This window comes from Allorhizobium paknamense (assembly GCF_030815125.1).
Classification (GTDB): Bacteria; Pseudomonadota; Alphaproteobacteria; order Rhizobiales; family Rhizobiaceae; genus Allorhizobium; species Allorhizobium paknamense.
Genome location: NZ_JAUSWH010000003.1, coordinates 1 through 57,671, shown reverse-complemented (window position 1 = coordinate 57,671; position 57,671 = coordinate 1). Strand labels below are relative to the sequence as shown.

The window sequence follows — 57,671 nt, the reverse complement described above, 5'->3', positions numbered from 1 at the left end:
GCATCAGGACGGTCCGTGACTTCGATTACACGGATTATGAACAAAGCCTTTCCTAAGTCTGTGAGGAAGGCGTCTGACGATTGGACATAAGGAGTTAGTCCCTATCATGCGAAAGAACGTGCTCATCATCGGCGCCGGTGGCGTCGCCCAGGTCGTGGCGCATAAATGCGCCCAGAACAACGACGTGCTGGGCGACCTGCATATCGCCTCGCGCACCAAGGCGAAATGCGACGCCATCATTGCCAGCGTTCACGACAAGAAGGCGATGAAGCAGCCGGGCGTCTTCGAAGCCCACGCACTGAACGCGCTCGACATCGAGGCCACCAAGGCGCTGATCGGCAAGCTCGGCATTCAGATCGTCATCAATGTCGGCACAGCCTTCCTGAACATGTCGGTGCTGCGCGCCTGCATGGATACCGGTGCCGCCTATATCGACACCGCCATCCACGAAGAGCCGAACAAGATCTGTGAAACCCCGCCGTGGTACGGCAATTACGAGTGGAAGCGGGCGCCCGAATGCGAGGAGAAGGGCATTACCGCCATTCTCGGCGCCGGTTTCGACCCGGGCGTGGTCAATGCCTATGCGCGGCTCGCCAAGGACGAATATCTCGACAAGGTCACCGATGTCGACATCGTCGACATCAATGCCGGCAGCCATGGCAAGTATTTCGCCACCAATTTCGACCCGGAAATCAACTTCCGCGAATTCACCGGCGTCGTCTATTCCTGGCAGAATGGCGAGTGGAACGTGAACAAGATGTTCGAGATCGGCAAGGAATATGACCTGCCGGTCGTGGGCAAGCGCAAGGCCTATCTCTGTGGCCATGACGAAGTGCATTCGCTGGCCAAGAACATGGATGGCGCCAATGTGCGCTTCTGGATGGGCTTTGGCGATCACTACATCAACGTCTTCACGGTACTGAAGTCGATCGGCCTGCTCTCGGAGCAGCCGGTCAAGCTGGCGGACGGCTCGGAAGTGGTGCCGCTGAAGGTGGTGAAGGCCTGCCTGCCCGACCCGGCATCGCTCGCCCCGGAATATACCGGCAAAACCTGCATTGGCGATTACGTCAAGGGCTTCAAGGACGGCAAGGAAAAGACCGTCTTCATCTATAACGTCGCCGACCACAAGGACGCCTATAACGAAGTGGGCAGCCAGGGCATTTCCTACACTGCCGGCGTGCCGCCCGTTGCCGCCGCCATGCTGGTGGCCACCGGCGAATGGGATGTGAGGAAGATGGCCAATGTGGAAGAACTGCCGCCGAAGCCTTTCATCAACCTGCTGAACCGGATCGGCCTGCCGACCCGCATTCAGGACGAGGACGGCGACCGCGCGGTCGAATTCTGATCACGGTCAGAGCAATTCTACTGCATAATTCCTTAAATCCTAATCGATTTAAGGATAAAATTATGCAGCAGATTTAAAATGCTACAGCGAACCTTTGTGCGCCATATATGGCGCACGGCGCTGTAGTGATACGGTTTGCGGCCCGCAGCGATGCGGGCCGCTTTGTTTCCGGCAGATCCGCCTTCACCTGTCTCCCGAAAGCGCCGGGGCCAATTTCTATAAAAAAGCCCGGCAACAGGGACTGTCACCGGGCAAGCGGCAGGGCGGATTGGCATAAGCCCTGCGGGGATGGATGGCAGCCGGGAGCCCATCAGGGCTTGCAAAAGCCCGGCATGCGTGAAATAAAAATCGGAACTCAACCTAAATAAGCAGTTTCGCAGACATAATTTCAGCCAAGCGGCGGTTCTGCAAGGTCATATTTCGGCATTCGTGCCTTGACAGCGAGCTTTCGCGACGGATCCTCAAACAGGCCTGCCGTGCTGAGCACCGCGTTCAATTCTGCCCGTGTCAGGCCGATATCCCGAAGCAACGTGTCATCGAGCTCCGTCAGGCCGCTGACCGCGCGACGATTGCGAAGGCTGCGGGCAAAGGCAAAAACCTTTTCCGTGAGGCGCATGACAACAAAGCTTAACGATGCAGTTTGCGAGGTCTTTCCAAATCTTTCTGCGGTCAGCATGACACATCTTTTCCGGAACCGGCCCCGGTTCATGGCGGCCTTATCCTGTTTTCTTTGTAAGGCTGATGGCCTTGTGGAGCCGTCCCGATGAAGAAGGCGACGGTTTGCAGTTGAAAACATGCGGAAATTCTATTGATCAGTCCAACGAATGTTTCTAATAATTAGCATCAACCATTCTGATGGAAGACAGCCATGTCAGCGCCACTCGATATCGATCAGTTGCAGACCTTCACCGCCATTGTTGACACGGGCAGTTTTACCAAGGCGGCAGCGCGGGTCTTCAAGACGCAGTCCGCCGTTTCCATGCAGATGCGCCGCCTGGAAGAACGGGTGGGCAAGCAGCTTTTCATCAAGGACGGGCGCGGCAACCGGCTGACGGCAGAGGGCGAGAAGCTGTTGAATTATGCACGCCGGATCATCCGGCTGAATAGCGAGGCCATCGCCGCCTTTGACGATAACCGTCTGGAGGGCACGCTGCGGATTGGCACGCCCGACGATTATGCCGACCGCTACATGCCGGAAATCATCGGCCGCTTTGCCAAGACCCATCCGAATGTGGAGCTTTATATCGTCTGCGAACCCTCGGCGAGCCTGGCCGAGAAGATGTCGCGCGGAGAGCTGGACATCGCGCTCGTGACCCACAATCCGCAGGTGCGGCAATCGGATGTGGTGCGCACCGAACCGCTTTGCTGGGTGGCATCGGCCAACCACCCGCTCAAGGACGATGCCGCCGTGCCGCTTGCTGTCGGGCGGCGGGATTGCAACTGGCGCCAGCTTGCCTGCTCGGCGCTGGATGCCGACGGGCGCGACTACCAGATCCTGTTCACCAGTTGGTCCTCCACCGTGGTCGCTGCCGCCGTGCTGGCGGGCATGGCGGTTTCTGTCCTGCCGGAATCGGCGCTGCGCACCGGGATGAAGGTGCTGACGCAGGCGGATGGTTTTCCGCCGCTGCCCCCCGTGCAGATCGGCATCATGAAGCGGCCCGGCCTTTCCCCTTCCCTGCTCAACGCCATCACCGACCACATCACCGCCTGCCTGGACAATATCAATCCGGCAGCCGTGGAGGACGACATGGATGGAGAGGTCAAGACCTTCAGCCGTGGCTATCCCCGGCTGAAAGCGGGCCATATGCTGCCCGGCTGGTGAGACGAGCGGTAAAACCTCTCGCTTCACGCCTTTCCGGACGCAAAACCGCTTCGCACTTTTGCTGGAAATGCCACACTCTTTGTTGCACGTATCTCCGGACGCAAAACCGCTGCGCACTTTTGCTGGAAATACCAAGCTTTTTAGGTCACGCCGCCTTGAGGCTTTCTTCGGGAAACAGCATCTCGCACATGGTGAGCTTCCATTCCGCCAGCAGCGATTCCGCCTTGTCATGGCCTTCGGCCACGCAACGAAGCACAGATCCCGTCAGCATGGTAATCAGCAGGAAGCGGCTTTCGCGACATCCGCTCTCATGGTGATTGATAAACGGTTCGAGAAAGCGCAGTGCCAGTATGCCCAACTCCTCATGGGCGCGAAACTGCACGCGGCGCAATTCCGGATCCAGCGACATGCCCGCCCATAACTCCCGGTAGATGGCGTTGGTCCGATGCACATCGGCGGCATGGTCGATGAAGGTCATCACCCGCTCACGAGCATCGTCACGATCCACAATGCCCGTTAACCCATTGGCAATATCCTGCTTCAGCCGTACCAGCCGCTGGTCGAGCAGAGCCTTGAGAATAGCAGCCTTTTCCGGGAAGAATTGATAGACGGAACCGACAGGCACGCCTGCATGGGCCGCAATATCCGTCATCTTCATCTGAACAACGCCGTGTTCGACGATCAGACTTTCCGCAGAACCGAGAATGCTGTGAAAGCGCGTGATACTGCGCTTCTGCTTCGGCTCCTTGCGCGGCTCGATCCGCGATTTATCTTTCGGGCCATTCATTGCCGTCCCGTTCCCCAACTGTCAGGAATTGTTCCGCATCATGTGGAACACACAGAGGGGCTGTAGGGGAAGGGTGTTCATTTTTGATTAATGCGAACTCGTAAATTTTCAGCAAAAAACCCCTGCGAATACGTGTCAAATTGAAGCAAAACGCCACAAAACGGCACATTTTCGATAAATTTTTCCGGCTTTTTACAAAAACCATCTCCGGCATGCGTTCAGTTATGCACAAGCCGGAAGTGCCTGCTCCATTCCGGGAGCAGGCAAAGCTCGGAGCGAACCACGCGCGCCAGCAGGCCGCGACGGAAACGTCAGGCCGCGAAGCGGCGTGGCGTGACCGCCTGCTGGCTCTGCACCGCATGGCCGGAAAGCGAGAAACGGTCGATCAGCGCCGCCAGATCGTTCGAGCGGTTGCGGATTTCGGAAACGGCAGCGGTGGATTCCTCCACCATCGCCGCGTTCTGCTGTGTGACCTGATCCATCTGATTGACGGCGCTGTTGATTTCCCGCAGCCCATTGGCCTGCTCTGCGGCGGAGGAGGCGATTTCGGCAATCAGCCGGTCGATCTCCGCCACCTTTGTGACGATGCCGCCCAGCGTCTGGCTGGTGCTTTCCACCAGCGTCACGCCGCGCTGCACCTGTTCGGAACTGGTGGCGATCAAACTGCGGATTTCCTTGGCGGCCTCGGCGGAGCGCTGCGCCAGCGCCCGCACTTCCGAGGCAACCACGGCAAAGCCCTTGCCGGCATCGCCGGCGCGGGCAGCTTCCACGCCGGCATTCAGCGCCAGAAGATTGGTCTGGAAGGCAATTTCGTCGATCACGGAAACGATCTGGCTGATCTGGCCGGAGCTTGCGGCAATCTCGCTCATCGCCGCCTCGGCATCGCGCATGATCTGGCCGGATTGGGTGGCGTCCTGCCGGGCGCTGGAGGCGGTTTGCGTGGCCTGCACTGCCCCTTCCGAGGTGCGGCGCACGGTGGCGGTGATCTGGTCAAGGGCGGCTGCGGTTTCCTCCAGCGAAGCGGCCTGCTGCTCGGTGCGGCGCGACAGATTGCCGGTGGAGGTGGCAATCTCCTCCATGCCGTTGCGAATATCCTCCACAGTGGCGGAAATCTTCTGCATGGCGAGATCCAGCGTCTCGGTGGCATGGTTGAGGTTGAGGCGGGCCGTTTCGCTCTTGGCTGGCAGGTGGTCCGTGACCCTGTAGGAGAGATCGCCGGAGGCAAGGGCGGTCAGCGCCTTTTTCAGCACCTCCATCGTCAGGCGATCGGCCTCGGCCTCGGTGGCCTGAAGGCGATCGAATTCCGCCCGCTCCTTTGCCGCAGCTTCCGCCATATCGCTCATCACGCAGTGAACGGCGACAGCCACCTCGGAAAAGATCGATTCCATCAGGCTGCGGATGTAGACATCGCGTTTGCCGCCCTTCCAGCGCGCGCGCTTGACAAGCTGCGTCAGAAGATCGGCGGCATAGGTGGAATAGCCGAGCAGATAGCCGGTGATGGAGGTGGTCTTTGCGACATTGCGGGCAATTTCGGCCTGATTGCGGAAGTAGGTTTCCGAAAAATCGCCCGTGCAGATATGTTTGAACTTCTTCAGTTCCGTCTGGTAGAGTTCGTTCGGCAGGTCGGCCATGGGCTGGCCCACGGCGGCATAGGCTTTCAGCAGCACCGACTTCAGCACCGGCTCCAGAACCGCGCTCACTTCACCACCAATACGCTGCCGGTCGGCAGACCAGGTCTTGATCTGATCTTCTATTCTTTCCATGCCCAATGTCCTAAAACAGGTTTTGAATAAAATGATTTGCCGGTGGGCATTGAGCGCTCAGCGCTGCTTTGCCCCTGCCCGGCAAGGACGATCTGTAATTCTTGCCACTCTTATGTTGATATCGCTGTCAGCCTGCACAATTTCAGATTTCAACCCTTAGTGGGCGCAGGTTAAAGCAAAATGAATCGGCGCTTGCTAAGATTGGCCGCCCCGCAAGGAGATTTTCATCCACACGAATACAGCGTAAGGACAATCGAAACGGCGCGGAAATTTTGCGGGGACGTTTTTGCAGTAAATTCCTGATTCATCCGGCGAAAAATTGATGAATTTCAAGAGTTTTATTTCGGAAAAATATATTTATGGATTGTTTTGCTACAAAACCTGAGAAGGTTGCGAAATGCAAAGGCTTCACCCGGCAGGCCTGGCAGATGAAGTGGGATAGGCTGTGTTACCGGCCAAGAGCTCCCCGGCCCAAGCCCTGCGGACCGAAACCGGGGAGAATGTCGCGAATATTTGAGGTTAGAGCGCTTTTCGATCTGATTGAATCAGATCGGCGCTCTAACCTTTTCTTTTTTAAGCATAATCTTATTCGTCCTCCTTTCACTCCGGTCGGATTATGCTCTAAGATAATTTAAGCCGCCGACAGGTCGAGCACGATCCGGCCGTCGATCTTGCCCTCTTCCATGCGATGGAAAATGTCGTTGATGTTTTCCAGCCGGTCCCAGGAGAAATGCGAGGCGACCTTACCCTCACCGGCAAAGACCAGCGATTCCTCGAGATCCTGACGGGTGCCGACGATGGAGCCGCGCACGGTGATGCGCTTCAATACGGTGTCGAACACCGGAAGCGAGATAAAGCCCGGCGGCAGGCCCACCAGCGCCATGGTGCCCTTGGAGCGCAGGAAGCCATAGGCCTGCTCCATGGCCTTGGGCGAGACCGCCGTGACCAGCGCTCCATGCACGCCGCCCGTTGCCTTTTGCACCTGTTCGATGGCGTCTGCCGCCCGGCCATTCACGGTGAGATCGGCCCCGAGTTTCTTTGCCAGTTCCAGCTTTTCATCGAAAATATCGGCAGCCACCACATGCATGCCCATGGCTTTGGCATATTGCACGGCCATATGGCCGAGGCCGCCGACACCGGAAATCACCACCCATTCGCCCGGGCGCACTTCCGTTTCCTTCAGGCCCTTATAGACGGTGACACCGGCGCAGAGCACCGGCGCAGCCGGACCGAATTCCAGATGATCCGGCAGGTGGCCGACAAAATCCGGATCCGCGAGCCCGTATTGGGCAAAGGTGCCGTTGACGGAATAGCCGGTATTCTGCTGGGAACCGCATAAGGTTTCCCAGCCGGTGCGGCAGGGGGTGCAGCAGCCGCAGGCAGTGTGCAGCCACGGCACGCCGACCCGGTCGCCTTCCTTGATGCGGGTCACCCCGGCCCCGAGCTTTGCCACGTAACCAACACCTTCATGGCCCGGAATGAAGGGCGGGTTGGGCTTGACCGGCCAATCGCCATTGGCGGCATGCAGATCGGTATGGCACACGCCTGTCGCTTCATACTTGATCAGAACCTGACCCGGACCCGGCTCCGGAACGGGCAGTTCCTCGATGACCAGCGGCTTGCCGAATTCCCTGACCACAGCGGCCTTCATTGTCTGAGCCATAGTATCCTCCATGAAATTGGTGGTTTGAAAAACAATCGCACCCCGGAGCAACGCCCCGGTCATGAAGGCAGTCTAGCGGAATTGGCGGCCATTCCTTTGATTGACGTCAAGGCCGCAGCCGATCATTGGCTGCGGCTGACGCAGGCATGAGACACGTCAGGCGAGATTTTTCTTCAGGAAAGCAACCGTCCGGCTCCAGGCAAGATCGGCTGCCTGCTTGTTGTAGCGGGCCTGCGAGGTGTCATTGTTGAAGGCGTGGTTGACCCCGTCATAGACGAAGATCTCGACGCTCTTGCCATTGGCCTCCAGCGCCTTGCGATAGGCGTCGATGCCGGCATTGATCCGCTCGTCCAGCCCGGCATAATGCAGCATCAGCGACGCCTTGATGGCGGGCACCTGATCGGCGGGCGGCTGCGCGCCGTAATAGGCAACCCCGGCCTTCAGCTCCGGCGAGGCCGCCGCCAGGCGATTGACGAGACCGCCACCCCAGCAGAAACCGACCGCGCCCACCTTGCCGTTGACACCCTGATGCTTGGCAAGAAAGGCGCGCGCACTTTCTGCATTTTTCACGGTGACGTCCATGTCCAGCTTGGCGAACATGTCGCGCGCCTTGTCCTCATCCTCGGGCGTGCCGCCCTGCGGAGACAGGAAATCCGGGGCAAGCGCTGCAAAGCCTTCCAGCGCCATGCGGCGGGTAACATCCTCGATATGCGGGTTGAGGCCACGATTTTCATGGATGACCAGCACGCCGCCGAGCGGCGCGGAGGCCTGTTTGGGCCTCGCGAAATAGCCCTTCATCTCACCGCCCGCGCCCGGCCAGCTCAGATGCTCGATGGTGAGCCGCTCGTCATTGTCCGGCGTTAGCGCCGCTTGCGCCTTGCTGGCGGCCAGCATCGGCGCAATCGCGGCGGCAGCGGCGCCTGACCCTGCAAGCCTCGTCAGCTTTTCCATGAAGCCGCGGCGATCCAGTGTCAGATGGGTGTATTCATCATAGGCGTCGATCATCGCCTGGGTGATTTCGGGCTTGTCCATGCTGGTCCTCCTCTTATGTAAATCACAAAATAGAAGACCCGCAGCGACGGGCAAGCCGCTGCGGGTCGCAGATGGACACATCTCGGTTATCGATCAGGCAGCGCCGGGATAGTTCGGGCTTTCGCGGGTGATGGTCACGCCATGCGGATGGCTTTCGCGCAGGCCTGCACCGGAAATGCGGACAAAGGTGGCCTTTTCCTGGAAGTCCTTGATATCCTTGCCGCCGACATAGCCCATGGCGGCCTTCAGCCCACCGGCCAACTGGTGCAGCACGGCGGAAACCGGCCCCTTGTAGGGCACCTGCCCTTCGATGCCTTCCGGCACCAGCTTCAGCGTGTCGCGCACTTCGGCCTGGAAATAGCGGTCTGCCGAGCCGCGCGCCATGGCGCCCACGGAGCCCATGCCGCGATAGGCCTTGAAGGAACGGCCCTGGTAGAGATAGACCTCGCCCGGGCTTTCATCGGTGCCGGCCAGAAGCGAGCCGACCATGACGGCGGAGGCGCCGGCGGCAATGGCCTTGGCCAGATCGCCCGAGAACTTGATGCCGCCATCGGCAATCACCGGAATATCGCTCTTGGCGGCCTCTTCCACCGAAGCCATGACGGCGGCCAGCTGCGGCACGCCGACGCCCGCCACAACGCGCGTGGTGCAGATGGAGCCCGGGCCGATGCCCACCTTGATGCAATCGGCACCGGCTTCAATCAGCGCCCGCGTTCCCTCAGCCGTCGCGACATTGCCGGCAATGATGCGGACGGAATTTGACATCTTCTTGACCTGGGCCACCGCATCCAGAACCTTCTGGGAATGGCCATGGGCGGTATCGACGACGATCACGTCCACCCCGGCATCGATCAGGCGCTCGGCGCGCTCGCGGCCATCATCGCCGGTGGAAATGGCGGCGGCGACGCGCAGGCGGCCCTGCGCATCCTTGGCGGCATTGGGGTTGAGCTGCGACTTTTCGATGTCCTTGACGGTGATGAGGCCGATGCAACGGCCTTCATTGTCCACCACCAGCAGCTTTTCGATGCGGTGGGCGTGCAGAAGACGCTTGGCTTCCTGCTGTTCGACGTTTTCCTTGACCGTGACGAGGTTTTCCCGCGTCATCAGCTCATAGATCTTCTGCGAGGGATCGGAGGCGAAGCGCACGTCGCGATTGGTGAGAATGCCGACCAGACGGCCCGGACGCCCGCCGGTCTCCACCACCGGAATGCCGGAAATGCCATGGGCCTTCATCAGCGACAGCGCCTCGGCCAGCGTCGCATCGGGGTGAATGGTCACGGGATTGACGACCATGCCGCTCTCGAATTTCTTAACCTGGCGCACTTCCTCGGCCTGCTCGATCGGGGTGAGGTTGCGGTGAATGACGCCGATGCCGCCAGCCTGCGCCATGGCAATCGCCAGACGGCTTTCCGTCACCGTATCCATGGCGGAGGAGAGAATGGGCAGGGAAAGATCGATGTCACGGGCAATGCGGGTGGCGATATTGGTCTGCCCCGGCAGGATTTCCGAATGTCCCGGCTGCAGGAGGACATCGTCAAAGGTGAGCGCTTCCGCGCCGGTTGCCGACATTACGATGCGTGCCATGCCAATTTCCTTCGTTTGAATAGGCAGAGTCCCACCGGAAAACGGGAGTTTTTTCCGGCCGCTTCTGCAAGAAATGCTTGGAAGTTGGCGAGGGCTGGTAACACGTTCATGACAGGAAGGAAATAGCAAATGCACGTTTTCGCAGATCGCGGCCTGTTCATCCTCCCATTTTCGCAAATGATTAAAATTTGAAATAGCGGAAAAACGGTTCATTTAGTCGACGCTTATAAAGAAGGAGTGCATCGAAAAATGCCGCACTCAAGCGGCCAAGCCAGTCGGGAACAACAAAACATGAGATCCATTGCACAGCGCGCGCGCGCCCTTGAGGCGAAGTTTGCCCATGACCAGGAAATCCTCTTCAAGGTGGAAGCCCAGCGCAACAAGTTGATCGGCCTGTGGGCGGCAAGCCTCCTGAACAAGGAAGACCCGACCGCCTATGCCAGCACGCTCTGCCAGTTCGGCGTGGAAAAGCCGGACGCTATTGCCTCCCGCCTGAAGCAGGATTTCGAGAGCGCGGGTCTCTCTGTCAGCGAAGAGGCCATTCAGTCCAAAATGGTGACACTGCTGCGGCAAGCCCATGAGGCGATGCATATCAGCCAGTAACGCAAGGAAAACCGAGGCATGAAGGCTCGCCGGTGCGGAACCGGCGAGCCTTATTTGCTTTTACGCATTTCCGGACGGAAAACCGGTTCCCACTTTTCCTGGCAATGCTTTCTACTTGTTCTTACGCATTCCCGGACGGAAAACCGGTTCCCACTTTTCCTGGCAATGCTTTAGATATCGAACTGGTAGGACTTAGGCACGAAGCGATAGCCCTCATCTGCCTTTTCCACGTAGCCCACCGAGGGGAACGGCATGTGATAGCCGAGGAAGGGCAGTTTTTCAGCCGCGATCATATCGAAAACCCGCTTGCGGGTGGCTGCCGCCATGGCCTTGTCCATATCGAAGCGAACCTCCCAATCCGGGCGCTGCAGCGACAGCACATAATGGTTGGCGGTATCGCCGGTCAGGATCAGCGCCTTGCCGGAGGATTCCACCCGGAAGATCATGTGGCCGGGCGTGTGGCCGAAGGCGGGCATGGCGGTGATGCCGGGAACCACTTCACCGCCCTCATCCGCCAGGAAGGTGAATTTCTCCTGCAACGGCTTCACATTGGCCAGAACTGCCTTGTGACCGCCTTCGGCGGGGGTGCCCATACGGGCGGCATCCGTCCAGAATTCATATTCCTTGCGGCCCGTGACATAGCGCGCCTTGCTGAAGGCCGGCTTGCCCTTTTCCATCAGCCCGCCGATGTGATCGCCATGCAGATGGGTCAGCACCACCAGTGTCACATCCTCCGGCTGATAGCCGGCCAGCTTCAGGCCCTCCAGCAGGCGGCCACTGCCCTTGGCCCTTCCCTGCTCGCCAAAGCCGGTATCGAACAGGATGACCTCGGAGCCGGTATCGATCAGAACCGGATGGTAACCATTGGCGAATTTGTCGGTCGGCAGAAAATTCTGGCTGAGGAGTGCTGCAACCTTATCCGGGCTCTGATTGGTGCCGAAGGTCTGGCCGGGATTGTCGGAGACGCCGATCCCGTCCTGCACGACGACGACCTGGAACGCGCCCAGTTTGAATCCGTTTACTTGAGGGGGCATGGAATGCTCTTTCTGTTCGGACTTGGCGGTCTGAGCCGAGGCCGTGCCCGCCAGCAAGGCGGGAGCCGCCAGCGCGCCCATCGCCGCGCCCGCAAACATCGTTCGTCTTTTAAGGGAAACCATTTCAACCTCCACAACGTATTGCCCTATAGCACGTTGCACATAGGTTCTGCGCGAACCAGATCAATGCGTATAACGTGTGCGTGATCGCCGGCCTCACAGACGTTATTGGGTTGGCGCGCCGCAGCAACTGACTTAAGAACCAACCGTTCCGGTGCAGGCTCGCCGCACCGGCAGGCAAAATCCCCGCTTGATAAAGATCCGGTGCCATGAATCGCATTGTTCCCCTTATTCTTGCCGTTGCGCTCTTCATGGAAAACATGGACTCCACCGTCATCTCGACGGCGCTGCCCGCCATTGCCGCCGATCTGCAAGTGGGGCCGATCACCCTGAAACTGGCGCTGACCGCCTACATGGTGTCGCTGGCGATCTTCATTCCGGTCAGCGGCTGGATGGCGGACAAGTTCGGGGCCAAGCGCATTTTCCGCGCCGCCATCATCGTCTTTACCGTGGGCTCCATTCTCTGCGCCATCTCCGGCTCGCTCTGGGCCTTTGTCGCCGCGCGTTTCCTGCAAGGCATGGGCGGCGCCATGATGACGCCGGTGGGCCGTCTGGTGCTGCTCAGAACCACAAAGCGCGAAGAACTGGTCTCCGCCATGGCGCTGCTCACCATTCCGGGCCTTGTCGGGCCGCTGGCAGGGCCGCCGGTGGGGGGCTTCATCACCACCTATTTCACCTGGCACTGGATTTTTCTGATCAATGTGCCGATCAGCATTCTCGGGCTGATCCTCTCCTCCATCTACCTGCCCGAGATTGAAAAGCTGAAGACACCGCCGCTCGATGTGATCGGGCTGGTGCTGACGGCGCTGTGTGCGGCGGGCATCGTCTTCGGGCTTTCGGTAATCAGTCTTCCGGCGCTGCCGCCAGCCATCGGCGTTGGCGCCACCATCATCGGCTTTCTCTGCGGCTTCGGCTATTTCTTCCACGCAAGGCGGCACCCGGCCCCGCTTCTGAACCTCGCCCTCTTCCGCAAACCCGCCTTTCGCGCCGCTCAGACCGGGGGCACGCTGTTTCGTATCTCCACCGGGGCCATTCCCTTTCTCATGCCGCTGATGCTGCAACTCGGCTTTGGCATGACACCGTTCGAATCCGGCATGACAACCTTTGTTGGCGCTATCGGCGCAATCACCACGAAGTTCATGGCGCGGCGCATGTTCGCCGCCGCCGGTTTCCGCACGGTGCTGATCACCGCCGGGCTCGCAGGTGCTGCCACTACCTATGTCAACGCCGTGTTCACGCCGCAAACGCCGCATCTGGTCATCATGTTCTTCCTGCTGATGGCGGGGTTTTTCCGGTCCTTCTTCTTCACCGGCACCAATGCGCTGGGCTATTCCGATATCGACAATACGGAAGCCAGCCAGGCAACCTCGATTGCCTCGGTGCTGCAGCAGGTGAGCCTGGCGCTGGGCGTGGCCTGCGCCGCCTTCGTGCTGGAGGTCAGCACGGCCATCACCGGCAGCGAGCTCGGACTGCCGCAATTCCACCTCGGCTTCCTCGTCGTGGCGACGCTGTCGCTCGCCTCGGTCATTCCCTACATTCTGCTGGACAAGAATGCCGGATCGGACGTCTCCGGCCATCGCCGGGCAGCGGTGGCGGCAGCTGAAAATATCCCGGTGAAGTGAGCGGGATCAGGCTTCCGCTTCAGTTTCCGGCATCTGCTTGCGTCCCTTGAAGCCCTTGGCGAGCAGGAACATCTCCACCGATTCGGCCCGCGAGGATGCGGGCTTCACATGCAGAACCTGCCGGAAATTCTGCTTGAGCATGGTCAAGAGCTCTCGCTCAGTGCCGCCCTGGAAGGTCTTGGCCAGAAAATGCCCGCCCTCGGCCAGCACTTCCACGGCAAAATAGGCGGCAACCTCGCAAAGATGCATGGTGCGCAGATGGTCGGTCTTCTGGTGGCCGGTGGTGGGGGCCGCCATGTCGGAAATCACCAGATCGGGCGTGCCGCCCACCGCTTCCATCAAGCGTGCAGGTGCTTCCGGATCGAGAAAGTCCAGTTGCAGGATCTTCACGCCGGGCAAGGGCGCCATTTCCAGGAAGTCGATGGCCGCAACGCGGACATCCTCATCCGAGGAATTGGTGACCTTGGCTGCGATCTGCGACCAACTGCCGGGCGCTGCCCCCAGATCGATGATGCGCCGGGCGCCCTTCAGGATCTGGTGCTTTTCATCGATCTCCAGGAGCTTGAAGGCCGCGCGGGCGCGATAGCCTTCGAGCTTCGCGCGCTGCACGTAAGGGTCGTTGATGTGGCGCTCCAGCCAGCGCCGCGAGGAGGCCTTGAGCTTGCCCTTCTTGACCTTCTGGCCGAGCTTGCGGCCTGTCCGGTTGCCGCCAATGGGTGGTTTCGTCATCTGATCAGCTCCGCCGGGCTCCGTGGTCCTTGCCGCCCTGGTCCTTATGGTCTTTCTGGCCCTGCCGGCGATGGCGGTGACGCCGCCACACGCCGTCATCGGCCATCATATCCGTCAGCAGGCCTTCCCGCAGGCCGCGATCCGCGACACGCATGCGGCTGGACGGCCAGCGGCGGCGGATAGCCTCCAGAATGGCGCAGCCCGCCAGCACCAGATCGGCGCGATCCGGCCCGATACAGGGATTGGCGGCACGGCTTGCATAATCCCAGGACAGAAGTTTCGCCTGCATGGCGGAAACCTCCGCATCCGTCAACCACAAGCCATCGACGCGGCGGCGGTCATAGCGCGGCAGGTCGAGATGCACACCGGCAAGCGTCGTGACGGTGCCGGACGTGCCGATCAGATGGAAATCCTCCTCGCCACCCGCGCCTGCGGCAGCGGCAATCGGCGGGCAGTCGAAACCGTCGAGCATGGCCGCCACCTCCGCCGTCATCGCCTCGAAGACGGCGGGCGTGACATCGCGTCCGCCATGCCGCTCGGAAAGCGTCACCACGCCGACGGGCAGCGATGTCCAGTGGGTGATGTGGTTGGCAAGCCGTGTCGAGCGATTGTCGCCGATGCGGATCACCGCGATCTCGGAAGAGCCACCGCCAATGTCGAACAGCACGATGGACCGCGTCTCGCGCCCCACCAGCGAGGCACAGCCGGAGACGGCCAGCCGGGCTTCGGTTTCCCGATTGATGATTTCAAGCTCCAGCCCGGTTTCCTGCCGGACCCGGCGCAGAAACTCCTCGCCATTTGCCGCCGCCCGGCAGGCTTCGGTCGCGATCAGCCGTTTGCGGCGCAAAGTCAGGCCGGACAGCTTGGCGGCACAAACCTTGAGCGCCTCGACCGCCCGGTCCATCGCCTCCTGCGACAACCTGCCGGACGTGCCAAGGCCTTCGCCGAGACGCACGATCCGGGAAAAGGCATCGACCACGCGAAACTGGCCGGGACGGGTCGGCTGGGCAATCAGGAGACGGCAATTGTTCGTGCCGAGATCGAGCGCGGCATAATAATCGCCACCATGCTCATCGCCAAAGGCATCGTGGCGCGGGAACGGACGATGATGATGCTCCGCCTTTGCCCGATCACGCCCCTGGCCGCGCTCGGCATGAGCGTCCTGCTTGGCGGGTTTCGGTCCGGTGGGCGGTGCATAGCTTGCGGCAGGACGTGCAGCTTCCACAGCCTTGCCGGGCGCCAGGGGCCGCACCTGTGCCGCCTGCCTGCCCTGCCCGCCACGCCGGCGCCGCTTGCCGGATTTGGCCTCGGCACCCTGCGTGGACACACGCTGCGCCTCGGTGCTCGCAACAGGCTGCACCGATTGGATAGCCCCTGGCTTCCCACCGCTGTTCTTACGACGTCGCTTGCGCTTGCGCGCAGGCGTCTGCTCATCCTGCTTGACGGGACGCCGATCCGGCGCGGCCGCGACCGCGCGATCTTCGGATAGGGGTTTAGGCGGCGGCGAAGCTTTACGCCCCCTCCGCTTCCCCCTGCCGCGCTTTTGAGCCTTCTGCTCCGCACGGCCTTCCTTCGACGCCCCCGAATATGGCGGCTTTGCGCCGCTGCCGGGGTCTTCCACGTTTGTTTTCCATCGCAGCCGCGCAAAGCCATGAAGGCATGCCGCAGGCGCAGTTCGATTTTCGTTGGTAAAATTGTAGCAGCACCCTTGCGCTTCTCCAAACGCTTTTTCCCTTGGCCTTCCTTGAGGATCAGGGGACCTGGCAAAGCCTGTGCAAAATTTTCAAAAACCTATTTGCAATCCCCGAAGTTTTGGTTATAAGCCGCCCACCAGACGACGTGAACGTCTCACTGGGGAATAGTTCAATGGTAGAACGACGGACTCTGACTCCGTTAATCTTGGTTCGAATCCAGGTTCCCCAGCCAATTCTCCCAAAAATCCTTGATTCTCATGTTTTTCCGTCGTGCCGGATCCCGTTTTGGCGTCATCGGCGACCTGATGCCCAAAACTGATGCCCAAAGGTGATGCCCCAAGCTAAAATCGGCATTGGGTGACCTTCGGGCCTGATACAGGGTCTTCGTCATGGCAGTCCGCCACGGGGTCGAAAATCTCATCCGCCGGGGAAACATCTTCTACTGGCGGCCGCGCATTCCAGCAGCCTTCATTCACTGCCGTCCTGGCAGCCGCCTTTCACTCAGCCTTCACTGTTCCGACCATAGAAAGGCTCAGATCATCGGCCGGAAGCTCAACACGCGGCTGGCCGAATTGAAGTTGAACTCGAAAGAAAAGATGTCCAAGCTACAGCTCCAGAAACTGTTCGAGCATGAGCGCGACAAGGAGCTCGAACGACTTGACGACATCAACACGCTGGCAAGGCGCAATGGGCGTGGCGGCAATGTCGAGGAGATGGAACTCGATCTGGAAGCAGGCTGGGCCTACCAGCTCCTGGCAAAGTTCGGAACGCGCGTGGATCTGTCTCTGGAGAATGACTGCGCGGGTCTGGCCTATCTGTTGAACAATGGCGTGCCGGCATCGCATGTCGATGCCATCAGGGCAAACTATCGCGGCGAGCTGACCGTAGCGCGCAGCCCTGGCTTTGAAGACGGCATCCGACGGCTGATCTACCAATTCGAGATCGACGACACCGCCGCCAATCGCCAGCGCGCCATGTCAAAAATCTTCGAAGGTCGCGCCGCTGCCCTTCTTGATATCGAAGAGCGCCACGAACTGGTGGACAAAAGTCGAAGCGAATTCACGGGCGGCGGAAGAGCCGTGACGCGAAATGCCGAGGTCACGGAAGCCGAACCTCCGCCCCCAGACTCTGATCCTTCACCGCCGTCTTCGGTTGTTGAACGACCATCCGCATCCGCCCTGACTGCCGCGCCAAAAGATCCGGAAATCGCCTACCTCGACCTGACCCCGCGCTCAGCCACGAGCAAACAGGCCACGCCGAAAGCTTCGGATGCCGGGCAAAGGGTGGTCCCCGTTTCGGACTTCGAACAGGAGTCTGACAAGCTCATTGCCAATATGGGCAAAGAATGGACGGCGGAGACTGCCCGTGATGCCAAGGCTCTTGTGCGCATGTTCCAGTCCGTGCTTGCTGAACATGATATCGAGCATTCCGGGCAGATCGAGCAATATCACATCGGCCTGTTGCGCCAGCACTTCAATGACATTCCAACCGACTGGGGCCGCAGCAGCCGGATGCGGGTGATGTCGGCGCCGGAACTGCGCGCCAAGGGCCAGGAGATGCGCCGAGCGGCGGAAGCATCCGGAACAAAGCCGAAGGTCGGCCTTGCCGCCGCGACGATCCGCAAGCACCTTGGGAACCTGCAGCATTTTCTTAAACACCTGAAAGGTCACGGGTTCGAAATTGAGAGTTGGACCTTCGAAGGGATCCGGCCGAGAAAGCCCAAGGCTGGCGATATTCGTCAGCAGCAATACAAGCCGAAGCCGCAGGATATCGTTCCGATTTTCGCAAGTCCGATCTATAGGGGCTCTCTGGATCATCTGCGGGGAAAGCGGAGAAAACCGGGCAGCCAAGTCTTCCACGATTCGCTTTACTATCTGCCCATCCTGTTCACGTACCTCGGCCCTCGACGCAAAGAGTTCGCAGGACTTTCCGTCGACGACATTGCGAAGGACGAGGACGGATATGTCATCCTCCTTCGCACCAATGGCATCAGGCGATTGAAGACCGCGCAATCAAAAAGACTGCTGCCCATGCCCGACGAATTGATCCGATTGGGCTTCCTCGATTACTATCAGGCGATCAAGGGACTAGGCTACGAAGCTCTCTTCCCGGACCTCTTCTCGGACAAGACGGACAACGACCCGGGCGATCGGTTCTACGACACCTTCGTTCCCGTAATGCAGGGAGCGCTTGGCGAGAAAATGTGGTCGCGCGCTATTCACGCGCTTCGGCATGGCATGGCTGATACGCTGAAGCAGGCGGGCGTCTCGAGGGAGGTGATCGATGACATTTCCGGACGGCTAAGCGAGGGTAGCGAAACGAACACACGCTACACCAATCCGGCAGGCCTTCCGCTGATGCGCGAGGCCTTGAAGCACTATCCTGTCATCACCGCGGGCATCGAGCGAAAACCATTGCAGCTCCTCCCTTGGGTCGAAAACAGGCAACCACCGCCATGGGCACGTGCAGGCAAGAAGGGATGAAACCGAGGCGGAAATAATTTCCGCACCTTGCCTCGCTTCATGGCGCAGCAACACGACGGGTGCGTTATCGCGCTCTGGAAAATCGATTCAGAATCAAACGGCGTTTTAAGAAGTAATGGGGGGAGCAGGTATCCAATGAGCAAACGCCGTTTGGCGCGAGACCGTGGGAAGACGACGGCGGAGGACGTCGCATGGCCGATAGAGTGACGGCTCACGTCTCCCGTTGATTTCGGTCCGGAAAGAGCAGATGGAGCTTCCTACGGAAGGGAAGCCCACCGGACCGGTATTTGGCGACGAGGTCATCGAAGACGGCATCGCATTCGCGCTCATCGAAGCCCTGCTCGGTCAGCATGGAGACGATCACGCCCTGGAACGTCTCAAGCTCGGCCTCCTGGCCCTTGTCCACGGCGCGGCGGATCAACCAGAACAACGCCACCCTTGCCACGTCGTCCCGGTCGGGACGCCGGGCCTGCCTGTTGGCGTCGCGAAGCGCCTTCTGCCGCTGCCTTGCCGCTTTCAAGTTCATTGCCCGCCCTCCCGCTCCTCTGCCTCCTCCATGGTCGAGGGACCGGCTGACCGGCGCAAGCGCCGTTTGGCGGAATCGGATTTCCAGAGTTGAGAATCGGTGGCCTGGAACCTTGAATCAAAAGACCGCAATTTGCCTCAATGTGCGGGCACGTCATGTCGCGTCGACACCGGTCAACCTGAGGCAAACGCCGTTGCTGAATCAACCTCCTCGACCTTTGAATCAAGAATCCAGACCACGGAATCAAATGAGCGCAATTTGTCTCAGATTGCGGGCGACTTGAGATCAGTCGTCCGCAATTCAGGCCGACCCGAGGCAGATCAGATGACATCATTGCCTTGGCGCCGGGCGTCGTTTTGTGCAGGTGGCATGCTGTCAGTTTTCAGCCTTCCGATCACCCTGCCTCAGAAGCTGCGTCACAGCACCTCCATCCATGGCCTGGGCGTCGAACAGGGCCTTGATCAGGGCATCGAGCCTGTCCCTGTTCTCGCCCAGAACGTCGACCGCCCTCGCTAGTGCCTTTTCCAGTCGTGCATGAATGCGGGCCGCGAGATCCGGATTGCTGTCGAGCACGGCGGTCGGGTCCTTGTCGTCACGATACAGCAGCGGCTGGACGGCGCCGAAGCCGAGGGAGCGCTCCATGGCGAGCGCCAGCCTGGTTGCTCGCGCCAGATCGCTGTCCTCAGTGCCGCCGGAGCCCGATGAGATCGCACCGACCACAATCTGTTCGGCTGCCCGTCCGGCCATGAGCATGGCAAGCATGTCCTCGCGATAGCCGAGCGTATCGCTGCCGGACGCGGTGAAGCCAAGCTGGCTATAGCCACCGCCTCCGGGCGTGTCGATGTTGAGGCCATGGATCGGGCCGAGCCGCAGCGCATGATGGACGACCGCATGTCCGGCTTCGTGGATCGCGAACCGCCAGCGCAGATCGTAAGGCACCTGCGGCCGATCCATCCGGATGCCTTCCTCAAGATCGTCGAACCGGATCGACCGCTTTTCCCGTCGGGCTTTCAGCCGTGCCTGGCGAACGATCCGTTCGATGTCGGCGCCGGTCAGGCCCATTGCCCTCGTTGCCAGCCGCTTTAACACCGACGCGGCCGCCTCAGGGGTGCCCGGTTCGATATGCTTCGATGTCGTTGTCATGTCGTCGTTCCTTCCCGGGTGCCACCTGAGCCGTGTTCATCACTGTCTCTGTCAGCATCATTTTCTGGTGGCGGTGGGCCTTCATGCGTTCCCGCGGCGTCCGCCTCCACTTCGTCGTGAGCCCCGCCGTTCAGTTTTCCAGCATCGCCAACCAGCACCGCCAGATCGTCACCGAGATGATGCATGAAGATGGCCGCAAGCGTTGCCATGTCGGGCATGGGGATCTCGATATGCGTCTCCAGCCGCCCGGAGCGTTTGATCGCATCATCAATCTGGTCCGGCCGATTGGTGGCCCCGACGATGATCAGCCCTTCGGATTTCACGGCGCCGTCCAGCAGTTCGAGCGCCTTGTTGACCACCGTATTCCAATAGTCAGCATATTCACGCTCTGCCGGCTGCCGCTTGCCGATGCCGTCGATCTCGTCGATGAACAGAATGGACGGGGCAATCGCGCGGGCTTCAGCAAACGTCTTGGCCATCTTGGCGATGACATCGTTGAGGTGGCCGCCCTGCAGCCAGGTCGAGACTGACGTCACGACCAGCGGCACCTGCAGGCTGTTGCACAGCGCTCGCGCAAACGTCGTCTTGCCGGTCCCGGGCGGTCCATGGAGCAGAAGCTTGGTGCTCATATCAGACCAGGCGAGAGCCCCTGCCCTGTGATCGGCGAGATCAGCCTTCAGATTCAGCGCCCAAGTCTTGGCCTTGCCGTACCCGGAGAGCGTCTCGACCATCAGCGACGGGCGATCGTCTTCCCCTGGGCCACAGGGCTCCGGCTGGATGACCTCGGCACCCGACGGCTTGTCACGCTTCCATCCGCCGCCGCTGTCTTTTCCGGAAGAGGATTTCTCCGGCGACGCGTCCTGTTTCGACTTCGAGGATTTTGTCGTGGCCTTGGATGGTGGTTCATCGTCGTCATCATCGCCGTCGCGAGCGGCAACACGATTGCGCTCGGTCAGCGAGGCCAGCACGTCGATCACCTCGGACGCGCCGCGACCCGGCCGGAACGCCAGCACCACGTCGTCGATGGTCAGATAATGCGCGTCATAGGCATTGGTCCATCGGGTGAGCGCCGCCAGACCGGTGTCACCATACATGGCTTCGAACATCATGCTGACAAAGGGGCAGTCCAACCAGCCGCCCACCAGGGCGACATCGGCGGCAATGCTGATCTCGGATGGGATGTGCTGTGCCGTCTCCGAGATTGCCACAACCGGATAATCCCGCGTCAGCGCATTGACCAGCCGGCGCTGCAGCGTGGCGCCCGTCAGGCGATGGACCGACTCGCCGATGAACTGGATATAGGGACGCCCCGTGCCGTCGGCGACGACGAAGCTGCCATCGTCATAGACATAGTCACCGTCGATGCCGTTCGGAACAGCCCCGGGGAGAAAGCCCGGCAATTCGATCAACCGCCGCATGGCCCGTTCGAAGCCGAGCACGGGTGCGTGCAGGCAGATCACGGGCGCCGTCAGATTAATCGTGTGGACAATCCTCGCAAGTGGCATGCGCGTGTTTTCGATCGCGCGGGCCAGCACCAGGGCTGCAACAACATTGCTGACCAGCGGTGCCCTGCCCGCCCGGCCAACGAGGCCGACGGCATAGGCACGGCGTTTGTGATCGATTGCAACGGCATGATCCTCGGCTGTCACCTGATCGGGCCGGTCTAAGGATGGCAGCAACGCTGGCGACGCCTTACCTTCAGTCACCACAATGTCGGACTGCTGAGCCGGCGGCAAAAGATAGGCCGCGAAGGTGCGGCGGATCCAGGCGAGGTCCCGATCCCGATCACCACCCAACCGATCGGTATCGAATGCGGGACTGTAGCGGCGCAGGAGATGACCATCGACCTCGACGATCTTCGCAGACAGAAGCCCATTGGCATGAGCATTGCGCTGGGCTTCCCGGCGTGCGACACGGTCGAGACGGCGCAGCAGAAGACGGGCGAGTTTATTCATCGGCCTTGCCCTCCGTCATCGCGGCAATAATTGCCGTTTTGGGACCGGATGATCCCGCCTTCACCGCCGTGCGTTTCTTCAAGCTCCCCAGCCCAGCCCGGCGACGTTCCCGGATCCTGCGACGAAGGGGACGGGGCTCGGCTGGACTCGGATCGTCTGTATCCGACTGAAGCGGAGCCACGAGATCGCGGTTGCGGTGCGCGAGCCAGTCGAGCAGCAAGCGGCAGGCGGGATTGCCACGCTCGGCCTGCGCCTGCAGTCGGCTGATGACCGTGTCCGGCACGGTGCCGGTCAGACCATCGCCCTGCCTGACATGACCAAGGGTCAGTCCGATCAAGAAGGCCGGATCGTCAGCGAGCGGATCATGACGAGCAGGTCCGGGATAGCGGAGGACGGTGCCATGCGAACGATGGCAGACAGGGTTCAGTGACGTCGAGGACGATTTGATCGCCTCGCAGCGGATGCGCGGCGGCACATCCGGGGTGATGTCGGAAGACATGGAAACTCCTTCGCCGAACCACGCTCGGGTCCAGCGTCAATGAGAGATGGAATGGGAAAGCCGCAGCCTTCAGGCCTGATGGTCACGCATGGCGGTCGACATCAGGCGCCTGACGGCAAGCGTCAGGGCGCGGCGGTCAGGCCATCAGGCAATAGGCATCAACGGCAGTCGGATGACGTGCTCGATCAGTGCCGAGGGCGCCGGGCAAAGCCAACCCGAACAAACATGGGGACCGGTTCATCATCCTCGGTTTCATCGGCGTCGCTGAAGCCGTCATCATCGAGGCGATCACGCAGATCGTCATCGTCGCAAGACCGGGCTGCCAGATCTTCTTCGTAACTCCGGCTCGGTCCATTGAGGTTGATCCGCGGATCGAGCGCCGCGGTCACAGCCGTGCTCATCGCTGCCGGAACAATGACAGGCGCCTTGTCCAAACCAAGAGCCTTGCGCGCCTCGGCCTCGAGAAGCTGCTGCACCCGGATACCGAAGCGCAGGCGCAGTTCGGCCATGCAGGCGGCCACACCATCGATCTCCAGCAGGTCGTCGAGTTCGGAGAGCGCCCAGATACCAGTGGCATGATCGCTCGGTCGGCTCGCGCCGTCGACGATTGCCACCTCGACCGCATCGACCATCAGCCGCTTCTGGTTCTTGTAAAGCCAGTCCGGCAGAACCATGGCCGACGCCATCATCTTCAGCTTCAGTTCCTCAAGACGGCTCGTGTCGCCATAGGATGCGAGCGACCGTTTGACGTCGAGGATATAGGCCGTGTGCCGGGCACGGTTCACGATGATGAGGTCGGGCGTGTAGCTGCTCTTGGCCGGGGCCTCGCAATCGAGCTTCACGCCATCAAGGCTCGACCAGTCGTTTCCGGCCACTGCTTCCATGGCGGTCTTGACCAGCGGGAGCTTTAGCGACTGGGTCAGAACGAGGATGTTCGGATTGGCTTTCGCCAGCCGTTCGACCGCCTGCTCCAACAGTTTGCCTTCGCGGAACGACACCGCCCGCACCAGCGAGGCGATGTGGACATAGTGGCCGAGGATCGCGTCCTCGATCGGTTCGCCGTCGGCAATGGCGGCAATGGCGCGGTCGATCAGCAAATCGAGATCGGCTTCGACGTCAGCGAAGCGAACCAGATGCGGGTGACGGCGCAGCACCGCCGGTTCGCGAACCGCAGTCGGAGCCGCATTGCGGCCAAAGCCGAACGGGCGCGGGCGGGATCCGGACGTCGCAGCGGCATCGGCCGCGTTGATCGTGGAACGGAGAACTTCCCCATAGGGAACAGAAACGGTATTCGTGCTCATAGCCCGATTCCTTCTTAGACAAGGTTGACGGTCAGGCCCTTGTCGATGTTGGTAGCATCGGCTTGGGCCGCTTGTTCCGGCCATCCGGAACGTCCCCAACCTGGCAGGACCGGCGCTCGGGCTCAAGGACCCGGACTGCAAAAAGAGAACGAAGCCGGTACAAGGTTAACGCCGGGCTCACGGCGATTTCCAAACCGAGGCCGACTGAGCGCCTGCGACAAGTGCGAGGCAACCGCCTCAGCGATCAACGTGTCCGATCGACGCCGCCATTGAGAAAGGGCCGACAAGCGGCCCTCTCGATGGTGATGGAAAGGCCGGACATCCAGCCCTCCAGTTTTCGTTCCCGCTTCATGCCGCAGTCGTCGGTGGCGAAGTCCGCTTGACCTTGTCCATGAACGCCGGGCGCTGAAAGCGCCTCTCAGGCTTGGCAAGCGCCTCGGCCACCGAAGGGATGGCGTCATCGTCAGATGCGGGCACCTTGAAGTCGCCGGTCATGATGGCGGCAAATCCATCCGTGAGCGTTGCGAGGTTCTCCTCCAACGACGGCCTGCTCAATGCCTTTGCCTTAGGCGAGGCCGAGGTTTTAGCCGGGGCCGAAGTGTCCGCGACAACCTTGGCAGAAGCGACCACGCCCTTTGCAACATCAGCCTTGACCTCCGGCCTGGTCGCCTCGTCTTTCTCGGGCGCCGCCCAGTTCAGCAGCGGCACGACCTCGATTTCCAGCCAGGTCCGAAGCTCGGCCTTATCGGGCCAGGAGGTCTCGCTGCCCATCTTGTAGAGCAACCGGCTGACCTTTTCCCAACCGGATTTTTCAGGCAGTACCGTAACCGTTGTGTCATGCTTGTCGTTCGGATGCGGCCTAACGAACTGGATGAGGCTTTGCAGCTCGCGGTGCGCGAGGCGTGCCGTAAGGTGGGTTTTCGCGGCGAGATCCTTCTTGACGATGTTGTTTTTGGGCAAGGCCTCCAGCACGTGGGTGCGGATCTCCTCGATATGCCCAACAAAAGATCTCATGCCGTCCCGTACCTTGATGGCGATGATCGCCTTAAGCCCAGCAGGCCCACCGACATCGTACGGATCGATTTCGGGCTTCTCCTCAATGTCCTCCTTTGACCCGGACATGATCCCCGTGACATCCTGAACCCGCAGACGGCCGGTCTCACGAGCCAAGTCGATCGCCTGCTCGATCTGCTCCGGCGTTGCGGCACTCAGCTTGCCCAACACCGTCGGTCCGACGGCAAGCTGCACAAAGATCTCCTTGTAGTAAGCCAGGTTACGGTGAATCGCGCGCTGTGTGCGGACATGGCGCGCTGTGTAGCCGCAGCATTCGACGGCCCATTTTTCCAGTGTCCCTTCCGGGAGCAGCGCGGCCGCTTTTTCGAGATGCTCGCCGCGCTCGAAGGCCTCTGAGGTCGAGCGGCGTGTCACGCTAATGAGGAAGGTAGCTGTATCTTCCAGCTTATCTTTGATGTCCTCTGCAATCGAGTTGGCTGCGTAGAAGGCATGGGCGGCGGAAGCGAAAGGGGAGGCTTTTGTATTCGTCACAGTCTATCTCCGTGTGATGTTGCGATCGTAAGGTTAATCGACCTTACCCCACTATTATCTCACAGTATTACAAAAATTAAACCAAACTATAGTTTTGCAACAATTGCTTACCAAGATATAAACTTTAAGCAATACTATATTTACTTCGAAATGGCCGTCGCCATGGCCTCTTCAGAAGAATCTTGCTTTCCGTCGAGCCAAACAACATTTGCACTTAATGCGAGTGTCGACTCTGGCGCCTCTGGCCTTCGACCACAAAAACCACGCCCCTTCCAACAACCCGCCGGGCCTGGTAGCCAAGTGGACCGGTGACGTTATATGCGTGGAAGAGCGCACTCATGGCGAAGGCAATTCTGACCACCAAGGTCGATCCGACCTATGACGACCTTCCGGAGCAGCGGTATCATTTTCCGCGCACCTATCTGCGTCAGGTCGAGGCCGCGCGCGGTGACTGGATCGTCTATTATGAGCCACGACGGCCAAGCGGCGATCTGATGAAGACCGGTGGAAAGCAGGCCTATTTCGCGACGGCCAGGATCGTTGATATCATCGCGGATCCGTCGAAGGCGGATCACTTCTACGCGCTCATAGAGGACTTTCTGCACTTCGATCATGCCGTGCCGTTCAAGGAGGCCGACCACTATTATGAGAGCGGTCTTCGCAAGGAGGACGGTTCAACGAACAAGGGCGCATTCGGGCGCGCCGTCCGCAACATCCCGGACGATGAATACGACCTCATCCTGGCTGCCGGCTTCGCGCATGTGCTCGGGCGACGGGATCGCGAACGCCCGGCGCCCGATCCAGCCGAAGAAGCGCGCCTCGGCTTTGGTGACAATCCGCAGATGCCATACGAGATCGACAGCGTCGACCGCCAGATCGTGGCTCAGATCGTCCAGCGTCCTTTCCGGGACAGGGCGTTTTCCGTGGTGATCAAGGCGGCCTATCACGATACGTGCGCCGTCACGGGCCTCAAGCTGATCAATGGCGGCGGGCGCTCGGAGGTCCAGGCTACACACATCCGCCCCGTTGCCGACCGCGGCCCCGATAGCGTCCGCAACGGCCTCGCACTCTCCGGCACCGTCCACTGGATGTTCGACCGCGGCCTGATCTCTGTCGATGACGACTACAACCTGCTGATCGCGAGCGGCGGCGTGCCGGATACCGTCACGCGGCTCATCAATCCCGAGCGGCGCCTGCTTGTACCGTCACGCCCGGACGAGCGGCCGCATTCGCAGTTCCTGCAGTATCACCGCGAGAAGGTGTTCAAGGGGTGAGCCTACGGAAATGATTTCCGCGGGAGTCTGACACCGAATTCACTTGTCGGGCGGCGCGTAAAATAAATCGATCATCTCGCTTGTGTAGTCGCCACTATTGTCATTGAATTTCACGCGAATGTCTGGGTGCTCAAGGACGCTCACTGTTTTCTCACCGCCCATTGCAACAAGCTCCACCATATACGGTTCGTCACCACAGCCGCAGATGACGCGGCTTTGCATCGTGAGAACCGAGTCGCGATCTTCCTGCTCGGCTATATCGTATTGAATATCATCAATTTCTGCTTGGATCTCAAAGCCCTCGCAACGAGGGTTTGGGCACGTAAACTTGATATCCAGCATTATAATGGTCTCTTTCTAAAATTCGGCGCTTCCTACAAGCCACAACCTTTTGTATTTGCAAGTACCCCTATACAAGTCGGAAATCATGACTTGGTAAATGAAACGCCACTAAATCAGAGGCGCTCTATCGTTGACGACAGCTCTGGATTGCCGAGACAGGAAAGTTGAATATTGTGGGCAATCCTGGGACGTTCGAATAGAAGCGACGGTCTGAGCCGAAAATGAGCGAATGAGCATTGAGAACGTGAGCGTACAGGAACTGAAATCTGCCCTCTGGGACGCAGCCAACACGCTGCGTGGATCGGCTGTCGATCGGACCGATTGGAAGGGCTACATCCTTCCACTGCTATTCTTCAAGCGGATCTCGGATGTCTGGGACGAGGAGACCGAGGAAGCTCGCGAGGCCTATGGCGAGGCCGATCCGTCAATGTTCCCGGAGGTGCACCGATTTGTCCTCCCTGAAGGGTGCCACTGGAAGGACATTCGACAGGTCGCCACCAACGTGGGGTCGGCACTTCAAAAAGCAATGCAGGATATAGAACGGGCGAATCCTGAAACGCTTTATCGAGTCTTTGGATCGGCTGATTGGGGCAACAAGGAAAAGTTCAGCGATGAGCTGTTGAAGGACCTGGTCGAAGGATTCACGGAGATCAAGCTCGGCAACAAGGCGGTAACCACCGACGTCCTAGGCGACGCCTATGAATACTTGGTTGGCAGATTTGCCGACGTGACCCGTCGAAACAAGGCAGGCGAGTTTTACACGCCTCGAAGCGTTGTGCGGATGATGGTCGAGATCCTCGACCCCCTTGAAGGGGAGAGCATTTACGATCCCGCCTGTGGTACCGGCGGTATGCTGCTCGGAGCGATAGAGCACGTCATCCGCAAAGGCGGCGACCCTCGGACGTTCTACGGCAAGATCTATGGCCAGGAGAAGAATCTGACTACTGCGGCCATTGCAAGAATGAACCTTGTCCTTCATGGAATCGAGGATTTTGAAGTCGCTCGTGAAGACACGTTGCGCAACCCGGCCTTCACAGACTCCAGCACCGGCGGCCTCGCCACTTTCGACTGTGTCATCGCAAACCCGCCGTTCTCACTCAAGGAATGGGGCCGCGATCTATGGGAAGCCGACCCTTGGGGCCGCGCCTTGTACGGCATCCCTCCGGAGAGCTATGGCGACTATGCATTTGTTCAGCACATGATGGCTTCAATGGCATCATCAGGAAACAGCCGCATGGGCGTCGTCCTGCCGCAGGGCGCGCTGTTCCGTAAATCGGCCGAAGGCTCGATCCGGCAGGCCCTGCTGGAAAAGGACATGGTCGAGGCGGTCATTGGCCTTGCGCCGAACCTGTTTTACGGGACGCAGCTGGCTGGGTGTGTCGTCATCCTGCGCCGCAAGAAGCCCGAGGCCCGCAAGAACAAGGTACTGATCGTCGACGCCTCTGGCCTGTTCCGCAAAGGCCGGGCGCAGAACTTCCTCGATCAGGAGCACAGCGACCAGATCGTCGCCTGGTACCGCACATTCGAGGATGTCGAGGATCGCGCCAAGGTGGCGACGCTGGACGAGATCAAGAAGGAAGGCTGGACGCTGAACATCTCGCGTTACGTCCTGCCGCCCATCGGCCAGGACATCCCGCCGCTTCCCGAAGCCGTCGAGGCGTTCAAGACAGCGCTGGCCGACGCCCGGGCGGCCGAGGACCACCTGCGCAAGGTGCTGGTCGAAGGAGGGTGGCTGCAATGAGCGGGCTGACACAGCGCGAACTCGAAAGTTATCTCTGGGGCGCCGCCACCCTGCTGCGCGGCCTCATCGATGCCAGCGACTACAAGCAGTACATCTTTCCGCTGTTGTTCTTCAAACGTCTGTCCGACGTCTGGGACGGGGATTATCAGGACGCACTCGATGAAACCGGCGACGAGGGCTACGCGACCGCCACCGCCAACGACCGCTTCGTGATCCCCGAAGGCGCGCATTGGAACGACGTGCGCGCTGCACCGCGCGATGTCGGGCGGGCGCTGCTGTCGGCCTTCCTCGCCATCGAGGCCGCGAACCCGGAGCGCCTTCAGGGCGTCTTCGGCAACGCCAACTGGACCGACAAGGCCCAGATGCCGGACAGCACGCTGAAGAACCTGATCGAGCACTTCTCCAAGCACGACCTGACCCTTGCCGCCGTGCCCGAGGACGAGCTTGGCAACGGCTACGAATACCTGATCAAGAAATTCGCCGACGACAGCGGCCACACCGCGCAGGAGTTCTACACCAACCGCACCCTCGTCCATCTGATGGCGCAGATGCTGGAGCCCCAGCCGGGCGAGAGCATCTATGACCCGACCTGCGGCACCGGCGGCATGCTGATCTCGTGCTTGGCCGAGGTGAAGCGGCGTGGGGGCGACATCCGCACCACCGGCCTGTATGGGCAGGAACTGATCACCATCACCGCCGCCATCGCGCGCATGAACCTGGTCATCCATGGCGTCGACGATTTCCACATCGCCAGCGGCAACACGCTGGCCACGCCTGCCTTCGTGCAGGGCGACCGGCTGCGTAACTTCGACGTGGTCTTGGCGAACCCGCCCTATTCCATCAAGAAATGGAACCGGCGCGCGTGGGAGCAGGATGCCTGGGGGCGCAACTTCCTTGGCACCCCGCCGCAGGGGCGGGCGGACTACGCCTTCTTCCAGCACATCCTGACGTCGATGCACCCGAAGACCGGGCGCTGCGCGATCCTGTTTCCGCATGGTGTCCTGTTCCGCAACGAAGAGGCCGAGATGCGGCGCAGGCTGGTCGAATCCGACCGGGTCGAATGCGTGCTGGGGCTTGGGCCCGGGTTGTTCTACAACTCGCCAATGGAGGCCTGCGTGGTGATCTGCCGGTCGCAGAAGTCCAAGGCGCGCAAGGGGCGCATTCTGTTCATCGATGCGGTGGCCGAAATTGCGCGCGAACGGGCGCAAAGCTTACTGCGCCCTGAGCATCAGGCGCGCATCCTGTCGGCCTATCACGCCTTTGCCGATGATCCCGGCTTTGCTGCGGTGGCGGAGGTGGCCGATGTTCTGTCGGCTGACGGCAACCTGTCGATTGCCCGCTATGTTAAGCGGCCCAAGGCGGCGGTGGAAGGCGGTGCCACGCTGGCGGCGACCTGGGCGGCGTTTGATGGCAACGGGCGCGAGTTCTGGACCGGCATGGACGCGCTGGTGGACATGCTCGATGGCCTGACGCCTGCGGAGGATAGCGATGCTTGATCGGCCGATTTCGAGGGCGGGGTGGACGCGCGTGGCCTTTGGCGACGTAGTGCGCCTGTCGAAAGCGCGAGTGGCTAACCCCGAGGCTGCCGGGATCGAACGTGTGGTCGGGCTGGAGCATATCGAGCCCGGCGACCTGCGCATCCGGCGCTGGGGCGACGTGGCCGATGGCACGACCTTCACCACGCTGTTCAAGCCGGGGCAGGTTCTGTTCGGCAAGCGCCGCGCCTATCAGCGCAAGGTAGCGGTAGCGGATTTCGAAGGGGTCTGTTCTGGTGACATCTATGTGCTGGAACCTTCGAACGACCGGCTGCTGCCAGAACTGCTGCCGTTCCTCTGCCAGACCGATGCCTTCTTCGATCATGCCGTCGGCACTTCGGCCGGGTCGTTGTCGCCGCGCACCAACTGGACCAGTCTGGCCAGCTTTGAGTTCCTGCTGCCGCCGATCCAGGAGCAGGCGCGGTTGGTGGAGGCGCTGTCGGCGAACGAAGCTGCACTGAATGCCTGTCATCTTGCGACGGAAAGCGGCGAAGAGCTTCTGCGCTCGATGCTCATCGAGGCTATTCCGCCGGTCTCAACGGCAAAGACCCGCGGCTTGCCCCTTGTTAGGTTCGGGGATGTGGTCGCAATTCTCGATCCGAACCCATCGCATCGCTATCCGGACTATGTCGAGGAAGGGGTTCCGCTAGTTTCAACGCAGGACTTCGTTGGCGAGGATGGCTACGATTATGCAGGATGTAAACGCGTTCCCTCCCCAACATTTGCTGAACAGAAAGCAAGATGTGGCTTTGATGAGCACGACGTCGTATTTGCTCGAAAAGGCGTCTTGGGACTCTCGCGATATTACGGTCGCGATGAAAAGTGTTTCTCACACACCATTGTTATCATGAAGCCGAGAGGTGCCGAGATTACGCGTGAGTTCCTTCTTTGGTTGACCAGATCAGCTTCGTTCATGGGTGAGATTCAGCGCTCAATGAACAGCAACAGTGGCGTTCCTACACTTGGTATTGAAACCATGAACGCAGTGCAGGTGCCGTTGCCGAGTGTAGCTGAGCAGAAACTTGTCGTGGGTCAACTCGAGACTGTGAATCAGGCGCTTGGCCAGCTCCGGAGCCGCAGGGTCTCCCTATTTGCACTCAAAAAACATGGGCTCTCTGAATTGGCGGGGCATAATTGATGACCTTCACCGAATCCAACACCGTTGAAGCCCATCTGCGCGACCTTCTCGCGGGTGGGGCCTCAGCCCGCCCGGCGCAGCTCTCCATCGGCCTCGCCCGCGCTGGCGGCAAGATCGCGGGCCTCGGCTGGCATTACGTCGCCCCCGCCGACCTTCCCCGCCAGCCGCAAGAGGCGCTGGTTGAACCCAATCTGCGCGACGCCCTGATCCGCCTGAACCCCGACATCGCCGCCAACCGCGGCCGGGCCGATGACGTGCTCTACCGCCTGCGCGCCATCGTGATGGGCGCGCGGTCGGATGGTCTGGTGAAGGCAAACGAGGAATTTGCCGCGTGGCTCTTGGGCGAACGCTCCATGCCCTTTGGCGCGAATGGCGAACACGTCACCATCCGCCTGATCGACTTTGATGAGATCGAAAAGAACAGCTTTGTCGTCACCCAGCAGTTCATCATCCGAGCCGGCAAGACGGAAAAGCGCGCCGATCTGGTGCTGCTGGTCAACGGCATTCCGCTGGTGCTGATCGAGGCAAAGACGCCGGTGCGGTCCAGCCAAAGCTGGCTCGACGCCGCCATCCAGATCCATGACGATTACGAAAAAAACGTGCCGGAACTGTTCGTGCCCAACGTCTTTTCCGTGGCGACCGAGGGCAAGGAGTTCCGCTATGGCGCGGTCCGGATGCCGGTCGACATGTGGGGCCCCTGGCGTGACGGTGACGGACCGCAGACGATGGGCGCGGTGGAAAAGGCCGCCACCTCGATGCTGCGCCCGGCGATGGTGCTCGACATGCTCGACAGCTTCACGGCCTTCGCCACGCAGAAGGGCAAGCACCGCATCAAGATCATCGCCCGCTATCAGCAGGTGGATGGCGTCAACAAAATCGTCGCGCGTGTTGTGGCGGGCCAGCCGCGCAAGGGGCTGATCTGGCATTTCCAGGGGTCGGGCAAATCGCTGCTGATGCTGTTCGCCGCGCGCAAGCTGCGGCTGCACCCGGCGCTGAAGAACCCCATGGTGCTGATCGTGGTGGACCGGATCGATCTGGACAGCCAGATTTCCGGCACCTTCTATGCCGCCGACATGGCCAACATGGTGCGCACGGAAAGCCGCAAGGAACTGGCCGATCTTTTGGGCAAGGACGCGCGGAAGGTGGTGATCACCACGATCCACAAGTTCGCCGAGGCCGACGGCGTGCTGAACGACCGCGACAACATCATCGTGCTGGTCGACGAGGCGCACCGAACGCAGGAAGGCGATCTGGGCCGCAAGATGCGCGAGGCGCTGCCCAACGCGTTCCTGTTCGGCCTGACCGGCACGCCCATCAACCGCGCCGACAAGAACACCTTCTACGCCTTCGGCGCTGACACGGACGAAGGCGGCTACATGAGCCGCTACGGCCTGAATGACTCGATCCGCGACGGGGCGACGAAGGAGCTGCATTTCGAGCCGCGGCTGGTGGACCTGCACATCGATCAGAAGGCCATCGAGGAGGCCTATGCCGAGCTGACGCAGGGTCTGACCGACGAGGACCGGGATCGGCTGGGCAAGGCGGCGGCCAAGATGTCGATCCTGGTCAAGGCACCCGAGCGCATCCGCGCGATCTGCGGCGACATCGCCAAGCACTTCCAGGAGAAGGTCGCCCCGAACGGCTTTGGCGCGCAGGTGGTGACCTTCGACCGTGAAAGCTGTCTGCTCTACAAGCAGGAACTCGACCGCCACCTGCCGCCCGAGGTTTCGGACGTGGTGATCTCGGTCAACAGCGGCGAGCCGGAATATGCGGCCTTCAAGCGCGACCGCGATGCCGAGGAAAAGCTGCTCGACCGGTTCCGCGACCCGAAGGACCCGCTGAAGATCATCATCGTGACCTCGAAGCTGCTGACCGGCTTCGATGCGCCGATCCTGCAGACGATGTATCTGGACAAGCCGCTGCGCGACCACACGCTCTTGCAGGCGATATGCCGGACGAACCGTCCCTATGGCGAGCAGAAGACACATGGCCTGATCGTCGACTACCTCGGCATATTCGACGACGTGGCGCAGGCGCTGAAGTTCGACGAGGAGGGCGTGCAAAAGGCGGTGTCGAACATCGCCGAGCTGATCAACGCCCTGCCGACCGCCCTGCAGAAGTGCCTCGCCTATTTCGCGGGCGTAGACCGAAGCCTGACTGGCTACGAGGGCCTGATCGCCGCGCAGGAATGTATCCCGAACAACGACTTGCGCGACGCATTTGCGGCCGATTTCAGCGTTCTGGCGCGCATATGGGAGGCGCTGTCGCCTGATCCGGTGCTGACGCAGTACGAGACCGATTATCGCTGGCTGGCGCAGGTCTACGAATCCCTGAAGCCCTCCAGCGGCACAGGGAGGCTGCTTTGGCATCGGCTGGGTGCCAAGACCATCGAGCTGATCCATGAAAACGTACATGTGGATGCGGTCCGCGACGATCTCGATACTCTGGTCTTAGATGCCGAATTGCTTGAAGCTGTGCTTGGCAATCCTGATCCTGAAAAGAAGGCCAAGGAAATCTCGGTCAAGCTGGCGGGTCGCCTTCGGAAGCATGCAGGAAATCCGAAGTTCAAGGCGTTGGGTGAGCGCTTGGAAGACCTGAGGAATCGACACCAGCAGGGACTTCTGTTGTCGATCGACTTCCTGAAAGAGCTTCTGACGCTGGCACGCGAGGTCGTGCAAACCGAGCGAGAGACGCCCGAGGAGGAGGAGCTTGATCGCGGAAAGGCGGCATTGACGGAGCTCTTCGAAGACGCCCGAAACGGCGATACGCCTGTAATGGTCAAACGGGTCGTGGATGACATCGACGAGATCGTGCGGGCAGTCCGCTTTGATGGATGGCAGGTAACGCACGCTGGCGAGCGCGAGGTGCGAAAGGCTTTGCGGCAGACGCTGTTCCGTTACAAGCTTCACCAGGATCAAGAGCTATTCGAGCGAGCCTATGGTTACATTCGGGAATATTACTGAGCGGGAAGGCATTTGATGAATCCGACGATATCAACAGAAACGCTTGTTGAAGAAATAAGTAAGGCGGCATTCACCGGAAATGCTGCCGCGTTTGTCGGCGCGGGCATCTCCACTCCTTCAAAGCTTCCGAACTGGATGGATCTGTTGCGTCCGTTAGCGGAACCTATGGGGCTGCAGATCACGGAGGATGACGACCTTCCAGGGATCGCTCAATATATCGTCAACATGTCTGCTGGATCTCGCACTTCGTTGTTCGCTAGAATAAAAACCGCAATCAAACAGTCGAAGTCAAAACCAAATCACTACCATCAGTCGCTCGCCCGGAGCGCGATCGATTTGGTCTGGACTACTAACTACGACGATCTTTTGGAAACGGCCTACCCGGTTGGCGCTCCTGTTGTCCATTCGAGAGACACAGACATAGCGCACCACCATGAACCGGGGCGACGCGAAATTATTAAGGCGCACGGATGCATAAATCGCTCCTCTGCGGATGAGCTCGTCATTACGCGTGAAGATTTCGAAGATTATTTCGTGAAACATCCACTGATGGCGGAGCGACTGAGAAGCGATCTTCAGCGAAAAACATTTCTGTTCGCAGGCTACGGCTATGGTGATCCTAACATAGCAAGCATTTTGGTCGAGGCGCGAAGGCTGGCGCACAAGGTGCCGAAACAGCGTTACATGCTTCAACGGAAGGCTGACCCGAGCAAAGCTCCAGATGCCATTCAAAGGCAACAACAGTGGGCCATGGACCTGCGGCGAATAGGAATTGACTGCGCCATCGTAAACAACTTCGATGAGTACGCGGATGCTTTGGATAGCATTGCACTCAGGTCCAGAGGCCCAACGATGTATGTTACCGGTGGTCATACCGCAAACAGCAAATTGGCTGAAGAAGTCGGCAGAGAGCTAGCCAAGCGAACCGATGTTTCAGTTGTCTTGTTTGATGGACAGTCCACAGGCGCAAGCAGGAGCTTTATACAGGCGTTTGTAGATCAGGCAGCCAAGGATAGGATCGATTTCCGAGAGCGGATTCGGTACTTTCCCAATCCTTATGCACAAGTTCCCGCTCTCTCAAATGATCCCGAACTCTTGCCTCGCCTCAAGGAATGGCGGGCTGAGATGCTTCGATCGGCTAATACCGTCTTAGCCTTCGACGGAGGAATGGGAACTCGGGCCGAGGTCGAGCTTGCTGCTGATCTCGGGTGCAACATCTTGCTGTGCGCAGAAAACAGCGCGGGTTCGTCTGCTGGTCTGGCCCAGATCGCGCATATCCGGAAACTCCTTCCAGATGACCACGAGTACCTAAGCTCCACAGACAGCGGAACTCCGATGCAGCCTGCAGAAATAATCGACCTTGTGTTAGCAAAAATGCCTCAGTGGAAAAGTTGGTGACGCTTGTTTTTCGTCCAGATGGTGCTGCATTAGACGTTGGTCCCGGAAAGCCAACTCGCGTCAACGCGTTGATCGGTGCCAGCCATCGTCGCAACGTTTCTGACCAGCTTCGCAAACTCGAGGCATTGCGTGCAACAGCCGCGCCATGCCAGATCGTTTCCGATTTGAGCATTGTCCAAAACAACCCTTCCATTTGGAAAGCAATACTAGATTTTGGGTACTTCGCTGCGACGTTACCGATTTACACGGTCGAGCCTCGTCAACAGGGCATTGACGAACTAGAACTACTAGATCGAGTGAGGGAACAGGCCGAAGGTGGGGTTGGCATCATCACCATTCATCCTACCCCTACCCAGGAAATCATTACTCAGGCACAATCTCGATTAGTGCCATTTACTTCCAGAGGCGGAGGCATTGTCATCAAAGACCTTGCGGTCTCGCGACGCCGGGAAAACGTTTATGTGCGCATATTGCCTGACATCATTGCTATCTGCCTGAAGTATAAAACCACGATCAGCCTTGGAGCTTCGTTCCGGTCTGCCAACATCTTCGATAGCGCCGATGCTGCACAGATGTCCGAAATCAGACTACAGCTCGAACTAGCCCAACAGATAAAGCGTGAAGGGGTTGGGGTCATCATCGAGTCGCCTGGTCATGCGCGGCCCAGTTCGATTGCGTTAATCGCGGACGCACTTTCATCAAGTGGTGTCCCAATTATGCCCTTAGGACCAATCCCCACAGACGTTGCCGTAGGGCAAGATCATGTTTCGTCCGCAATTGGAGCTACACTCATGGGCTTGAAAGGCGCCGCTCACATATTGGCTGCCGTCACCCGAGAAGAACACACGGGCAATATCCCGACAATTCCCTCGACAATCGAAGCAGTCAGGGCTGCGGCTATAGCCGCCCACGTGATCGACATAGAGATGCTCGGAGCGATCGATGAAGATCTAGCAATAACTGAGCGGCGCGCTGCCACACGCACCTGCGTCGATGGAAAGGTTAGCAAAGGGTGCAATCGATGCGCCGCCAAATGTCCGCTTTACGCAGTGTAAGGCGGAAATTATTTCCTCAATACGTCCGCGCAACATTTGCGATTAGGCAGTCGCATCGCCCACCAATGTGTTTCAGGTACCGCTATTACGTTCTGCTCGGTGAGCACCCACTACCGCTTGTCAGTCCACGAGTCGATCAAGCGCACTGGCCTCAAGTTCAGGAATTTCCGCGGCCGTCACCATCTCCCATAGCCGCGCGACCCGGCCGATTTCATGGGTCGTCGTCGTTACAAAAAAGCGATCTCGAGCACGAGAAGCTGCCACGAAAAAGGCCAAGGCTTCCTCATCCATGTCCGCGCTTGAGAAAAATCCGTCGTTCTGAAGATGAAGAAAGAATACTGTATGCGCCTCTAGCCCCTTGCTCTTATGAACAGTCATGAGCTTTACTTGATTTCTGCCCTGGAACTGCGTGATCGCCTCCTGCCAAGTCTCTGCCGAGTCTGCACACTCCTGCAGAAACTTGATGGTTGCGGTTTGTATGGCGGCGAACCTAGCAGGATTTGAATAATCTGGCGCCAGTTGTGAAAGCGTAGTCGTCCCGAGGGAATCGAAGATGGCCGTTGCAACGCTCTCGGCCGTGGTCCCTGACGGAGCGTTGGCCGTAGCGGCTCTAGCGAGCTTAACCGCCTCTCTGATCTTCTGCTCCACCTTTAGTTCGGCAGCCGGCCTGTCGTCCTGGTTACCAAAGATCGGACCGATCATGTTGCGTAGCCTATGGAACGGGGCGCCATTCCGGTCATCAATTGCCATCTGGAGCGCACAGATCACAACATCTGGTAGCGGCTCGGTCATCAGTTCCTGGATTTGAATTTCTCCTAGGGATCGCGCTTCGTTGCGAAGCGTGAGGCCTTCTTCGACAAAGGCGAACGCAAGGTTTTCCTCCAGCTTGTCTGCTCTTTGCCGCGCGAGAAGCATGAAGTCCTCAGGTTTGTACCGGCCGGAACCGACCGCCGCTGCGATCGACTTGGCGATAGCAGTGGCCTCTTCCCTCGCGTTCGGGAAATGAATTGCGCCATCTGTGAGGCGTGGAACGTCAGCTTCACCGCGTGCAGAAGTTACCGGGACTGCGTCAGGTTCTATGTCTGTTGCCATCGCATTTACGATCGCAACAATCCTTGGATTGGACCTGAAATTCGCGGTCAGAGCGATGACATCCGCGCTAAAATCTTGTGCAAATTCCTGGAAGATGCCGGATCTGGCTCCTGCAAAAGTCATGATTCGCTGCTTGCTGTCACCGACGGCCGTGATCACCGCGTCAGATCCCAGGAAAGCTTGCTTCAGCAACGCATACTGCAGTCCAGTCGTGTCCTGGAATTCGTCGAGAAACAAATGAGAATAGGTCATACGCAGTGCAGACTGCACATTAGGATTATGAGCCAGGATCGTCATTGCCAAGGTGGAAATCATTCCGAACGTTAGCTGGTGGGTTCGGTCCTTTCTCAGACGCGCTGCCCAATAATGAAGGCCCGCTTGATTAGAGAAATCATCTTTCTTGGGATTGAGCGGCAGCGGTCCCGGTTCGGCGGTTAATGTCGCGTGACCACGCTCGAGCCCCGTTGCGCTTATTGAAATATTGGCATCTCGTCGAAGGCGGCCAGCGAAATCATCCCAGTCCTGCCAACGTGGCATTATTACTTCATAGTTCCGCTCCGGCCGGCACCATTCCGGAAGCGCCGAACGGAATCGGTCGACGATGCTCTTGGCAAAGGCGTCGAAGGTGTAGCTCTCCAGACGCAGCCCAAGATCTTCACCCGCCCGTGCAGTCACACGGTCCTTCAGGTTTTTTGCGGCATCACGCTTGAAGCTGATCGCGAGAATCCTTCGGGGTGCCTTGCAGGTGTTCGTTTCGAGAAGATAGCTGGCGCGTTGTGCCAGAAGCTCAGTCTTTCCCGCACCGGGACCTGCAACAATGGCTGCGCTTTTATCACTCTTAACAACGTCCAGGGCTGCAGCGTCTAGGTTGATACCATTTCCCGGATGCCATCGGGCTCGCTCGATGATCGACACTAGAAATCTCCCCGGATGTATGGAGAAAGCAGATCCTGGCAACGTCCAAACATGGCTACAAGCGGCTCGGGGCAACCGGCTTTCATCTTATCACTAGAGATATTCGATAGAGCCTCGACGTGGGAGACCGGCTTACTGTTCGACTTGAACAAGGCGTCATACTGCGCCAGTTCTAAGGCAGAGAAGCGATCCGCAGCCTGATAGGCGTCCAGGCCAGAACCATCTTTGCCGAAAACGGATTTCTTGTAGCTGTCGGCGTCATCCGGCGTATCAATCGACGCGACCTTGCCATAGCTGTCCGGGTAAGATTTGACCATCATCATGTCTAGGTCGAGTTGGCTCGAGTAGAAGACATTGTTGAAGCGAAGCCATGACATCCAGAAACCAACGTCGATCCCTGTAAGAGAGTCCCATTCCCCAGCTTTTCGGGGGCGAGGAAGTGGCGGTGCATTCACACCGATCTTCTCGAGCTGGTCTGCCGCGTATTTCAATCGCCTCGGCCCAGCTCCTGAACGCCCGAGATCGTAATCAAGAAGGGTTACATAAGGGATCTTTAGACCGTCCAGCAAACGCCAGAAGTGATTGACATGTCTGCCTCCCAGTGGAACGAAGGCAACAAAAGCTGGATCCAGATCCATCTCGGGATCGAGTGATCGCGCGAGTCGTGGTAGCACAATTTCTTCAGAGCGCCCCTCGCCCAGTATCACCAAGCGGGCAAAATAGAGTTCGGGATGGCTCGCGACCGCTTCCTGGATAAATTTTCTGGCGTCAGAGTCGGATCCAGGCAATGGAATCTCCTTCACGCGAGACGTAAGCGTGAGTGGATCCTGACGTACATAGCGCACCTGGTTGGGATCCACCCTACGCAAAGCGCTGGCTGAATGCGTCGTAAGAATCGCCATGACGGATTCGCTCTGTGCCTGCTCCCGCATCAGGTTGACCATTCGCGAGAGGTAGAAAGGTGCCAAGTGGTTTTCAGGTTCCTCAAGCGCAATAACCGTGAGCCAGGGCCGCGCGACTTCAACGGCGAGGAATCCCTCTGGCTTCGTGCGGGTAAGTTCGTCATCAAGCTTGAAAAGCGTCACAACGATCGCGATGTAGAACAGTGATGCTTGCCCCTCGCTAAGTTCTTGCACAGACCTGTGTCGCCCACCAGGTCCCGGTCCGAGCGTTAATGAAAGCTCGCGAAGCGCCCGCTGAAGCTCCCGAGCGAGGACAGTTAAGCGAGGAGATCGAAGGTGACGACCTTCAAAAAGCCGGCCCCAGTTTATTGAAAGTTCTTCGCTGATCTTTTTGATGGCGGGCATAGCGTCAAACATGTTCTGCAGGGCTTCCCACTGCTTAGCCATCGACGCTCGACCGCCTTCCCAGTCCCCATGACGTTCAAGCCAGTTGAGCATTTCTCGAAGAGCGAGCTTCAGTATCGCATTACTGTCTCGTGTCGCGGGAAGGTATCGGATCTGGAAGCGTCGGCGATCGTTAGCAGAGAAGGGAAGCTTGGCAATGTCACGTTCTCCGAACGGCACGTCATCCAGGCTGGTGATCCAGAACATTTGCGAGCTAATATCGTCCTCGTCTATGCCGTAGATCCAACGCGCCTCCAATCGAATCCTTGCTTTGAGGGGTTGGCCGGGGCCGGATGATGACATCGCCCGAAAGATTTCGGGCACTGAATCCGCCTTGTCCTTATCAATTCCATCGCTCAGTTCGGGAAATGCCAGTATGACTTCGATCTCAATCTCTCTCCTGTCGACGGACCGAATCTGATCATCCGGCAGGCCAAGCTCGCCCGACTGATCGTCAAGCTCGTATTCCGAGCTTGCATTGGCATCCTCGACCGTACCAGGTGTTTCATCCGGGCCGAAATGGACGTCCTCACGCGTCAAACGGCGGTCGGTCTTCCGCACGGGTTGCAAACAGCTTCTGTAGGGCGGCAATTATCGCCGTCTTTCCGGCCCCGTTTGCGCCGACTACCGCGGTGAGTGCAGGATCGAATGAAATGGTCTGCGCTTCATCTCCAAAGCAACGGAAATTCCGAAGCCTCAAACTCTCAATATGCATAAGACCCTCAGCGAACTCAGTTGACGTCAGCGATTCCATACAACCACCTAAAGCAGTGGCATGCAATTGAAGGGGGACACAACTCGAACTGGCGGGGGAGTCGGATGATCGGGCAAACTCTTTCGTTGCTTGGACTGTCAATCCCTCGGCTTAGTCAGGGCCTATTTTGTCCGCGCTACGGACGTGGCAATAATTGTGAAGCGGACGGCGCTTTCAGAAGCTCCAGTGAACGGTGCGAACCACAGACTTGAGGGCGCGTCGCTTCCGCGCTCGGAGTGAGGGCACGGCACAGCGCCGATGATAGGCCGAACCTGAACCGCTCCGGGTTTGCCGGAGGCCATTTCGTTTAAGTTATGCGGCCATAGCTGGCGCGTCCAGCATGGCGTAATACTGCTCCTCAGCTTCGGCTGGCGGAATATTCCCGATGGGTTCGAGAAGACGGCGGTTGTTGAACCAGTCGACCCATTCGAGCGTGGCGAACTCCACGGCTTCGAAGTTTCGCCATGGTCCTCGCCGATGGATAACCTCGGCCTTGTAAAGACCGTTGATCGTTTCGGCGAGAGCGTTGTCGTAACTGTCGCCAACGCTTCCGACAGACGGCTCGATGCCCGCCTCCGCCAGCCGTTCGGAATAGCGAATGGACACATATTGCGAGCCGCGGTCGGAGTGGTGAACCAGCCCGCCACGATGAACGGGCCGCCGATCATGCAGTGCCTGGTCGAGGGCATCGAGCACAAAGCCCGCATGAGCAGTCCGGCTTGCCCGCCAACCGACGATACGGCGAGCGAAGGCATCGATCACGAACGCGACGTAAACGAAGCCCTGCCAAGTAGCCACATAGGTGAAATCGGAAAGCCAGAGCATGTTCGGCGCGGGCGCGAAGAAGTGCCGGTTCACCCGGTCGAGCGGACATGGGGCGGTCTTGTCCGACACGGTGGTTTTGACGGGTTTGCCACGAATGATGCCCTGCAGCCCCATTACTCTCATAAGCCAAGCGACAGTGCAGCGGGCGATGTCGAAGCCCTCCCGCTGCAACTGCCGCCAGACCTTGCGCACGCCATAAACATGGAAATTCTCATTGAACACCCGGCGTATCTCAATCTTCAGGCTGATATCGCTGCGGGCGCGGATCGACAGGCGATCCACGTCCAGGCGCTTGGCGACGTTCGCGTAATAAGTTGATGGGGCAATCGGCAATAGCCTGCAGATCGGCTCGACCCCGAACACGCCACGGTGTTCGTCAATGAACGAGATCATCGTTTGAAGGGGCGGTCGAGCTCCGCCATCGCGAAATATGCGGATGCCTTGCGCAGAATCTCGTTGGCCTGGCGAAGCTCGCGGTTCTCACGCTCCAGCGCCTTCATCTTCTCGGCCACATCACTCGACAGGCCTGCTCGTTTGCCGCTATCGACCTCGGTCTTCTTGACCCACTCATGCAGCGTGGCTGGCGAGCAGCGATCTTGGCCGCGATTGATGAAACGGCAGCCCACCGCGACGAATGCTCTGCTTCATGATCCAGCACCATACGGATGGCACGGTCACGGACTTCAGGTGAAAACTTGTTTGTTGTCTTGCTCATATCGGCTCCACTCTCTCAGAAGTTGGAGCCTCCGGCAAACCCGGTGCGGTTCACTACCGCGAACCGTCCTACTATTCTGTATAGAGCCCTATCGAGTTTCCTTGACGCGGCGACGAAAGCCGAGTTGCAAATCTCTTGCATTGTCGTAGCGGACGACAGTATCGATCCGAGCGGTAACACCGAGGTCGTCCAGTCACTAAGCACATCACATCCGCAGATCAGGATCAAACACCTTGTTGTCGACAGGCCTTTTGTTGGCAGCCGTGGTCCTGGCCGAACAAGGACTGAAGGACTGCAGTTTCTCTCTGAGACGTCAATCGACCACGACGCAACCTTTATGTTCGATGACGACATCTCCTTCACGCCATGCCTCTATCAAGGAATTACGCTGACGCCAGAAGGGTCAAGCGTTCTGCAGGAAGCAATGTTGATAAAACGACATGATAAAACCGTGCTCGGTTGCGGCTACGTGGGCCGGCAGGATCTTTCCTTACTTGCGCACATACTATTGCTGTCAAAGAGGCCAGCGGGACCATTGCTCGCAAGCTTGGAGCGCAATCAAGTTCCTCATGTTGCACCAGGCGGAATATCGGGTGCATTCCTTTATGCCCCTACAAACGCGGCGAGCCTACCTCCTTTTCTTCCTTGGTATAATGAAGATTATTTTTGGCTTCAGCGAATGAAATCTATGGGATGGTCGCTGAGATCGTCACGCCATTTTCTGGCACATGCTCCTGAAGACGGGTTGCACATATCGTTCGAGAAGCTTTGGTTCGAGCAATATGGAGAAGCGCTTTGGCATGCCACCGCAGGCCTGACTTTGACCGACAGTCTTTCGACGACGAGTACGAGTTGCGCTCAAGCGCTGAGAGAACGGATCAGCGAGATCGAGACGGTGCGCGTTGGGCTTCAAATGGCAACAGATGCAAAAGTCGCGCGGACTTATTCGCCCATCCTTCAGCTTCTTGAGGAAAAATTTGTATGCCTCCTAAAGGATTTTATAGTTAAAAGGCAAGTTTCGTACATCCAGGACGCACTTACTCTTCTGAGTTATCTCAACAGTGAACCCGTCATGCGAAATCAGGTGGACGAGCGTACTGATTTGCGCTGAGAGTACAGCGGCACATTGGCCACGATGTGCGGTTCGACGCGGATTTGCATTAAATCGTTCATTAAGCGCCAGAAGAATGACGCAGCCGATGCATCGGCAATTGCGGTTGCGGTGATGCGCCCGGACCACCCGAGTCGTACTAGGAGAAGCCTGTTTAGCGACGTACTGTGGACGACAGTCGTGCTCAGACGACGCTGCTTTAGGCAAACGCGGCGAAGTCCTGTCTGCCCTACACAAGGGCGCAAAGCTGCCGGGCGGTTCATGGCCGCCTCACCGCAAACTTACGGTCCGAAAGCGGAAATTATTGCCGCGCGCCCTCCTGTTGACTGATGCCCAAAGCTAGGGCACAAAGGTGGCATCCACGGTCGCTCGCGATGGGAAAACATAGGGACTTTCAAGGTTTTTCCACTAAGCCTTTGAAATTATGTGAGAATCCAGGTTCCCCAGCCAAAAAAAAATCTTTTTAATTCCCTAGCGTACCGCGATCTCGTCAATGTCGGGAGTTAACTCGCATTGCCTGCCCAGAAGGGCGGCTTAACGGTGTCCAGTTATTTTCAGTTTGAAGCTGGTTCCGTTCTATTCAGAAGACGCGGACCTCCCAAACAATCTTGACAGGCGATCAAGCGTTTCCATGAGACTGATCGCCATTGTTTCCCTTTTAAGCCATCGCGCGAGATGATCCCTGCATGGCGGGGTCGCCACCAGCAAACGAGCCTTTCAACTGTTCGTGTCCCGCTGATCTGCGGGCTTGAAACCCAGCACGCGGCGGACAAATCTGCATAGGCGATGCAGTCGGCCGGGAGCCCATTGCATCGGAGGATGGAAAGCGTCGAAAACGGAAGGCGATTTTCCAGGAAAAGTGCCATTGCGGTTTTCCGTCCGGAAATGCGTAAAAACAAGAGCTTAGAGCATAGCCGGTGAACCCGTGTATGCTCTGAAAAGAATTTAACACAAAGAGTTAGGGCACCCCATGACCGGACGACTCGCATATTTTACGTCTCTTGCAGGCGCAGTTCTGAGCATTGGCCTTGTTTCCTGCGTTCAACCTGCCGAGGCAGCGGAAGCGATGCGGCTGCGGGGCACTGTAGAGACATTCGAGGGCACGCAACTCACCGTCAAGACGCGGGAAGGCGAGACTGCCAAGGTCAAGCTTTCGGAGGGCTGGAAGATTTCCAGCGTCGCCAAAGCCTCGGCCGACTCGATCAAGCCCGGCGATTTTGTCGGCATCGCCTCGGCCCAGAGCGCCAATGGTGGAAACAATGCGCTGGAAGTGGTGATCTTTCCCGCAGCCATGAAAGGCACCGGCGAAGGCAGCCGGCCTTGGGATCTGCAGCCCGGCAGCACCATGACCAATGCCACGGTTGCCAATGCGGTCAAATCGGTCAGCACGACCGGCGACGGGCCAACGCTGACGCTGTCCTATAAAGGCGGCGAAAAAACCATAGCCATCCCCAAGGGCACTCCTGTGGTGACCTTCGCTCCGGCCACCCAAGCGGATCTGAAAGCGGGGGCTCCCGTCTTCGTCGTGGCCGAAATGGCCGATGATGGAAGCATGACATCCAGCCGTGTCGTTGTCGGCACCAATGGCGTTGCACCACCCATGTGATGGGCTCAAGCCGCAGGCAAAGCTGTAGTGATCCTCAACGACAGCGCCGTGCGCCATATAGGGCGCACAAAGGTTCGCTGAAGCACTTTCCATCTGCTGCATAATTTTATCCTTAAATCGATTAGGATTTAAGGATTTATGCGTTAAACGCGACATGCGTTAACCCAGCCCCGGAACCGCGCCGGTCATCGTTCCAGCGAATGCGCCGGGGAGGTAGCAACATCGTCGAGGTCAGCGGGGCGTTTTCAGTCCAGTTTCTTGCGGATCAGCAGCACGATCCCGCAGCCGGTCCCGCAAATGGCGGCAAAAATCAGCAGGTTGAGAAACAGGGCCAGTGGCACGTTGGGATATTTGTTCTTTTCCGGCATGGTCGGGTCGGTGAAATTATCGACATAGACCAGTTGCAGCGAACTGACGAGCTTGACCTTTTCCAGGTCCCCAATCGCCGATTGAAGCTTGCTTTCCGCCATTTTCAGGTCCAGCTTCAACTGGTCGAAAACACCGGAATAATCCGCGAGATTGCCGGTCTTGCCATTGGCCCCGGCGGTTTGTGCGCGAAGCGATTTGGCCTGTTCCTGCAGCCCTGCCAGACGCCGGTCAATATCGCCCAATTGCGGCGAATCAGGCCCGACACTGCGGGCAAGCGCGGCGCGGCGGCTTTGCAGTTCGGCAATGCTGCCTTCAACCTTCGTCAAGACGCCGATAATGCTCTGGGCGGACATATTGACATCGAAGACGCCCGTCTGGTTCTGGGTATCCCGCAGCTTGGCCCGCAGATCAGCCACTTCCTTGGTGGCGTTATCGACGTCCCTCTGGGTCGAGGCCAGGAGATCGTTCCACATACCGGAGTTCAGATTGTTGACCTGCTGCTCGCAGAGCTTGAGCACAAGTGCGAGAATGTCCCGCGCCTCGGAGGGTGAAAACGCTGTCACCTCCAGCTCGACGATGCCACTCTTCGGGTTGACGGAAGCGGAATGATGCTTCTTCCAGTATTTCAGCAGGTCGTCCTGGGTCGAGTCCTCCCGCAACCGGGACAGATGATCGATGCCGGACCGTCCGAAAATCTCCTTGAGGTCAACATGCTTTTGCAGATCCTGGATGATCGCCGGGCTGTCCAGGTAATTCAGCAGGATGGCCGTGTCCTGCACCAGCTTCGCCTTCGGTTCCACGCTATCGCTGGAATAGCGGTCACGCGACAGGAAGGGCACCGAGGAGCGCACGATGAACCGCACTTCCGATTCGTAACCGGGGCTGGCGATCATCGTGTAATAGAGGACGCTTGCCAGCATGGGCAGCACGAAAGTCAGGCCGATAATGCTACCCAGCAGCCAGGCAAAAACGCGGTCACGGGCTTTCGGCGCCAGCCCCGCAAGACGATAGAGGTTTCGGCGGCTGCGGTTTTCGAAGGTCAGCGCACGCGCATAGGAACTCAGCGCCGCAGCCATTTTCTGGCTGCGCGCCAGCACACCACCCGCCTCGGGAGGAGGTTCCGTGTGCAGCAGCTGCTTTTCTTCCGTTACCGTTTCTTCTGACAAGAGCTTTCCACCGGGTGTTTAGCGGTTAAGGCGCATATAAGTGGCAATGCCTTCCTCGACATTGTCGAATTGCACCATGTGTCCATCGATCAGCACCATCACCATGTCGCAATAGTCCTTGATGGTATCCATGTCATGAGAAATCATGATGACGTCCGATTTCTCGCGCCGCGCCCTGAAGGCCTCGCGACAGCGGCGCTGGAAGTTCGAATCCCCTACTGCGGTGATTTCATCCACCAGATAGCACTCGAATTCAATGGCCATGGACAGGCCAAAGGCAAAACGCGCCATCATCCCGGAAGAGTAGGTGCGAAGCGGCTCATTGAGATAGCTGCCGATTTCTGCAAATTCCGCCACGAAGCGCAGCACGCGGTGGAAATCCTCGCCATAGGCGCGGGCCACGAATTTCAGGTTTTCCTTGCCGCTCAGCATCGTGTTCAGACCATTGGCAAAACCCAACGGCCAGGACACGCGCACATTGCGGTGGATCTTGCCTTTGTTCGGCATTTCGGCCCCGGAAATCAGACGCATGGTCGTCGATTTTCCAGCGCCGTTCACCCCAAGCAGGCCGTAGGACCGGCCTGACGCGAAATGTACCGACTGATTGCGCAGAATATAGCGGCGGTGGGCCGCGGTTTTGTAATATTTGGTGACGTTTTCCAGCGTGATCATGATCAGACCCGATGATCCTCGATGGACATCCAGACCAGGGTTGCCGTCATCCACAGCGTGAAGAGACCAGCCGTCAGCACCAGCCACTCGGAAAAGCGCTCCGGATATTTTGCCTTTTCCGGCAGATGCGAAGCCGAAAACACCGAAATGAAGGTTGTCCGCTTCAAGGCCGTCGATTGCGCCGTATCGAGATTGCGCGCAGTCGCTTCATACAGCGCTTGCGTGACGATGCGGCGGGTTTCCAGCCGGGAAAATTCGATCATGCTGCTGGAAAGCTGCTCGCCCGTATCGTCCTTCTTCCCCGCAAGGCTGTTCTGCTGCTGATCGATCTGGTCGTCCAGAGCCTGGATGGAGCGACGCAATTCCCGCCCGCGTGCCGTATCGTCAGCCTTGGCCGCCTTCAGGGAATTGAGATCGACCGTCAGCTTGAGCTTTTCCTCGGTCAGCTTTGCAATAATGGCCGAGACCATCTTGGCCGAGGAGGTCGGATCGAGAATGCCGGTCCGGTTCTGATAGTCCCGAAGATCACCCAGCGCCTTCTGGTAGTTTTCCAGGCTCGCCTGCATTTCGCTTTGCGCGCGCGCCACCAGATCCGTCTTTGCTTTCTCCGAGATCTTGTCGATCATCTGATTGGCGGCATCAAGCGCCGCCTTGGAAATGCGCATGGAATCTTCCGGCGAAAAGGCGCGCACGGTGAAGATGATGATACCGGAGGGGCCATCGACATAGGTATCGACGTGCTCGTTCCAATATTTCGTCAATTCCTCGAAACTGGCCTCGCGTCCGTCGGAGAGGCGCGACAGAAAATCGATATCGTCCTTGATGAAGAAGCTCTTCAGATCCATCTCGCGGTCGAGTTTGTCGACAATCTGCGGCGATCTGAGATAATTGGCGACGATGTAGGAATCCTGCGTCAGCGAATCACCGCCGACGATGGAGCGGCCGGAGCGCACTTCGGACGTATCGAAACGCTCACTGACCCCAATGGTACGGACCACCATACGGGTTTCCGTGACATATTGACCGCTGGCGATGAGGAAATAATAGAGCGCGGCCAGCAGGCTCGGAATAAGAACACAGACGATCAGAGAGTTCCGCTTGGTAAAAAATCTCCCGAAACGCTCCGAAAACCGCTGGCCTTCCATGCCAATCGACGGTTTGCGACGGGCGCCATCAGTCACCGCCCTCAGCTTCTTTACGGGATACCCAACTTCCACCGTCATGAACTCATCCTGCCGCGCCTTCATCCTGGATTTTACCGTATCGGCTCAAGCTTGGAAACCATACCATCTCATTGATCCTCAAGCCCCTGCTCCTACCAGGCACAAGGCAAACAACCCTATCAATTGCCGATGTGGCGATAAGGAGGCAGACAAGCATCCTTTCATCTCTGGATATCAGGCCGCTCACACAGTCGGCAGGACCGATCAAGGCCCCACAAAATTTAAATCAGAATTCGGAAACAAAAATGGAGAATGGTCAGGAAAATTTAATTACGAATTCTCCTCAGAAATCCGTAGGCAGAAAATTTTAGACTCCATCCGGTCAGACCTTATTTTTTAGCAAAGAGCATTAAGGTAAACTTTCAGCAATACCGGAGAGGCATTTACGGACAGAAATTTGCAAATTTTCTTCGCCTTTACCGTTCATGATGTCGGAAATGAGTTCAGCAAATAAATCGCTTCTTCTCCAGACTATGGCGTGATTCGAACTCTCCGCAATATTTATATTTAAGTTAGGAATCCCTAGTAATCTCGAAGCATGCAACCAATCACCCCAGAAATGCGAAGTATACGGATTGTTTAGCTCGCTCGCGCTTACAAATATCTCTATGATTTTATTTTCAGTCCGATGTCGAAGAAAATCTGCGACATCGACAAGATAATCCGGAGTATACTGAACATTTAAAGTGGAAGAAAATCGTATGTTTTCCTTCAAAGACTTATCAGCAAAGGTTTGCGGAGAGCATGAAACAGCAACGGAAAACTTAAGCATTCCGCTGACAATTAACGCCGCATACCCTCCAGATGACTGCCCAAATATAATTGGACGCGATTTTGGCAAAAACTCCAAGAGCCCCATGCCAATATCAAAGACAGATGGCAAAAGACTGGAACCACCATACCAAAACGATTCCGCATCTTGAAAATATATTATTCTACATTTCGCATGTCGCGCGACACTCAACATGCTAAATCTTTCTAAATTACCTCCAAATATAATAAGTACATCTTTCTCGTTACCAGATGCCGGGAACTCTACGCAGCCGATTTTTTCCGATAAGGGGTTTAAGTCGTTAGCAATAATGTCTCGCAAAGAGCCTAAATCATAATTTCGAATCGGATTATGCATGTGAATAGCGTTATATGGTCCTACGCTGGATTTCCCGATTGAAAACATTTGCAACACTCTTGCCAACGATCATGCTGGAGATTTTCAGCCGTTGCTACGCGCATAACGCGCAAGCATTTGAAAATCCTACAACTTTTGATCTCTCTAAAGCATTTCAGTGTCTATGGGAGCACCAAAAAGCTTTAACTTCTTGTTTTTGCGCACTTTAAGATAGAACGCCGCTCTGGGGTCTTCAAGAAATACTTGAATTAGCCCTCCTGGTTGGAAAAAGCCTTGTGTTCCGCCTTCTGAATAAAGTGATACAAGATCAAATCAGCCTCCAGAATATGCTCGACCGTGCTTATACTTCTCAGGATATCGGCCAGCTGATGCACAGGCTCCAATTGGGGTTTTATTTTGATCGTGCCAACGGGAATGTTTAAAAGCTCCGCAATATTATCGGCATACCCTGACTCATATCGTCCCGCGTCAAAAAGCGTAAATTGTGAAAGCCTGTCCAACGCCCTCGAAACATCATCCAGCCTCGCAACATCGGAAGGTGATGACGCAATGAGTTGATGAGTGAACGGCGATGACAGCAGGCTCAGCGTATCCTTGGGAGCGGAGCGTATTTTCTTTCTGATGGAGCCTTCATCTTGTATATCGACATCAGAAAACCATTCTATAACGGGAAGAAACAAGGTCTTGTCTCTTTCGGTCACAAACCGGAAACGGTGCTTTTTAAAGCGACTGAATATAATTAGCCTTGTTGCAAGCTCATAAAATGGATCCCTCAGCGAAATTAATGTAGTATCTATATTGTAATCTATATAAAGCAAGTAATTTTTCAGCAAAACCCTGCCAGAAACGTATACTGATGGCTGATGAATTATCTCCAGCATCTGCCTTACTGTTTCGAAGCCATAATTTTCCACCCTATGCTCAAAAAACTGAAAATAAGGCTTTAGACTTAGATCTATTTCCATTTGGGGTACATAGGACGTCTCCAGCCGAAATACCTTCTTTGGAATATATTTTCCGAACTTGTCCCGTCGATAAAACACAAGTCCGCTATCAGGATCGATTATCTCGAGATCATCGGCCAAATCTATACCCGGAACATTGTCCTTCGACAAAACGAAAGCGACGTTTCCCGTTTCATGGGCTCCTTGCGCTTTGGCACCTTCTAGATATATCCAGCAGTTTATTTCAGTTATTTTATCTTCGCCATTCACGCGAACATGGATTTTAGGCTGCTTGGAGAACCCGTCCGGCACAAAATAACCATGTACTTCATGACCGTTGTCCAGATAAACGCAGAAATTCATCGTGCTTACCTTTTCAGAAAGAAAGATGGCAATCTGCACTGCCCATTGAAATTTCATCTATGACTTAAAAAGCCGGTTATCAAGGGAAAGTCTGTCTGCCAGCCCCTGTGGAAGCTTGCTGTGGTTGGCGCCGAGGCAATGGCCGCTGACAAGGGCAATGCGCTGAGCCGCCCTTGACAGGCGATCGGTGAAGGTGACCGGACCATAGGCCGGGTCCAGCCTCTGGCGAAAGGCCTGCCAGGTAAACTTGCCCATGGCGGCGATGGCCTGACGCGGATTGGGCGATAGGCGATAGCCAAAATATTTGGTGAAATTGCGCGATTCGTCGAAGGCGCGGCGCAATTGCTCGGTGAAACTGTAATCATGCGAATGATAGACGACGGCGTCCGGCGCATAGGCCTTATGATATCCGGCCTCGATCACGGCGCGCGCCCAGAGCTGGTCTTCGGCGAATTCCACATCCGGGTACGGGATTTTCTCCCAGACGGCTTTGCGAAGCAGAGAGTTATTGTCGGAATAGAAATGCAGGAACTGCCGCCAGCCCTCGTCGCGCTGATATTTCTCCGCATCGAGCGCCTTGTGCACCACCAGCGGATGCTGGAGGAACCCGCGAAAATGCTGGTCCAGATCCTGCCGTGTAAAAGGCGAGGCAGAGGGATAGGCAATGTGGCGGCCAAAGACACCGGCGATGCGTTCATCCCGTTCGGCGGCTTCCACCAACTTCGCCAGCCAGTGCTCATCCACCGGTTCGGCATCATGGGTCAGGAAGGCCACGAATTCGGCATCGGCTGCCGCCACACCCTGATTGCGCGTCCTGCCATGGCCAAAACTTTCAGGCGCGATCTCGATCAGGCGGATGCGGCTTTCGGCGCGCAGGAACTCCTTCGTGCCATCCCGCGAGCCGGAATCGATGACGATCACCTCGAAGGGCCAGGCCGTCCGCTGGGCCAGAACCTTGTCCAGCACCTGCGGCAAGACCTGCATGGCGTTCTTGGCCGGAATGACAACGGCTGCCTTGTAACGCGCCATCAGGCGGCTCCCCTTGCAAGCGTGGCATCGATCCGCTCGATCAGTGCTGCTTCCACCAGACGGGCGGATTTTTCCCAGGAGAACTGCTGGACATAGTCGAGCGCATGTTGCTGCAGCGCCTGCCGCTTTTCAGGATGTCGCAAAAGATCCTCCAGCGTGTCGGCAATTCCGTCCGGTGTCGGCTTTGCAAAGGCCATCGTGTCGGCGGGGAAGATCGTGCGCACCGTATCGAGGTCAAGGTCGATGACGGGCAGGCCGCAAGCCATCATTTCCTTGTTGACCAGCGAATGATTGGTGGCGGAGAACACCACGCCGAGGGTTGCCTGCCGATAGAGATCGGCCAGTTGCTCCCCCTTCAGAATACCGAGATTGCGGTAGGGAAAATCGACCGAGGGCTTGCCGATGTCCCAGCCGAAGAAGTCCACCTCGAAATCCAGACCGCGTTTCTTCAGAATTTCCAACGCCATGAAAGCCAGCTCCACGGCGCGGCGCGGCGTGACGTAACGGGCATAGACGGCGATACGGTTGCGGCTGCGGGCAATCTCCTGCCCGTTTGTCCGGTATACCGCCGCATCATAGGCCAGCGGCCAGGCCATGGACCAGCGGCCATACTGCTCGGACATGCGCCGGTGCAGCCACTCCCCCGCACACAGGCAATCGAAATCAAAATGATAGGTCGCCTCGGTCAGAAGCGCTTCCGTGCCGGAGGGATAGAAGGCAGGCTCATAATCCTGCACGAAATAGAACTTGCGGATAAAACCGCGCATGGCATCGACGGGATAGCAGGTGAAGCGGTCGGTCGCGATCAGCGCATCACCCTCGGCATCTGGCGTTGCCCCCGTAAACAGGGCAACGGGGCCGGAAAAGGGCTGAAAATGCTGATTGATGGTCGCCCGCGCCTCTTCGCCGCTTTTGTGCACCGATGGGTTCTGGATCAGGAATCGCACATCATGGCCAAAGCGCTCCAGATAGCTGGCAATGCGGAAGATCGTCATATGACCGCCAGCGCCTGGCTTGAAGTCAGGGATGACCCAGGTGATGCGCAGCCGCTTGCGGTCAAGGGTGGAAACCGGCGGCTCCCCACCAACGGGCTGATAGGCCACGAATTTCTTGAGGTAACTGCTCTGCCGCTGCAAGGGTGAGCCGCCACGACCACCTCTGATCAACCGGTACAGGTAAAGCGGAATGGACGACAGATGCAAAGGCTTAGTTCCTCGAATTGGCCAGTTCGCAAGGGCCATCGCTGGCCACCACGCGCCCTGTTCATCAGGAAACGGGCCGATGCTCAAGTTTTTTCTCTTCACAATCGGCTTCAAGGGTGCGGCTATCCCAAGCGCCACGGACAGGATGGCTGCGGGCTGCCACCCATTTTGGCGCTCTTGAGCACGGTGCCGTGGATACGCTTGCAGGGCCTACCGCGCCTTGGCTTCTCTTCTATCCCGGCATCGGCCCGATCATTCGGCAGCCATGATCTTGAAGGGGGCAGGCTCTGGCGCGGCCTTGCCCTTGTTGATCAAATAGATCAGACAGCTTGTGCGCAGGAGCGAACTGAAATTGGAGATGGAGCCGTTGATCTCCAGGGCCTCGTCATAAAGCGTCGAGAGAAAGCGGGCGGTGGAATAGCCCTGCCTTTCGGCAATCTCATCGATCAGCAGCCAGAAGGCCGCCTCAAGCTGAATGCTGGTGGAATGACCGCCGATCCGGACAGAACGGTTGATCGGCCGATAGCGCTCCGGATCCTGGCCGGCATAGATTTCACACATGGCTTCCTCCTCGTTTTTATTATTTTGCTACTCTGTCCGCCAGCTCGGCCATCGTCAAATCACTTCGACGCCTGCGATGCGGAACGATACCAAAGGTCATCCGCAGGAGGGAACATTTTTCCCATGCGGTAATCGGCTGCTACCCGCAAAACCCGGGGCTCGGTTACTCTCCCTAAAAATTGAGGGAGGTCCGATTTGGCAAAAGCTATTCATTCCATGATCCGCGTGCTGGATGAGGCACGCTCCGTTGCATTCTATCAAACGGCGTTCGGCCTTTCCGTGGCGGACCGGCTCGATTTCGAGACCTTTACCCTCATCTACATGAGCAACGACGAAAGTGAGTTCGAAGTCGAATTGACCGTCAACAAGGGGCGGACCGAACCCTACGCGCTGGGCGACGGGTACGGGCATTTCGCGGTGTCCGTTTCCGATCTTGAGGCCGAACATGCCCGTCTCGACGCGGCTGGCCTCAACCCGGGCAAGATCGTCGATTTCAATCGCGATGGCGGCCTCATCGCCCGCTTCTTCTTCATCACCGATCCGGATGGCTACAAGATCGAGGTTTTGCAGCGCCACGGCCGGTACAAGTAGGGGTTTGCCGCTCGAGGAGGGGCGGCGGACACATAAGCATATCAACGCCATCCAGCCTGGAGGAGGACAAGAATGGCGACGTTGTATGAGGACAAGCGCGGCCTTTCCCGCCGCGATGTTTTGAAGCGCGGCACCGTGGGTGCTGCCCTGATCGTTTCGGGGCAGGCGGTGATCTGTCCCGACGCCGCCTGGGCCGTGGAAGCCCAGGCGCTGAAGCCGGAAACCATGGCGACGCTGATCAAGCTTGCCCGGGATATCTACCCGCATGACCGGCTGGCAGACCGTTTCTACGCCATTGCCGTCAAGGGCCAGGACCAGCTGGCCCAGAAAGATCCCAAGCACAAGACACTGGTCGAGGAAGGCGTCGCCGACCTGAACAAGCGCGCCGGTCCCGGCGGCTATACGGCCATCGGCTGGGAAAAAGACCGTGTCGCCATCCTGCACGATATCGAAAAATCCGCCTTCTTCCAGGCCGTGCGCGGTGATCTGGTGGTGAGCCTTTATAACCAGAAGGAGATCTGGCCGATCTTCGGTTATGAAGGCGAGTCCTATTCCAAGGGCGGCTACATCCATCGTGGTTTCAACGATCTGGAATGGCTGTGAGGATCGGTCCCGACGCCCGCGAGGAGGCGGGTTCGGGGCTGATGCGGCGCGGTGAAGGGGCTATCGGGAGGAATATCATGCCTGCACCTTATGATCTGAAGGACGACAGCGTCGTCGTCATCATCGGCTCGGGAGCCGGTGGCGGCACGCTTGCCAATGAACTGGCCCAGAAGGGTATCGATGTAGTCGTGCTGGAGGCTGGCGCACGGATCGAGCACGAGGATTTCATCAATGACGAGTGGGACAGCTTTGCCCAGCTCGCCTGGCTCGATCACCGCACCACCGGTGGCGGCTGGCGCGTCTCCAAGGACTTTCCCAATCTGCCCGCCTGGATCGTCAAGGCGGTCGGCGGCACCACCACTCACTGGGCAGGCGCCTCGCTGCGCTTCCAGGAGCATGAATTCAAGACCCGCACCCATTATGGCGACGTGAAGGGCGCCAATCTTCTCGACTGGCCGATCACGCTGGCCGATCTGGAGCCCTATTACGCCCGCGCCGAAGACAAGATGGGCGTGACCCGCACGAATGGTATCGAGGGTCTGCCGGGCAACAACAATTTCAAGGTGTTCAAGGCAGGCGCCGACAAGCTGGGCTACAAGGAATGCAATACCGGCCACATGGCCATCAACTCCAAGGAACGCGATGGCCGCATGGGCTGTCAGCAGACCGGCTTCTGCTTCCAGGGCTGCAAATGGGGCGCGAAGTGGTCGACGCTCTATACGGAGATCCCGAAGGGCGAGGAAACCGGCAAGCTGGAACTGCGTCCGCAATCGCACGTGCTGCGCATCGAGCATGACAAGACCGGCAAAGTGACCGGCGTGGTCTATGCCGACAAGGACGGCAAGGTGCAGGAGCAGAAGGCGCGCATCGTCTGCGTGGCCGGCAATTCCATCGAAAGCCCGCGCCTGCTTTTAAACTCGCATTCCTCGATGTTCCCGCAGGGTCTTGCCAACTCCTCCGGCCAGGTGGGCAAGAACTATATGCGCCATACCACGGGCTCGGTTTATGCCGTGTTCGAAAAGCCGGTGCATATGTATCGCGGCACGACCATGGCCGGTGTCATCCGCGACGAAGCGCGGCATGATCCGTCACGCGGCTTCGTTGGCGGCTATGAACTGGAAACCCTGTCGCTCGGCCTGCCCTTCATGGCCGCCTTTCTCGATCCCGGCGGCTGGGGCCGGTCGTTTACCTCGGCGCTCGACGATTATCCCAACATGGCGGGCCTGTGGATTGTCGGCGAGGACATGCCGCAGGAGCAGAATGCCGTGAAACTGCACAAGGAGTTGAAAGACAAATACGGCATGCCGATCCCGGATGTCTGGTTCACCGATCATGCCAATGACGTGGCCATGCGAAACCACGCTTACGCGCAAGGCCAGGCGCTCTACGCCTCCGTTGGCGCCATGCGCTCCTTCCCCACACCGCCCTATCCATCCACGCACAATCTCGGCACCAACCGGATGAGCGAGAAGGCACGCGACGGCGTGGTGAACAAATGGGGGCAGACGCACGACATCAAGAACCTGTTCGTCTCCGATGGCAGCCAGTTCACCACAGGCGGCGCGGAAAACCCGACGCTGACCATCGTTTCTCTCGCCATCCGCCAATCGGAATATATCGCCAAGGAGATGGCGGCGAAGTCGATCTAGTGGTTTGATTGTGACATTTGCACCCCGGTGCAGCACCCTCGAGAGCAAATGTCACAATCATGAAAACCACTAGCAACCTTATGATTCTAGTGGAATTTCCGAATTTGACATTTGATCATCGAGATCCCCGCAAATGGGTATCAAATGTCAAATTCATTCCACTAGAGCCTTGTCCCGAGAAAAGTGTCGTCGCGGTTTTCCGTCCGGAAATGCGTCAACACAAGAGCTTGGAGCACACCCGGATTGCCCGGCCTTGTCGCCCCTGGCCGGGCCCTCCTGCGCGGTCGGGTTCACACAGCCCGCGCCACCTGTGACCGGGCAACCGGTCACCTTTTTTAGAGCATGATCCGACCGGAATGAAACGAGGATCGGCAAGATTATGCTCCCAAAATAAAGAGTTACAGCGCCGATCTGATTCCATCAGATCGAAAAGCGCTTTAATACCCTTCGAAAAGGACAATAAGCGCGATGAAACTGCTATTGGTCCCTCTGATTGCCTTGCCCACTCTGATGGCCCCTAGCCTGGCGCTTGCCGATGGCGATGCGGCGAAGGGCGAAATCGTCTTCAGGAAATGCGCGGCCTGCCACAACATCGATCAACCGGAAAACAAGATCGGCCCGCATCTCACCGGCATTTTGGGCCGCAAGGTGGCCTCTGTCAGCGATTACACCAACTATTCGGAGGCCCTTAAACAGGCGGGTACAGACGGCGCGGTCTGGGACGAAACCAGCATTGCCGCCTGGGTAACCGACCCGAAAAAACTGCACCCCGGCAACCGCATGAGCTTTACCGGCCTGAAAAAGCCCGAGGATGTAGCCGACCTGATCGCCTATCTGAAAAGCAAGCAAGGACAGTGAGCGTCATTCCGATCGAGGCAGGTAGAGAAAACGGGGCTTAAAACTCCATGAGAATAAGGGCCCCGAATGGTGTATTGTGTGTCTGAGGCGCTCTAAATCTTTGTCTCTATGCATTTCCGGATGGAAAACCACAACGACACTTTTCCTGGAAATGCTCTAGGGCGTGTGGACATTCATTTTGAGTTGATGAGTGCGGCACATAGATTGATTATAGCGGCATAGGATGTGTCTGTCTTGTCGGACCTCATGGCT

The 57,671-nt window shown here is 58.2% G+C and carries 46 protein-coding genes, 1 tRNA gene, 1 pseudogene and 1 other annotated feature (1 of these 49 running past the window's edge); of the genes and pseudogenes, 20 read left to right on the top strand and 28 right to left on the bottom strand.

Annotation, left to right across the window (positions count from 1 at the left end; translation table 11 throughout):
• Both nspC and QO005_RS06175 read left to right on the top strand, forming a co-directional pair.
• Positions 1-56 carry the 3' end of a carboxynorspermidine decarboxylase gene (gene nspC, locus QO005_RS06180; RefSeq protein WP_307157400.1) on the top strand. Its footprint begins 1,039 nt before the window's first position, so only the last 56 of its 1,095 coding nucleotides appear in the window; the start codon falls outside the window, past its left edge; the stop codon is at positions 54-56.
• A 50-nt stretch (positions 57-106) separates the two neighbouring features.
• Positions 107-1,345, top strand: a complete 1,239-nt coding sequence (locus QO005_RS06175) for a saccharopine dehydrogenase family protein (RefSeq protein ID WP_307157127.1) — start codon at positions 107-109, stop codon at positions 1,343-1,345.
• A gap of 388 nt (positions 1,346-1,733) precedes the next feature.
• Here the strand turns inward: QO005_RS06175 and QO005_RS06170 are convergent, their stop codons facing one another.
• Positions 1,734-2,021 carry a DUF1127 domain-containing protein gene (locus QO005_RS06170; protein WP_307157126.1) on the bottom strand — a complete coding sequence of 96 codons (288 nt, stop codon included), beginning with the start codon at positions 2,019-2,021 and terminating at the stop codon, positions 1,734-1,736.
• 192 nt (positions 2,022-2,213) lie between these two features.
• Between QO005_RS06170 and QO005_RS06165 the strand changes: the two genes are divergently transcribed.
• Positions 2,214-3,167 (top strand): LysR substrate-binding domain-containing protein, encoded by a 954-nt coding sequence (locus tag QO005_RS06165; protein WP_307157125.1) that lies wholly within the window; start codon positions 2,214-2,216, stop codon positions 3,165-3,167.
• Between the two features lie 145 nt (positions 3,168-3,312).
• On the opposite strand, the gene QO005_RS06160 is transcribed toward QO005_RS06165, so the two are convergent.
• From QO005_RS06160 to guaB, 5 genes are all read right to left on the bottom strand, one after another.
• A complete protein-coding gene (locus QO005_RS06160; protein WP_307157124.1) occupies positions 3,313-3,954 on the bottom strand; it encodes a TetR/AcrR family transcriptional regulator in 642 nt (213 codons plus the stop codon).
• A gap of 311 nt (positions 3,955-4,265) precedes the next feature.
• On the bottom strand, positions 4,266-5,717 hold the full coding sequence (locus QO005_RS06155) for a methyl-accepting chemotaxis protein (RefSeq protein ID WP_307157123.1): 1,452 nt from the start codon (positions 5,715-5,717) through the stop codon (positions 4,266-4,268).
• Between the two features lie 631 nt (positions 5,718-6,348).
• Positions 6,349-7,380, bottom strand: coding sequence for an alcohol dehydrogenase AdhP (adhP, locus tag QO005_RS06145; protein WP_307157122.1), 1,032 nt, complete (start codon positions 7,378-7,380; stop codon positions 6,349-6,351).
• A gap of 156 nt (positions 7,381-7,536) precedes the next feature.
• Complete coding sequence (locus QO005_RS06140; RefSeq protein WP_307157121.1) at positions 7,537-8,412, bottom strand: dienelactone hydrolase family protein; 876 nt, start codon at positions 8,410-8,412, stop codon at positions 7,537-7,539.
• 93 nt (positions 8,413-8,505) lie between these two features.
• The gene (gene guaB, locus QO005_RS06135; protein ID WP_307157120.1) at positions 8,506-9,996 is read right to left on the bottom strand and encodes an IMP dehydrogenase; all 1,491 of its coding nucleotides are present in this window, start codon (positions 9,994-9,996) and stop codon (positions 8,506-8,508) included.
• A 291-nt stretch (positions 9,997-10,287) separates the two neighbouring features.
• Here guaB and QO005_RS06130 point away from each other — a divergent pair, with 291 nt between their 5' ends.
• On the top strand, positions 10,288-10,599 hold the full coding sequence (locus tag QO005_RS06130) for a DUF1476 domain-containing protein (RefSeq protein WP_307157119.1): 312 nt from the start codon (positions 10,288-10,290) through the stop codon (positions 10,597-10,599).
• Between the two features lie 170 nt (positions 10,600-10,769).
• On the opposite strand, the gene QO005_RS06125 is transcribed toward QO005_RS06130, so the two are convergent.
• Positions 10,770-11,756, bottom strand: a complete 987-nt coding sequence (locus tag QO005_RS06125; protein ID WP_307157118.1) for an MBL fold metallo-hydrolase — start codon at positions 11,754-11,756, stop codon at positions 10,770-10,772.
• Between the two features lie 206 nt (positions 11,757-11,962).
• On the opposite strand from QO005_RS06125, the gene QO005_RS06120 reads away from it, so the two are divergent.
• Positions 11,963-13,375: an MFS transporter gene (locus QO005_RS06120; protein WP_307157117.1), complete on the top strand. Its 1,413-nt coding sequence runs from the start codon at positions 11,963-11,965 to the stop codon at positions 13,373-13,375.
• Positions 13,376-13,381: 6 nt separating this feature from the next.
• Here the strand turns inward: QO005_RS06120 and QO005_RS06115 are convergent, their stop codons facing one another.
• Both QO005_RS06115 and QO005_RS06110 read right to left on the bottom strand, forming a co-directional pair.
• Positions 13,382-14,104 carry an RlmE family RNA methyltransferase gene (locus QO005_RS06115; RefSeq protein WP_307157116.1) on the bottom strand — a complete coding sequence of 241 codons (723 nt, stop codon included), beginning with the start codon at positions 14,102-14,104 and terminating at the stop codon, positions 13,382-13,384.
• A 4-nt stretch (positions 14,105-14,108) separates the two neighbouring features.
• Positions 14,109-15,725: a Ppx/GppA phosphatase family protein gene (locus tag QO005_RS06110; protein WP_307157115.1), complete on the bottom strand. Its 1,617-nt coding sequence runs from the start codon at positions 15,723-15,725 to the stop codon at positions 14,109-14,111.
• Between the two features lie 231 nt (positions 15,726-15,956).
• Between QO005_RS06110 and QO005_RS06105 the strand changes: the two genes are divergently transcribed.
• Both QO005_RS06105 and QO005_RS06100 read left to right on the top strand, forming a co-directional pair.
• Positions 15,957-16,030: transfer RNA gene (locus QO005_RS06105), tRNA-Gln, on the top strand.
• 157 nt (positions 16,031-16,187) lie between these two features.
• Positions 16,188-18,281, top strand: coding sequence for a site-specific integrase (locus QO005_RS06100; RefSeq protein ID WP_307157114.1), 2,094 nt, complete (start codon positions 16,188-16,190; stop codon positions 18,279-18,281).
• 211 nt (positions 18,282-18,492) lie between these two features.
• On the opposite strand, the gene QO005_RS06095 is transcribed toward QO005_RS06100, so the two are convergent.
• The 6 genes from QO005_RS06095 to QO005_RS06070 form a co-directional block, all read right to left on the bottom strand.
• A complete protein-coding gene (locus QO005_RS06095; RefSeq protein ID WP_307157113.1) occupies positions 18,493-18,807 on the bottom strand; it encodes a hypothetical protein in 315 nt (104 codons plus the stop codon).
• 375 nt (positions 18,808-19,182) lie between these two features.
• The gene (locus tag QO005_RS06090) at positions 19,183-19,950 is read right to left on the bottom strand and encodes an ATP-dependent metallopeptidase FtsH/Yme1/Tma family protein (RefSeq protein ID WP_307157112.1); all 768 of its coding nucleotides are present in this window, start codon (positions 19,948-19,950) and stop codon (positions 19,183-19,185) included.
• Positions 19,947-21,905, bottom strand: coding sequence for an ATP-binding protein (locus tag QO005_RS06085; RefSeq protein WP_307157111.1), 1,959 nt, complete (start codon positions 21,903-21,905; stop codon positions 19,947-19,949). Before QO005_RS06085 ends, QO005_RS06090 begins: the two co-directional genes overlap by 4 nt.
• Complete coding sequence (locus tag QO005_RS06080; RefSeq protein WP_307157110.1) at positions 21,898-22,404, bottom strand: hypothetical protein; 507 nt, start codon at positions 22,402-22,404, stop codon at positions 21,898-21,900. The genes QO005_RS06085 and QO005_RS06080 overlap by 8 nt, the downstream gene beginning before the upstream one ends.
• Positions 22,405-22,589: 185 nt before the next feature.
• A complete protein-coding gene (locus tag QO005_RS06075) occupies positions 22,590-23,705 on the bottom strand; it encodes a hypothetical protein (protein ID WP_307157109.1) in 1,116 nt (371 codons plus the stop codon).
• A 348-nt stretch (positions 23,706-24,053) separates the two neighbouring features.
• Positions 24,054-25,250 carry a hypothetical protein gene (locus QO005_RS06070; RefSeq protein ID WP_307157108.1) on the bottom strand — a complete coding sequence of 399 codons (1,197 nt, stop codon included), beginning with the start codon at positions 25,248-25,250 and terminating at the stop codon, positions 24,054-24,056.
• Between the two features lie 338 nt (positions 25,251-25,588).
• Here QO005_RS06070 and QO005_RS06065 point away from each other — a divergent pair, with 338 nt between their 5' ends.
• Positions 25,589-26,524 (top strand): HNH endonuclease, encoded by a 936-nt coding sequence (locus QO005_RS06065; protein ID WP_307157107.1) that lies wholly within the window; start codon positions 25,589-25,591, stop codon positions 26,522-26,524.
• 39 nt (positions 26,525-26,563) lie between these two features.
• On the opposite strand, the gene QO005_RS06060 is transcribed toward QO005_RS06065, so the two are convergent.
• The gene (locus QO005_RS06060) at positions 26,564-26,866 is read right to left on the bottom strand and encodes a hypothetical protein (RefSeq protein WP_112515049.1); all 303 of its coding nucleotides are present in this window, start codon (positions 26,864-26,866) and stop codon (positions 26,564-26,566) included.
• A 229-nt stretch (positions 26,867-27,095) separates the two neighbouring features.
• Between QO005_RS06060 and QO005_RS06055 the strand changes: the two genes are divergently transcribed.
• The 6 genes from QO005_RS06055 to QO005_RS06030 are packed head-to-tail and all read left to right on the top strand — an operon-like array spanning position 27,096 to position 36,696.
• On the top strand, positions 27,096-28,607 hold the full coding sequence (locus tag QO005_RS06055; protein WP_307157106.1) for a type I restriction-modification system subunit M: 1,512 nt from the start codon (positions 27,096-27,098) through the stop codon (positions 28,605-28,607).
• The gene (locus QO005_RS06050; RefSeq protein ID WP_307157105.1) at positions 28,604-30,103 is read left to right on the top strand and encodes a type I restriction-modification system subunit M; all 1,500 of its coding nucleotides are present in this window, start codon (positions 28,604-28,606) and stop codon (positions 30,101-30,103) included. The genes QO005_RS06055 and QO005_RS06050 overlap by 4 nt, the downstream gene beginning before the upstream one ends.
• Entirely contained in the window at positions 30,096-31,280 is a 1,185-nt protein-coding gene (locus QO005_RS06045) for a restriction endonuclease subunit S (protein WP_307157104.1), read from the top strand. Before QO005_RS06050 ends, QO005_RS06045 begins: the two co-directional genes overlap by 8 nt.
• Positions 31,280-34,243: a type I restriction endonuclease subunit R gene (locus QO005_RS06040; protein WP_307157103.1), complete on the top strand. Its 2,964-nt coding sequence runs from the start codon at positions 31,280-31,282 to the stop codon at positions 34,241-34,243. The genes QO005_RS06045 and QO005_RS06040 overlap by 1 nt, the downstream gene beginning before the upstream one ends.
• Positions 34,244-34,258: 15 nt before the next feature.
• A complete protein-coding gene (locus QO005_RS06035) occupies positions 34,259-35,641 on the top strand; it encodes an SIR2 family protein (protein ID WP_307157102.1) in 1,383 nt (460 codons plus the stop codon).
• Positions 35,638-36,696, top strand: coding sequence for a phosphomethylpyrimidine synthase ThiC (locus QO005_RS06030; RefSeq protein ID WP_307157101.1), 1,059 nt, complete (start codon positions 35,638-35,640; stop codon positions 36,694-36,696). Before QO005_RS06035 ends, QO005_RS06030 begins: the two co-directional genes overlap by 4 nt.
• 120 nt (positions 36,697-36,816) lie before the next feature.
• Here QO005_RS06030 and QO005_RS06025 read toward each other — a convergent pair whose 3' ends face one another.
• From QO005_RS06025 to QO005_RS06015, 4 genes and pseudogenes are all read right to left on the bottom strand, one after another.
• Positions 36,817-38,703 carry a UvrD-helicase domain-containing protein gene (locus QO005_RS06025; protein WP_307157100.1) on the bottom strand — a complete coding sequence of 629 codons (1,887 nt, stop codon included), beginning with the start codon at positions 38,701-38,703 and terminating at the stop codon, positions 36,817-36,819.
• Positions 38,703-40,610 (bottom strand): ATP-dependent nuclease, encoded by a 1,908-nt coding sequence (locus QO005_RS06020; RefSeq protein WP_307157099.1) that lies wholly within the window; start codon positions 40,608-40,610, stop codon positions 38,703-38,705. Before QO005_RS06020 ends, QO005_RS06025 begins: the two co-directional genes overlap by 1 nt.
• A complete protein-coding gene (locus tag QO005_RS24200) occupies positions 40,579-40,764 on the bottom strand; it encodes an AAA family ATPase (protein ID WP_370878015.1) in 186 nt (61 codons plus the stop codon). The genes QO005_RS06020 and QO005_RS24200 overlap by 32 nt, the downstream gene beginning before the upstream one ends.
• Before the next feature lie 351 nt (positions 40,765-41,115).
• Positions 41,116-42,343 (bottom strand): annotated as a pseudogene (locus tag QO005_RS06015) (IS3 family transposase).
• Positions 41,947-42,063 (bottom strand) — a sequence feature (AL1L pseudoknot). (Overlaps the previous pseudogene by 117 nt.)
• 337 nt (positions 42,344-42,680) lie before the next feature.
• Here QO005_RS06015 and QO005_RS06010 point away from each other — a divergent pair.
• A complete protein-coding gene (locus QO005_RS06010) occupies positions 42,681-43,454 on the top strand; it encodes a hypothetical protein (RefSeq protein ID WP_307157098.1) in 774 nt (257 codons plus the stop codon).
• Positions 43,455-44,424: 970 nt separating this feature from the next.
• The gene (locus QO005_RS06005; protein WP_307157097.1) at positions 44,425-45,060 is read left to right on the top strand and encodes a hypothetical protein; all 636 of its coding nucleotides are present in this window, start codon (positions 44,425-44,427) and stop codon (positions 45,058-45,060) included.
• Positions 45,061-45,305: 245 nt separating this feature from the next.
• Here QO005_RS06005 and QO005_RS06000 read toward each other — a convergent pair whose 3' ends face one another.
• The 8 genes from QO005_RS06000 to QO005_RS05965 form a co-directional block, all read right to left on the bottom strand.
• Positions 45,306-46,595 carry a KpsE/RkpR family capsule polysaccharide export protein gene (locus QO005_RS06000; protein ID WP_307157096.1) on the bottom strand — a complete coding sequence of 430 codons (1,290 nt, stop codon included), beginning with the start codon at positions 46,593-46,595 and terminating at the stop codon, positions 45,306-45,308.
• Between the two features lie 18 nt (positions 46,596-46,613).
• The gene (locus tag QO005_RS05995; RefSeq protein ID WP_307157095.1) at positions 46,614-47,267 is read right to left on the bottom strand and encodes an ABC transporter ATP-binding protein; all 654 of its coding nucleotides are present in this window, start codon (positions 47,265-47,267) and stop codon (positions 46,614-46,616) included.
• 2 nt (positions 47,268-47,269) lie between these two features.
• Complete coding sequence (locus tag QO005_RS05990) at positions 47,270-48,490, bottom strand: KpsE/RkpR family capsule polysaccharide export protein (protein ID WP_307157094.1); 1,221 nt, start codon at positions 48,488-48,490, stop codon at positions 47,270-47,272.
• A 349-nt stretch (positions 48,491-48,839) separates the two neighbouring features.
• Positions 48,840-49,667, bottom strand: a complete 828-nt coding sequence (locus QO005_RS05985) for a hypothetical protein (RefSeq protein WP_307157093.1) — start codon at positions 49,665-49,667, stop codon at positions 48,840-48,842.
• A 200-nt stretch (positions 49,668-49,867) separates the two neighbouring features.
• Positions 49,868-50,983 (bottom strand): hypothetical protein, encoded by a 1,116-nt coding sequence (locus QO005_RS05980; RefSeq protein WP_307157092.1) that lies wholly within the window; start codon positions 50,981-50,983, stop codon positions 49,868-49,870.
• Positions 50,984-51,955 carry a glycosyltransferase family 2 protein gene (locus QO005_RS05975; protein ID WP_307157091.1) on the bottom strand — a complete coding sequence of 324 codons (972 nt, stop codon included), beginning with the start codon at positions 51,953-51,955 and terminating at the stop codon, positions 50,984-50,986.
• On the bottom strand, positions 51,955-53,157 hold the full coding sequence (locus tag QO005_RS05970; protein ID WP_307157090.1) for a glycosyltransferase family 4 protein: 1,203 nt from the start codon (positions 53,155-53,157) through the stop codon (positions 51,955-51,957). The genes QO005_RS05975 and QO005_RS05970 overlap by 1 nt, the downstream gene beginning before the upstream one ends.
• A gap of 252 nt (positions 53,158-53,409) precedes the next feature.
• Positions 53,410-53,718 (bottom strand): ribbon-helix-helix domain-containing protein, encoded by a 309-nt coding sequence (locus tag QO005_RS05965; RefSeq protein ID WP_307157089.1) that lies wholly within the window; start codon positions 53,716-53,718, stop codon positions 53,410-53,412.
• A 195-nt stretch (positions 53,719-53,913) separates the two neighbouring features.
• Here QO005_RS05965 and QO005_RS05960 point away from each other — a divergent pair, with 195 nt between their 5' ends.
• The 4 genes from QO005_RS05960 to QO005_RS05945 all read left to right on the top strand — a co-directional run bounded on the left by QO005_RS05960 (position 53,914) and on the right by QO005_RS05945 (position 57,419).
• The gene (locus tag QO005_RS05960; protein WP_307157088.1) at positions 53,914-54,309 is read left to right on the top strand and encodes a VOC family protein; all 396 of its coding nucleotides are present in this window, start codon (positions 53,914-53,916) and stop codon (positions 54,307-54,309) included.
• 72 nt (positions 54,310-54,381) lie between these two features.
• Complete coding sequence (locus QO005_RS05955; RefSeq protein WP_307157087.1) at positions 54,382-54,912, top strand: twin-arginine translocation signal domain-containing protein; 531 nt, start codon at positions 54,382-54,384, stop codon at positions 54,910-54,912.
• A 77-nt stretch (positions 54,913-54,989) separates the two neighbouring features.
• Complete coding sequence (locus QO005_RS05950; RefSeq protein ID WP_307157086.1) at positions 54,990-56,561, top strand: GMC family oxidoreductase; 1,572 nt, start codon at positions 54,990-54,992, stop codon at positions 56,559-56,561.
• Positions 56,562-57,029: 468 nt separating this feature from the next.
• Positions 57,030-57,419: a c-type cytochrome gene (locus QO005_RS05945; RefSeq protein ID WP_307157085.1), complete on the top strand. Its 390-nt coding sequence runs from the start codon at positions 57,030-57,032 to the stop codon at positions 57,417-57,419.
• The last annotated feature ends 252 nt before the right edge of the window (positions 57,420-57,671 follow it).

Coding starts and splice junctions, on each gene's coding strand:
- QO005_RS06175 (WP_307157127.1), top strand. CDS start 107: ATGCGAAAGAACGTGCTCATCATCGGCGCCGGTGGCGTCGCCCAGGTC.
- QO005_RS06170 (WP_307157126.1), bottom strand. CDS start 2,021: ATGCTGACCGCAGAAAGATTTGGAAAGACCTCGCAAACTGCATCGTTA.
- QO005_RS06165 (WP_307157125.1), top strand. CDS start 2,214: ATGTCAGCGCCACTCGATATCGATCAGTTGCAGACCTTCACCGCCATT.
- QO005_RS06160 (WP_307157124.1), bottom strand. CDS start 3,954: ATGAATGGCCCGAAAGATAAATCGCGGATCGAGCCGCGCAAGGAGCCG.
- QO005_RS06155 (WP_307157123.1), bottom strand. CDS start 5,717: ATGGAAAGAATAGAAGATCAGATCAAGACCTGGTCTGCCGACCGGCAG.
- adhP (WP_307157122.1), bottom strand. CDS start 7,380: ATGGCTCAGACAATGAAGGCCGCTGTGGTCAGGGAATTCGGCAAGCCG.
- QO005_RS06140 (WP_307157121.1), bottom strand. CDS start 8,412: ATGGACAAGCCCGAAATCACCCAGGCGATGATCGACGCCTATGATGAA.
- guaB (WP_307157120.1), bottom strand. CDS start 9,996: ATGGCACGCATCGTAATGTCGGCAACCGGCGCGGAAGCGCTCACCTTT.
- QO005_RS06130 (WP_307157119.1), top strand. CDS start 10,288: ATGAGATCCATTGCACAGCGCGCGCGCGCCCTTGAGGCGAAGTTTGCC.
- QO005_RS06125 (WP_307157118.1), bottom strand. CDS start 11,756: ATGGTTTCCCTTAAAAGACGAACGATGTTTGCGGGCGCGGCGATGGGC.
- QO005_RS06120 (WP_307157117.1), top strand. CDS start 11,963: ATGAATCGCATTGTTCCCCTTATTCTTGCCGTTGCGCTCTTCATGGAA.
- QO005_RS06115 (WP_307157116.1), bottom strand. CDS start 14,104: ATGACGAAACCACCCATTGGCGGCAACCGGACAGGCCGCAAGCTCGGC.
- QO005_RS06100 (WP_307157114.1), top strand. CDS start 16,188: ATGGCAGTCCGCCACGGGGTCGAAAATCTCATCCGCCGGGGAAACATC.
- QO005_RS06095 (WP_307157113.1), bottom strand. CDS start 18,807: ATGAACTTGAAAGCGGCAAGGCAGCGGCAGAAGGCGCTTCGCGACGCC.
- QO005_RS06090 (WP_307157112.1), bottom strand. CDS start 19,950: ATGACAACGACATCGAAGCATATCGAACCGGGCACCCCTGAGGCGGCC.
- QO005_RS06085 (WP_307157111.1), bottom strand. CDS start 21,905: ATGAATAAACTCGCCCGTCTTCTGCTGCGCCGTCTCGACCGTGTCGCA.
- QO005_RS06080 (WP_307157110.1), bottom strand. CDS start 22,404: ATGTCTTCCGACATCACCCCGGATGTGCCGCCGCGCATCCGCTGCGAG.
- QO005_RS06075 (WP_307157109.1), bottom strand. CDS start 23,705: ATGAGCACGAATACCGTTTCTGTTCCCTATGGGGAAGTTCTCCGTTCC.
- QO005_RS06065 (WP_307157107.1), top strand. CDS start 25,589: ATGGCGAAGGCAATTCTGACCACCAAGGTCGATCCGACCTATGACGAC.
- QO005_RS06060 (WP_112515049.1), bottom strand. CDS start 26,866: ATGCTGGATATCAAGTTTACGTGCCCAAACCCTCGTTGCGAGGGCTTT.
- QO005_RS06055 (WP_307157106.1), top strand. CDS start 27,096: ATGAGCATTGAGAACGTGAGCGTACAGGAACTGAAATCTGCCCTCTGG.
- QO005_RS06050 (WP_307157105.1), top strand. CDS start 28,604: ATGAGCGGGCTGACACAGCGCGAACTCGAAAGTTATCTCTGGGGCGCC.
- QO005_RS06045 (WP_307157104.1), top strand. CDS start 30,096: ATGCTTGATCGGCCGATTTCGAGGGCGGGGTGGACGCGCGTGGCCTTT.
- QO005_RS06040 (WP_307157103.1), top strand. CDS start 31,280: ATGACCTTCACCGAATCCAACACCGTTGAAGCCCATCTGCGCGACCTT.
- QO005_RS06035 (WP_307157102.1), top strand. CDS start 34,259: ATGAATCCGACGATATCAACAGAAACGCTTGTTGAAGAAATAAGTAAG.
- QO005_RS24200 (WP_370878015.1), bottom strand. CDS start 40,764: ATGCATATTGAGAGTTTGAGGCTTCGGAATTTCCGTTGCTTTGGAGAT.
- QO005_RS06010 (WP_307157098.1), top strand. CDS start 42,681: ATGTTCGATGACGACATCTCCTTCACGCCATGCCTCTATCAAGGAATT.
- QO005_RS06005 (WP_307157097.1), top strand. CDS start 44,425: ATGACCGGACGACTCGCATATTTTACGTCTCTTGCAGGCGCAGTTCTG.
- QO005_RS05995 (WP_307157095.1), bottom strand. CDS start 47,267: ATGATCACGCTGGAAAACGTCACCAAATATTACAAAACCGCGGCCCAC.
- QO005_RS05990 (WP_307157094.1), bottom strand. CDS start 48,490: ATGACGGTGGAAGTTGGGTATCCCGTAAAGAAGCTGAGGGCGGTGACT.
- QO005_RS05985 (WP_307157093.1), bottom strand. CDS start 49,667: ATGTTTTCAATCGGGAAATCCAGCGTAGGACCATATAACGCTATTCAC.
- QO005_RS05980 (WP_307157092.1), bottom strand. CDS start 50,983: ATGAAATTTCAATGGGCAGTGCAGATTGCCATCTTTCTTTCTGAAAAG.
- QO005_RS05975 (WP_307157091.1), bottom strand. CDS start 51,955: ATGGCGCGTTACAAGGCAGCCGTTGTCATTCCGGCCAAGAACGCCATG.
- QO005_RS05965 (WP_307157089.1), bottom strand. CDS start 53,718: ATGTGTGAAATCTATGCCGGCCAGGATCCGGAGCGCTATCGGCCGATC.
- QO005_RS05955 (WP_307157087.1), top strand. CDS start 54,382: ATGGCGACGTTGTATGAGGACAAGCGCGGCCTTTCCCGCCGCGATGTT.
- QO005_RS05950 (WP_307157086.1), top strand. CDS start 54,990: ATGCCTGCACCTTATGATCTGAAGGACGACAGCGTCGTCGTCATCATC.
- QO005_RS05945 (WP_307157085.1), top strand. CDS start 57,030: ATGAAACTGCTATTGGTCCCTCTGATTGCCTTGCCCACTCTGATGGCC.